Here is a 57,352-nt window from a genome sequence, read left to right as displayed (position 1 = left end):
CGCACCCTGGCCCCCCGATTCCCTGGACGACCGTCTCCCACGACGGAAGACTGTCCACGTCGGCGTTGAGCCCGGTCTGAGACACGACGGGCGCCACCATCTGCTGATCCCCCCCCGGTGGCGTAAGGCGGCTCCCAAACGGAGTCGGAGCATGCCAGGAGCCCCGCCGCCGATGCTCCCGCCACGAGAACCGCCAGCCAAGGCCGCAGCCCAAAGCATGGGGGAGCGTCCAGTCGGGCCGCGCAGCGGGAAGGTCGGAGGCAAAAGAACGAGGCGAAACCGGCGCGGAAACACCTGAACATCCATCCCTCCCGGGCAGAACGATTGTTTCTCCAGGGGCTCACGCCTAGGATTCAGTCTCCGCCATGTTGGGGGGGGGGGGGGCACGCGAGGGCAAGACCAGCAGTCGGGCGTATCGCAACGGAACCGGTCACGTTGATCGATAGATGGAGATGCGGTAGGGGACCGCAGTAGCTGAGGACGGGAGCTGACGACGCTGGTCTGCTTCGAGCCGACGTGCGGAGCTTACGGCTGACGGCAGTGGTCGGCGACACTGAGCGCTCCCGCCCCATACGGGCATCCGGCCGAGGATGCGCCACTTGAACCAGTCAACGGACCCTTCGAAACTCGCTCGCGAACGCTTCGGCACGCGCGCCGGTTTCGTGCTTGCGGCAGTGGGGTCCGCGGTGGGGCTGGGGAACATGTGGCGGTTCCCGTATCAGACGGCCGAAGGCGGAGGCGCAGCTTTCCTCGTCGCCTACGTGTGCATGGCCTTCCTCATCGGCGTGCCGATGATGCTGGCGGAGTTCGCCGTGGGGCGGCGGGCCCGGCAGTCGGCGATCGGGGCGCTGCGGTCCGTCGGCGGCGGGCGCTGGGCCGCGGTCGGGCTCCTCTTCCTGGTCGCCTCTACCGTGATCTTCGCCTATTTGTCCGTGATCACGGGCTGGGCCCTCCGCTACGCCCTCGACGGACTCACAACCGGATTCCATGCCGACGCCGCGTCGCGATACGCGGCCATCGCGTCGGGACCCTCGGCGGTCGTCTTCCATCTCGTCTCGATCGGGGCCACGGTGGGGATCGTCGCGTTCGGGGTCCGCAAGGGGATCGAGCGGGCGAGCATGCTGCTCATGCCGCTCCTCTTCATCCTCCTCATCGGTCTCGCCATCTGGGCCGCGACGCTCCCCGGGGCCGCGGAGGGATACCGGTTCTATCTCTCCCCGTCGCTGAATGAACTGCTGGATCCGGTCGTGCTGCAGGGTGCGGCCGCCCACGCCTTCTACTCGCTGAGCGTGGGGATGGGGATCATGGTTACGTATTCCTCCTACCTCTCCAGGACCGCGAACCTCGGCCGTGAAAGCGCCGTCATCGCGCTGTCGGACTTCACCGTCGCCTTCGTGGCGGGGCTCGTCGTGTTTCCGATCGTGTTCGGGCTCGGGCTGTCGGAGGACGTCGGCGAGAGCACGCTGGGCGTCCTCTTCATCTCGCTCCCGAGCGCGTTCGCGCAGATGGAGGCACTGGGCCGGGTCGTGGGCACGCTGTTCTTCATCGCCGTCATCGTGGCGGCGATCACCTCCGCCGTATCGCTGCTCGAGGTGGCGACGTCCATCCTCATCGACGAGCGAGGCTGGACGCGGCGCCGCGCGACGCTGACCTCGGGGCTCGTGGTGGCGGCGATCGGGATCGTGCCCGCGCTGTCGCTCGGGGCGCTCGGCATCATGGACCAGGTGGCCGCTGAACTCCTAACCGTACTCGGCGTCCTGGCCATGGCGGTGATCGCGGGCTGGGTGATGAAGAACCCGGACGAGGAACTCCGCGTCGGGGCTTCGCCCGCCTTCGAGCGCCTGATCCCCGTGGCGCGGTTCCTCATCCGCTACGTGTCCCCGCCGCTGCTGGCGTACGTGAGCTGGATCGCGCTCCGCCAGACGATCCGCGTCATAGCGGGCGGATAGGGCCAGAGCCACCCGTGTCCGATCTGAATCGCCTGAGAGACGAACTCGCCCGCATCGACCGCGAGTTGCTGGAGTTGGTGGCCCGTCGGCAGGAGATATCCGCGAGCATCGGGAAGCGGAAGCGTGCCGCGCAGACGCCGACGCGCGACTACAGCCAGGAGAAGGTCGTCATCGAGCGCGCCCGCGCCGCCGCGCGCGAACTGGGGTTCTCGCCCCGGCTGGCCGAGGACATGGTGCTTTCCCTCATCCGTTCCTCGCTCGCCGTGCAGGAGCGGGGCAGCGTCGCGGCGGCTGCCAGGGGAGGTGGCAAGCGTGCGCTCGTCATCGGGGGTTCGGGGAAGATGGGGGACTGGTTCGCCCGCTTCCTCTCTTCCCAGGGGTTCAAGGTCGAGACGGCCGATCCCGACGGAGGGGACCACGCCGACTGGGCGGAGGTCCGGCTCGACCAGGACCTCATCGTCGTGGCCACGCCCATGATCGCCGCGAACGCGATCCTGGAACGGCTGGCGGAGATCGGGCCGCAGGGCCTGGTGTTCGACATCGGTTCGCTAAAGAGCCCGCTTCGGTCCGGCCTCGCGGCGCTGGCCCGGGCCGGCGTCCGCGCCACCTCGGTCCATCCCATGTTCGGTCCGGACACCGAACTCCTCTCCGGCGAACATGTGATCGTGGTGGATGTGGGGTGCGCGGAGGCCGCGGAGGAGGCCGACGCCCTCTTCGCCTCGACGATGGCGACGCGGGTCCGGATGGATCTGGAGAGCCACGACCGCGTGATGGGGTTCGTCCTCGGGCTCTCCCACGCACTCAACATTGCGTTCTTCACGGCGCTGGCTCGCTCCGGCGAGACGACCCCCCGGCTCGCCGATGTCTCGAGCACGACGTTCGAGGCCCAACTCGACGTGGCGCGCGCACTGGCCGGCGAGAATCCTCACATGTACTTCGAGATCCAGTCCCTCAACGAATACGGGGATGTCGCGCTGGCGGAACTCGTCGAGGCGGTGGAGAAAATCCGGGACGCGGTCGCCGCCGGAGATGAAGACGCCTTCGTGGCCCTGATGTCCGCGGGCCGCGACTACCTCGAGTCACGCGGCGCGCCGGAGTAGCTTCGGCTGGCGTATCTTCGAGAAGAAAGCCTATCTTGCACAGGCTGGGTGCGGGGCGGGGGAGGTGTGTCCAAACGCCGCGCCAGGTCGCGGTGTTTGCCCAGACAGATCGGGCGACAGCCGGTGAGGTGTACATGAAGAAGTTCGCGATCGCGGCTCTGGGTACGGCGGCGCTGTATCTCGTCGTCACGGGGGAGGATGCGCCGCTGGGCGGTCCTTCCCCTGCGCTCGCGCTCGCTCCCGCCCCGGACACCGTGGCGAACTCCGTCATCCACACCGTGTGCGTCCGCTGTCACAACGACACTCGCAGGGCCGGGAGCCTCTCGTTCCTCGAGTTCGACGCCACCCAGGCCCCGGCCAACGCCGAGACGGCGGAGAAGATGATCCGGAAGCTCCGCGCCGGCATGATGCCGCCGCCCGGAATCCGGCGGCCCGCAGAGGCCACGATGACGGCGATGGTCGAGGAGCTCGAGACGCGGGTGGACGCGGCGGCCGGCGGGAACCCGAACCCGGGTACGCGCACCTTCCAGCGTCTCAACCGGGCGGAGTACCGGCGCGCGGTGCAGGATCTGCTGGACTTGGACGTCGACATCGGCGCGTTCCTGCCCACCGAGACGATCAGCGACAACTTCGACAACATCGCCGACGTGCAGATGATGTCCGCCACGCTGATGGAGGGCTACCTGCGAGCGGCGGGCGAGATCAGCCGCATGGCGATCGGGGACCCGGACGCGGGCCCGCGGCAGGTGACCTACAAGGTGCCCAAGACGGCCTCCCAGGCGGTGCGGGCAGAGGGCGCGCCGTTCGGCACCCGGGGCGGGATCTCCGTCATCCACATCTTCCCGGCGGACGGCGAGTACGTGTTCAAGATGGACATGCACCCCGGCCCGACGGGTTTCCTGTACGGGATGACCGCGCCTGACGAGAAGATCGAGGTCTCGATCAACGGTGCGCGCGTGGGGCTGCTCGACGTCGACCCGTTCATGTCGGAGTCCGACCCGCAGGGGATGGTGATCGAGACCGAGCCGATCCACGTGCGGGCGGGCCCGCAGAGGGTCACGGCAGCCTTCCTCCTCAACGCGGAGGGCCCGGACAACGACCTCATCAAGCCGATCGACTACAAGCTGGCCGATTCGAACATCGGCAGCGCGTACGGCGTCACCACGCTCCCGCATCTGCGCGATTTCATCGTCACGGGGCCGTTCGCGGTCACGGGCGTCTCGGAGACGCCGAGCCGCGCGAGGGTCTTTTCGTGCCGGCCCACGGCGCCCGAAGAAGAGCGGCCCTGTGCGAGGGAGATCATCACGGCGCTCGGCACCAAGGCCTATCGCCGCCCGATGGAGACGGACGACGTCGAAGACCTGATGGTGTTCTTCGATCTCGGGACCGAGGACGGCGGGTTCGAGGTCGGGATCCGCACCGCTCTCCAGGCGATCCTCACCAGCCCGCACTTCGTCTTCCGCCTCGAGGAAGTGCCGGCGGACGCCCGGCCGGGCGACGTGTACCGCCTCGGCGATATCGATCTCGCTACGCGGCTCTCCTACTTCCTCTGGGGAACGCACCCGGACGACGAACTCGTCGAGCTGGCGCATACGGGCCGTCTCTCGGATCCGGAGGTCCTGGAAGCGCAGGCGCGGCGACTGCTTGAAGACCCGCGCTCGGAAGCCCTGGCCACGCGTTTCGCCTCACAATGGTTCCGGCTGCAGGATCTTGAGAAGATCCACCCCGACGCCCTGCTCTATCCCTACTGGGACCACCGGCTCGTCGAGGCGATGCTGAGGGAGACCGAGCTCTTCTTCGAGCACGTCGTGCGCTCGGACGCACCCTTCTTCGAGCTGCTGAGCGCCGACTACACGTTCGTCAACGAACGGCTTGCGCGACACTACGGAATTCCCGGCGTGACGGGCGAGGAATTCCGCCGCGTTCATATCCCCGACGAGGCCCGTCGCGGCCTGCTGGGGCACGGAAGCATCCTCACGCTGACGTCACACGCCGATCGCACGTCGGCGGTGTTGCGCGGCAAGTGGGTCATGGAGGTGCTGCTGGGCAGCCCGCCGCCCCCGCCCCCGCCGGACGTGCCCGACCTGGAGGCGACGGACGAGGCGGAGGACGGACGTTTCCTTACCGTGCGGGAGCGCATGGAGATGCACCGGTCGAACCCGGCCTGCCGTTCGTGTCACCGGGTCATCGACCCGATCGGTCTCGCGCTGGAGAACTTCGACGTGACGGGGGCGTGGAGGATCAAGGAACAGGGCCGGCCGGTGGACACGACGGGCGAACTCTACGACGGGACCCCGATCCGGAGCGCCGCGGACCTGCGGGCGGCTTTGCTCGAGCGCGAGGATTCGCTGGTCCGGACGTTTGTGGAAAACCTCATGGCCTACGCGCTGGGGCGGCGGATCGAATACTACGACATGCCGACGGTGCGGGAGATCGCGCGGGTCGCGAAGGCCGATGATTTTCGGATGACGTCGTTCATCATGGAGGTCGTGAAGAGCGTGCCCTTCCAGATGAGCGCCGTGGAGATGGTGGCAGACGACGATATCGATGCGGGTGGCGAGCGTTGAGACGCGGACGCCGAACAGATCAGGAGGAGTGAGCATGGACGTCATCACAGGGAAGCACATGTCCCGCCGGACGGCGCTGAAGGGTCTTGGCGCTACGGTGGCGCTGCCGTTCCTGGATGCGATGCTGCCGGCTGGCCGGCTGTGGGCCGCCACCAACCCGTTGACCGATGTGAAGCGGTTCATCGGCATCGAGATGGTGCATGGCGCCGCCGGCTGTAACGAGTGGGGCGCGTCGCAGTTCATGTGGTCGCCGGAGAAGGTGGGGCGCGACTTCGATTTGACGCCCAGCAGCCTGAGCCCGCTCGAGCCGTGGCGAGATTACCTGACCATCATCTCCAACACCGACATCGAGGGTGCGGAGGCGAGGACGGCGAAGGAGATCGGCGGCGACCACTTCCGGTCCAGCGCCGCGTTCCTCACGCAGGCCCACCCGAAGCAGACCGAGGGGTCCGACGTGTTCGTCGGCACCTCCATGGACCAGTACTACGCCCAGCGCTTCGGGCAGGACACGCCGATCCCGTCCATGCAGCTCTGCATCGAGAACGTGGATCAGGCCGGCGGGTGCGCGTACGGCTATGCCTGCGTCTATACCGACACGATCAGCTGGGCGTCGCCGACGGAGCCGCTGCCCATGATCCGCGACCCGCGGGCCGCGTTCGATCAGTTGTTCGGGGCCGGTGGGACGGCGGAGGACCGGGCACGGCGTCGGCGCACCGACCGCAGCATCCTCGACTGGGTCATGAGCGAGGTCACGGGCCTCAAGCGCGACCTGGGCGCGACGGACCAGCGGCGCCTCGACCAGTACCTCGACAACATTCGCGAGATCGAGCGCCGGATTCAGCGCATCGAGGCGCACAACGCGAGCGGGGAGGTGCGTGAGATCCCCGAAGCGCCGCCCGGCGTACCGGACGACTTCGCGGAACATGTCCACCTCATGTTCGACTTGCAGGCTCTGGCCTTCCAGTCGGACCTGACGCGGGTGTTCTCGGTCAAGCTGGGCCGCGACGGATCAGGCCGGGTGTATCCGGGCAGCGGCGTGGACTCGGCGTTCCATCCGGCCTCGCACCACGGCGGCCGCGAGGAACGCGTGACCGAGTACGCTCAGATCAACCGCTACCACGTCAGCATGCTGCCGTACCTGCTCGAGAAGCTGGCCAGCATCGAGGAGCCCGATGGGAACCTGCTCGACAAGAGCCTGATCCTGTACGGGTCCCCCATGGGCGACTCGAACCTGCACAACCACAAGCGTTGCCCGCTGTTCGTGGTGGGCGGGGCCGGCGGCGAACTCGAGGGCAACATGCACATCAAGGCGCCGGACGGGACCCCGATGGCCAACGTGATGCTGAGCCTGATGCACAAGCTCGGCATGGACGACATGGAGAGCTTCGGCGACAGCACCGGCGACTTCTCGTTCTCGGCGGTCTCGGAAGATTGAGTCGGAGGGCTGATCGATGTTGAAGACAGTCGGGAAGGCAAGCTTCAGAGCGAGCGCCCTCGTAGCACTGTTCGCTACGGCGCTGTGGGCAGCCGCGCCGGATGCGCCGGTCGCCGAGGCGGCGGCACGAGGCGACCTGGAGTCGGTGCGGACGCTTCTCCGGGACGGGGCCGATGTCAACGCCGCTCAGGGCGACGGGATGACCGCGCTCCATTGGGCGGCGTTGCAGGGTGACGCCGAGATGGTGTCGGTCCTCATCTACGCCGGTGCCAATCTCGAGTCGACGACCCGGCTGGGCGCCTACACTCCCCTGCATCTTGCGAGCCGGGATGGCCGATCCGCCGCGGTTGCGGTGCTGATCGAGAGCGGCGCCAACACGAACGCCCTTACGACCACCGAGGCCACACCGCTCCATTTCGCGGCGGCCGGTGGGGATGTGTCGACGGTCACGAGCCTGCTGGCGGCCGGCGCCGAAGTCGACGCGCGCGAGAAGGGGCACGGACAGACGCCGCTCATCTTTGCGGCCGCCGCCGGACGGCTCGACGCGGTCCAGGCGCTGATCGCGCACGGGGCGGACATCACGATTCCGTCGAGCGTCGTCGACTTCGTGGAACGGTCGCGCCGGGACAGCGAGGCCCGGGGGCGGCGGCAGGACGTTCTGGCCGCAATTCGCAAGGCCGAGGCCGAGGCCCGCGGGGAGACGATCGACGTAGGAGCCGCGACCCGCACGGACACGCCGTCCGGCCAGGAGCCGACCCGGCGGGAAGCCGCTGACCGAGCAAACCGGGACGGAACGGCCACGGCGACACAGGGGGCGGGAGCCACCCCCGGCCAGGAGACCCCGCCGGAAGAGCCCGCCGAGACCGGGGCAGAGAAGCCCGAGGACACTCAGGGCGAGGATCCCCCCGAGGCGGCGGAGGAAGCCACAGAAGACGAAGAAGCCGCAGAAGACGAGGAGGCCGCGGAAGACGAGGAGGCTGCGGAAGACGAAGAGGCCGCGACGGAAGAAGATTCGGCTGAGGAACCCTCCGAGACGAAGCCGGCGCCACGGCCCCTCGGCTACAGCGATATCGTCGGCCGGCAGGGCGGCATGACCGCGCTTCATTACGCGGTTCGCGAAGGCCATTTCGAGACGGTCAAGGCCCTGCTCGCGGCCGGCGCCGACATCGACTTGACGACCGAGGGAGACCTGAGCACGCCGCTCGTCGTCGCCACCGTGAACGGCCACTACGACCTCGCGGCCTACCTGCTCGAACAAGGTGCTGACTCGAACCTCGGGAGTGAGGACGGCGTGGCGCCCCTGTACGCGACGATCGCCAACCGGTGGGCTCCCAAGGCGCTCTATCCGCAGCCGACCGCGTTTCGCCAGCAAGAACTCGACTACATGGAGCTGATGGAGATGCTCCTCGCTGCCGGCGCGGACCCGAACGCCCAGGTCAATACACACATCTGGTACTCCGCCTACAACTTCGATCTGCTGGGGGTGAACTTCAGCGGTGCGTCGCCCTTCTGGCGAGCCGCGAAGGCGCTTGACATCCCCGCGATGCGGATGCTCGTGGCGGCCGGGGCCGACCCGCACATGCCGTCGAAGAAGGCCCCTTCGCGCCGGCGTCGGTCTTCGAACGACGAAGAAGAGGAGGAAGATCCCAGCGGGCTTCCACCGGTAGAGGTCGGCGGTCCGGGGATTCCACCCCTGGTCGTGGCGGCAGGCTACGGCTACGGGCGCTCACGCACGGGCAACCAGCACCGCCATGCGCCGGACAGCTGGCTGGCCACGGCGAAATATCTTGTCGAGGAGATGGGCGCGGACGTGAACGGGCGGGATTCCGACGGGTTCGGCGCGCTCCACTATGCGGCGGCCCGCGGCGACAACGAGCTCATCGAGTACCTCGTCAGCAAGGGTGCCGACCCGCTGATCGTGGCCCGCTCGGGCCAGACGACGGTCGACATGGCGAACGGGCCGATCCAGCGCGTACAGCCGTTCTTCGAGACCATCGCCCTCCTCGCGGGCATGGGCGCGAAGAACAACAACAAATGCCTCAGCTGCTGAGCCGCCCGCTGCCGAATTACTCGTCGGTGGCCCGATAGGGGGTGTCGGCCCTCTCTCGCACCGCCTCCACGATCCACGAGTTGATGCTCATCTCCCGCGAGGCCGCGGCCTCGGCGATGGCCGCGTGAAGCTCGGAACCGAGACGCACATTCAGCTTGCCGGAATAGGGCTTCCTGGGCTCGACCCCGTCTTCCTCGCACCAGGCGAGGTATTCATCGATGGAGCGGTGAAACTCCCGGCGTAGCTGCGTCGTGTCCGTCGCCTCGAACGTCGCGATCGGATACGCGCCGCTGTTGATGACTCGCCCGTGGAGGATATTGCTCGAGTCATCGAACTCTACCGCTGCCAAGTATCCCTTGTACTCCATCATGGCTCCACCCCCACCGCTCGCAGGAAAGCCGCAATATCTCGAACCGTCTCCCGGCCCACGACGGGCCTCGGGCGGGGTCGGTGGATTACGATCCTGTCATCGTTCTTCCTGAGTCCGACCCGCGACTCCGAACGCTCGAGGACCTCTACCCCGCAAGCCTGCAGCATGGCCCTGATGTCGTCCCACCGGAGATCCGCTGGCGTCGGCTTCTGGTGGACACGCACCAGGATCTTGCGGTGTTTGGTTCGCATGGGCGCTCAGAATAGCCGGGCAGTGGTACCATGGCAAGTACCATCTCGGACGCGCCGCGGTTGGTGCAAGGGAGAACTACCCAGGCTGCCTAGCTCCCGCTCGACATCCGTTGCGAGACGGAGATCGGGTAGCCGTCGGGGTCCCGGAGGGTGAACTCGATCGCGCGCGCGTTCGGGTTCAGGTGGGGTTCGTTGAGGAGGTCGGCTCCCATCGCGCGGGCCCGGTCGAAGACAGCCTGCGCATCCTCCGTCCGGAAATAGAAAAGGACGCCGCGGCCCGGTGTCCCCTCCTCCGGATCCGTCATCCCCGGATGGGCCTCGAACTCGCGGTGGTGGAGCATGAGTTCGAGCCCGCCGTCCACGCCGAGGAGCATCTCGAACTGATCGCCGCCGTGGCCGCTCGCGAAGCCGAATAGCTCCGCGTACCAAGCCGAACTCGCCGCCACGTCACGCACGACGAGCATGGGTGAGAGGCCCGGGCCGGTCGCGGCCATAGGCTTCGGTTTACGGCCCGGCTTCCGGCGGCCGCCTACCGGTTGGAGTTGTTCGTCTGGGCCTCGGCGGCGCGCCTCGCCTCCGCGCGGGCGGCGACGAGCGCCTCGAACTCCGCGGGGTCGAGATAGGTCACGTCGACCCACAGGTGGGCCATCTCATCCACCGTCCGGTCGCCCCAGTCGACCCACTGCTCAGGGTCAGGGTTGTTCGGATTCTCCGGCGTGTTGTCGTGCCAGGCGGTGATGACGAGCGTGGTCCCCGCGGGGAGGAGGGGTGCGGCGTCTTCCTCATAGATGTAGTTGATGTGCCAGTTCCACTGGAAGTGGTCGACCTGGTTGATCAACTCCTTGCGGCCGTCCGGGTAGATCGCCTCGAGCGACATCGCCTTGCCGCGCATGTGCATGTGCGGCTGGAAGTTCTCCAGACGGGCGGGCCAGCGCAGGGTGTGGAAGTCCTGGGTCACCGCGACCTCGCCCGGCGGGATGTCGAGGCCGGTCGGACCGGTGGCGTTGTAGAACATGAGCCGCGTGCGGTTCCTGGGTTCCTCTCCCTTCGGATAGAACCACACGCCGAGTTCGACGTAGCTGTCCTCGACCCGCTTGCCCATGGCGTGCATGTGGACTTCCCACCGGATCCGTGAGCCCGGCAGCATGACCTTGCCGGCGCCCTCGGGGAAGATCTCGCCGTCCTTGCCGACCGCCCATTCCATGAACAGGCCCGGGCCGCCCATCGCGCCCCCGCGCGTGCTTGCCTCGACGATCCCGGCGCTCATCGGACTTTCCTCCTCGTCCTGCTGAAGGAACGCGAGGACGTGGTGCGTAATCGTCCGGGCGTCGTTGCCGGCGGGCTTGATCTCGATCGCCTTCACCCAGCGCGGCTCGGTGACACCGGTCGGCGTCACGGGCCGGAACCACTTGTCCATCGTCACGGCTTCGAGCGTGTAGGGCTCGGAAGCGATGACCAGGTCGGGCTCTCCGAATTCATCGATGAGCCGCCATTCGTTCGGGTCGGGGAACTCGGCGGGTGGCGGCAGGTCGGCCGGATCTCCCTCCACCCGGCCTCTGTCGATCCACGCGAGGATCGTTCCGATCTCTTCGCTCGACAGGCTGCGGTCGTTCCTGAACTCCTGGATCCCGACGGTCGGATCGAGGTGCCAGGGGGGCATGATGCGGTTCGAGACCTTGTCGCGAATCCCCGATGCCCAGCGGTATGCGTCCCGGTATGTGAGCAGCGGCATGGGGGCGATGGAGCCCTCCTGGTGGCACTCCTGGCACTTGGCCTGCAGGATGGGCATCACGTCGCGGTTGAACGTCACCTCGTCGTGTCCGTTCTCCTGCGCCGTCACGGGGGCTGCGGTGCTCAGAGCGCCGAACGCCGCGGCGAACGCGATGGCTGCTCGCGTACGGGAGGCGGGAGCGTGATTTCTCATCGTCGTACTCCTCTGGCTCGGCTCGTGTCTCTCCAGTCTGCGGCGCGCGTCCCGGCGCGTCACGGGCTGACCGTAACGCGCACGAACGCGTTGGTCCAGCAGCATTGTGCGTGACCTGCGGTGGCGACACCCGAACCGTCGTTCGCGCGGACCCGCAGTATGTATTCGCCCGGCTCACTGAACGTGACCGGAGTCGACGCCTCGCCCCCGCTCGCCGGCACGCGGGCCGTCGGCTCGCCGAATTCCACGGTGCCGGGGCCCTGGTGCTTGAACCAGGTGAGGTTGACCGGCGCGCCGCGCCGGCTCCCTCCGACGAGGGCGTTGCGTGCGACGCCGTCGTCACGGGCGTGGACCAAGACCGAAAGCGGTTCCCCGGCCCGGGCGGTGAGCGGCTGTCCCCATACTCCCGCGGGTCCGGCACCTTCCGCGCCATCCGCTGCGAAGCGGAGAATCGGTGGTGTGTTTCCGCCGCCGGCTTCGCCCTTGAGGGCGTCGATCTCCCAGTCCACGTGGAGATGTCCGGGGACACGGAACGTCTGGCCTCGCATCTGGAGCGTCCAGTAGACCTTCCCCTCGCCGAAGTCCGCCGGAACCTTCACCACGAAGACTCCGAAGTGGCGCCGGGGGGCGAAAAAGGTGGGCTGGCCACCCTGAAACTCCGCCGGCTCGATCATGTTGTCAGGTCCGAGAGGAAGCTCGACGGTCTCGTCGAAGTTGCGGTTCATGTACCCGAACGAGAGCGACCGCGTACCGTCCGCGTTCTCGTACCAGCCCTCGTAGGCGGGCGTGACCGTCTGACCCCGGCCGCTGCGATTTCCGAGCGGGACCTGCGCCGCAAGCGGCAGTGCTTCGGTGGCGAGCGTCGCGAGAGCGGCTGCCGCCAGCATGCGGGCAGGTCTCATCGGCCCGCTTCCGCCATCCTCGCCTCGATCGAGGCGAGAATCGCCTTCACGGTCTCTTCGACCCGGAAGCGGAGCAGCTTCTCGCCCGTGGCGATGGCCTCCTCCCTGGGGGCGATCGGGACGCCGTTGATGCTGGCCCTCCCCGCCGCCACGCGCTCGTCGTAGCGCACCATCGCCGGGTCCTCCACCATCATGATCGCGGTGATGACGAAGTCGTCGTGGATCCCCTCGGGGTCCATCTCGAAGATGCCCAGTTCCGTGTTCATCCACTCGTGGACCTCGCGGTAGCGGTAGAACTCGGGGATGAAGTGCGCCTGCGCGTCGTACCAGCGCTCGTTCAGGCGGGCGGCCACCGCCTCCATGCCCGACTGGTTCCCGCCGCTGTCGCCGAACAGGATGATGTGTTCGAACCCGTGCGCCCTGAGGCTCGACGCCACGTCGTCGAGCACGGCCTCGAACGTCTCTTGGCGGAGGCTGATCGTGCCGGGATACCGCATGTGGCCCGACGGTTCGTCGATGTCGCCCTCGGGCACGAGCTTGATGATCGGCGCGCAGAGCGCGTTCCCGAGTTCCCGAGCCACCCCCTCGCAGGCCCCCTGCAGCACGTAGTTGTGCTTGCCGGTGGCGAGGTACGGCCCGTTCTGCTCGATGCCGCCCGTCGTGATGATCGCGGTGGTCTTCCCGGCCGCCATCGCGTCCCGGACCTCCATCCACGTCATCTCCTCGATCCACACCGTGTCGAAGGCCTCGATGGGCCGCTCGGAGACGAGTTCTTCCTGCAGTTGGCGCTCCCGTTCCGCGGCCATACGGGCGCGCTCTTCGGGCGTCATGTTCCGCTGCTGGCCCGCCAGCGTCGAGGCCGAGACGGCGAACAGCGCGAGCAGGGGAAGGATCGATCGAGACTTTCTCATGGGACACCTCGTTTCCGCGAGCATGGCAAGACGACTCCAACCCCAACGCTAGCATATCCCGCGCCTCCCGGACCAGTCCGGCGGCCCACACCCGCTCGCGGTGGATATCGGTGTCGTCCACGTACACGGCAGGCGACTGCGTTGACGCGAGGGTGTGCTCGCCAGCAACTGAGGGCCGATGAACGCGTGAAGGTCTGGCGGGCGCCGCCCCCTATGGGAGAAGATTCGAGTCGGGTTCTCTCGTTCACGGAGGTACGGCGATGGGTCGGCAGTCTTCTCATCGGATTTCCTGGCTTGCTCTCCCGCTCCTCGTGGCCTGCGGGGCGCCCGGCGACACGTCGTCGGACGCGGCCGCCCAGGCCGAGGCGGCGGGACCCGCGACTTCCGATCCGTACGAACACGGGTTCACGGACGCGGACTACCCGCGGGTGATCGAAGTCGCGGAGGACGTCTACGCGTACGAGCAGATCCACCCGACGGGGGGTGAGATCATCACCACCGTCAGCCTCATCGTCCTCACGCCGGAAGGAGTCCTCGTCGCGGACGGGCAGGAGAATCCCGAGGAGACGCAGCGGCTCGTCGACACGATTGCCGGTCTGACCGATCAGGCGATCACGCACGTCGTCGTCGCCTCCGATCACGGGGACCACACGGGCGGGAACTCCGCCTTCCCTGACGGAGCCCGCTTCCTCGCGCACCCCACTTCCGCGGCGATCCTGGAGGCGAGCGCGACCAACCCGAACCGGCCCGAGGGGGCGCCTGCGGTCGTCCTCCCGACGGACATCGTGGGCGACGATACGGTGCTCGAACTCGGCGGGCGCGAGATCCATCTCCTTCACCTCGGTCGCGCCCACACGGGCGGGGATCTCGTCGTGTACGTGCCCGAGGGGAAGGTCTTGTTCATGAGCGAGACGTACCTGAAGCACATCTTCCCGGCCATGCGGTCCGCGTATCCCTCGGAGTGGGTGGCGATGCTGGACCGCTCGCTGGAGATGGACGTGGACGCGTACGTGCCGGGGCACGGGGTGATGGAGTCGCCGGCGACCCTCGAGGCGGGGCTCGTGTCGTTCCGGGACGCGGTGCAGCGGGTCGTGGAGGAGGCGACGCGGTTCCACGGCGAGGGGCTGGGTGCCGAAGAGGCGGCGGAGGCGGCGGCGTTCGGGGACATCGAGCGCTGGTCGCTGCGGGACAGCCAGAAGCCGCGCGCGATTCAGCGCGTGTACATGGAATTGAACGGAGAGCTGCCGGGATGAGCGCTTTCAGCGGACGAACAGGGCGGAAAGTCGGGCTCGCCGCGGTGGTGGCGAGCCTGGCGTTCGGCGTCGGCGCGGCTTACGCGCAGTCACACGTGACGGTGGACATCGGGGCCCGGGATCCGGCGATTTCGCCGGACGGGTCGACGGTCGCCGTCTCCATCCTCGGGAAGATCTGGCTCGTGCCGGTCGAGGGCGGGGCCGCACGGCAGCTCACGAACGGGGCGTCGTGGGACACGCGGCCGGCGTGGTCACCGGACGGCCGCTTCCTCGCGTACGCCGCCAGAACCCTCCAGGGCGCGGACCTCCTCGTCCGCAACATGGCGACGGGCGGGGTCCGCTTCCTGCACCGGGTGCCGTCGTCGATCGGACACATGGAGTTCGATCCCGAGGGGGGCCAGCTCTACTTCGTGGACGACCGCTCCCAGTACGACGCGCACGTGTGGCGCATCCCCCTGGCGGGAGGCGAGGCGGAGCAGCTCACCCACACGCAGAACTGGCACGAGTGGTCGTTCGCCCTCTCGCCGGACGGGAGCCGGCTCCTCGTCGAGACGGGGCGCTTTGACGGGACGGATCTGTACGAGATGGACCTCGAGGAGATGTCGGTCGAGCGGCTCACGGACACCCCCGAGCGTGAGATGGCGGTGGCGTGGAGCCCGGACGGATCGCGCCGGGCGCACGTCGCGACGCACAACGGCGTCGACCACATCCTTGTGACGGACATGACCGCCGAAGGGGCCGAGCCGCGCCGTCTGCACACGGGCCCGTTCGACCAGAAGCAGCTCGCCTTCCACCCGTCCGGCGACTGGTTGCTCGTGCTAGGCGGACGGCGGCTGCACCGGCTCGACCTCGGGACCGGCGAGATGAGCGGGATTCCGTTCGAGGCCCGGTTCGAGGTCGCCGAAGACCCTGCGGACGACCTGCTGATCACGAACGTCCGCCTGTTCGACGGCACGGGCGACGAGGCGGTCCCCGCGGCGGCCGTGCTCGTCCAGGACGGGAGGATCACCGACGTACGGATGGGAGAGGATGCCGGGGTCCCCGACATTGGGCCCGGCACGCCGGTCATCGACGGGGGCGGACGCATGCTCCTGCCGGGCCTCATGGACAACCACCGCCACTACTGGCAGCCCCTCGCCGGCTCGGATCTGCTCGCGGCCGGGATCACCGCGATCCGCGACCCCGGCTCCGCGATCCAGGACGCCATGGACTTCAAGGATGCGGTGCGGCTGGGCGTGCTCGCCGGCCCCGACGTGTACACCGCGGGCCCGCTCATCGATGGCTCCGCGGGCTATCACCCCATGGTGGACGTGAGCATCGACGATCCCGCCGCCGCTCCGGCGCTGGTGCGCGCAATGAAGGCGCAGGGCGTCGATCTGCTCAAGGCGTACTTCCTCCTCGACCCCGACGTGCTCGCCGCCGTAGTCGCCGAGGCACGCGTCCAGGGGCTGTCGGTCACGGGCCACATCGGCGTGCGCACGAGCTGGCGGCAAGCGATCGAAGCCGGGATCTCAGGCTTCAACCACATTCGGGTGTGGCGCGATTTCCTGCCTCCGGAGATCCAGGCCGACGGCCGGAACATGTCGCTCGATGGCGGCCGCAACCCGGTCGGCCGCATGCAGGGCGACTGGAGTCGGATCGATCCCGCGAGCCCCGAGGTGATGTCGCTGCTGGAACTCATGGCCGAGACAGGCACGGCGATGGACCCGACGCTCTATATCCAGCAGATCGATGACGGCGACCGCTCCCGCTTCTCGCTCGACCAGTTCCACACCGCCCGGCAGGCGTACGAGCGCATGGGCGAGTTCGTGCGCCGAGCGGTCGAGACGGGGGTGCCGCTCCTCGCGGGCACGGACAACGTCTCGCTGTTCGACGAACTGGAGGCGTACGCGGCCGTCGGGGTGCCGAACGCCGCCATCCTGCGGGCCGCGACGGTGAACGGAGCGCGCTGGCTCGGGAAGGAGGAGGACTTCGGTACGGTGCGGCCGGGGCGCCGCGCGCACCTCATCCTCGTGGATGGCGACCCCCTGGACGACATCGCCGACCTGCGGAAGATCGACCTCGTCGTGAAGGACGGCGTGATCGTCTTCGGCGGTCCACCGGCCGAGCCGCTGGTTCCGTGACCGCCGGGGTCGTAACGGGCGCCGTCGAGACCGTTGCCCTCGCGGCGCTGCAGGTGGAACCGGCGGCCGGGCTCCTCCCGGCGCTCTCCGACAACCCGTTCCTCGCGCTCGGCGCGCTCTTCGCGGCCGGGATGCTCACGAGCACGAACCCGTGCATCTGGCCGATGATCCCGATCACGTTCTCGGTCATATCGGGCACGGCTGGCGAGGATCAGCCACGAAAGCGCACCGTCGGCCTCACGCTGACCTACGCGCTGGGGTTGGCGCTCCTCTATTCGCTGCTGGGCGTGATCGCCGGGCTCAGCGGCACCGTGCTCGGCTCGATCGGGGCGAGCTTCTGGGCGCTGTTCGCGACCGGGAACCTGCTGCTGTTCTTCTCGCTGTTCATGCTCGACGTCTTCCCGGTTCCGGTGCCGAAGCGGCTCCTGGCGTGGGCGGGCAGCCGGGGCGGCGGCTCCTACCGGGCCGTGTTCGTGCTCGGGGCGACCTCGGGCATCGTGGCCGCGCCGTGCGGTGCGCCCGCCTTCGCCGTCGTCCTGACCTGGGTCGTCGCCGAACAGGCCGGGCTCATGGGGTTCGTCTACCTCTTCACCTTCTCGATCGGCATGACCGCGGTACTCATCGCGGTGGGGCTCTTCTCTGGCTCGGTCGCGGTTCTACCGAAGTCGGGAACGTGGATGATCTGGATGAAGCGGGCCGCGGCTGTCATCATGATTGGGATGGCGCAGTTCTACCTGATCCGGGCGGGATACTTCCTGTGAGCGCGAAAAATCTGAAGCATCCGGACATGACGCGGGGGATGAGGGGCACCGTCGTGACCCTTACGGGACTCGTGTGGCTCGCGGCCGCGGGTCCGCTGAGCGCGCAGGCCGGGGAGGGGCAGGTCAGCCTGCCGACGGGAACGCAGGCGCCGGACGCCGTGCTCCAGGACTTGGACGGGAACGACGTCCAACTCCTCGACTACGCCGACGGCAAGCCCACCCTCATCGAGTTCTGGGCGTCGTGGTGCGAGCAGTGCGAGGGGCTGCAGCCCGAGATCGACGAGGTGCAGGCCGACTTCGGGGAGCAGGTGAACGTCGTCGCCGTCGCCGTGGCCGTCGCGCAGTCGCTGCGCCGTGTGAGGCGGCACGCGGAGGCGCACGGGGCGGAGTACCCCTACTTGTGGGACGCGTCGGGCGACGCGGTGCGGGCCTATTCCGCGACGACGACCTCGATCGTCGTCATCCTCGACGCGGAGGGGAAGGTGGCCTATACCGGCGTCGGCCCCGACCAGGATCTCGTCGGCGCCGTGAGCGGCCTTCTGTCGGGGGAATGATGCGGCCGGAACCACGCTGGCGCCTCCTCATGGCCGGAGCCACGGGCCTGGCCCTCGTCTCGTGCGCCGCGAACCCGGCGGCCCGGGTCGGTCCCGGGTCCTCGGACCCACCAGAGGTCCCCCCCACATTCGACACGGCACCGGTCCTCGCGAACGAGGCAGAAGTCTCGATGGAACTGCGGCACCCTCTGGTTGTTCGTTGACGAGTCCGGCAAGGTCACAAAACATGAGGTGAGGGAATCGAGCGGCTTTGAAGCGCTCGACCGAGCTGCCAGCAATGTCGCCAGGATGTTGCGCTTGGCCCCGGCGAAGGCCCTGGGGATACCCACGGGGGTCTGGGTCCAGCAGGGGTTCACGTTCAGGGTGGATCCTCCGACCGCCGGCTGAATCCCGGCCTGCTCGTGCCATCGCCTGACACGAGCAGGAGCGGAGATGTGTCCTATGGGTCCGCGGGCTCGGGGGTCACCTCGTCGATGATGGAGGCCAGCTCCTCGTAGGCGGCGGGGTCGACCTGGTTGAAGGCCGGGATCACGCCGGCCACGCGGCCGTCCGGTCCCACGACGATCACGGCGCGGCTGTCCACCATGTTGTTGTCTCTCAACCCTCCGCCGAAGGCGGCATACGTCCCCCCGTCGTTGTCCCCGTCGCTGCCGAACAGGAAGGGGAAATCCTCGTCCTTCAGCCAGGAGGCGAGTTCATCCACCGGGTCGTTCGAGATGCCGACGAGGACCACGTTGCGGCCCTCGTTGAACAGACTTGCGTACTGATCACGGTACGCTCTCATCTGAACCGTTCAGCCACGCGTTCTGACCCGGAAGAAGAAGGCCAGGACGACCGTCTCCCCTCGGTAGTCGCTGAGCTGGATCGGATCCTCCAGGGCGCCGTACCGTGTCGCGCCCGGGAGCGCGAAGTCCGGCGCCATCTCGCCCACGGCGAGGAGTTGCGAATCCTGCGCGCTCACCGGGGTCGCGTCTCCGATGGCGAGCATTCCGGCCAGGCCCGGCGCGAGGGCGGCGGCCAGGACGAGTCTCCGCATGTCTCGGTCCTTTCACAGGGGTGGAAGCACATGCCGAAGGGTGGCGAGCCCCCCGCTGTCGCGCCAGAGGCTTCGACGCCCGAGGCCCCGGCAACCGAGCCCCGGGCCGGTGCCTCGAAGCTTGCCCGGTCCCGTCCGGTTCCGGCACCTTGAGATCCCGGAGGCTGCCCGAGATCCTTCCCTCCGCCTTCAAGGAGACGTTCCCATGTCCCGCCAGTCCCGAAGCTGCCCGTGGCGCCGCGGCGTCACCTCGGTGTTTCTCGCCCTCCTCCTCGCCCCCGCGTCCGGCTGCGCGCAGGGGAACGGCGATCCCGCGCGCGATCCCCGCTTCGAGCAGGCGGTCGACCTCTTCGAGGCGTGGCTCGACGCGAAGATGGCCTACGAGAAGATCCCCGGCGTGTCCGTCGCGCTCGTGCACGACCAGGATCTGGTGTGGGCCCGGGGCTTCGGCTACGCGCACCCCGAGACGCAGGTCGCGGCCACGCCCTCGACGATGTATTCGGTGTGCTCGATCTCGAAGCTCTTCACCTCGATCGGCGTGATGCAGCAGCGCGACGAGGGCAAACTGGATCTGGACGACCCGGTCTCCGTCCACCTCGCGTGGTACGACCTCGAGCAGGCGTATCCCGACGCCCCCGGCGTGAGCCTGGAGGGGATCCTCACCCATTCCTCCGGGCTCCCGCGCGAGTCGGCGCACCCCTACTGGACGGGTCCGGACCACCCCTTCCCGACCCGGGACGAGATCATCGAGGGACTCTCGGGACAGGAGACGCTGTATCCGGGCAGACGCTACTTCCAGTACTCGAATCTGGGCATGGCCCTGGCGGGGCAACTGGTCGAGCAGAGTTCGGGGATGGCCTACGACGACTATGTCCGGAGCCGGATCCTCGACCCGCTGGGCATGTCGGACACCTACACGGACATCCCGGCCGAACACAGAGGCGGCCGCTACGCGACGGGGCACGCGCGGCTTGCGCGGGACGGCGCGCGGGACGAGGCCCCCTTCTTCCAGGCGCTCGGCATGGCGCCCGCGGCGGGTTTCGCCTCCACCGTCGAGGATCTGGCGCGGCTCGCCTCGTGGCAGTTTCGCCTGCTCGAGAACGGCGGGACGGAGATCCTCGACGTGAACACGCTGCGCGAGATGCACCGCGTGCACTGGGTGGATCCGGACTTCGACACGATGTGGGGGCTCGGCTTCGCGGTCTCGCGGCGCGACGGGGAGCGCACGGTGGGCCACGGCGGGAGTTGCCCGGGCTTCCGTTCGACCTTCCAGCTCATCCCGGCGAAGAAGCTGGCGGGCGTCGTGATGATGAATGCGCTGGCGAGCCCCGGCGACGTGTGGTCGAAGATGCGGGCGATCGTGGGCAAGGCGCTGGAGGAGATCGAGGCGGATCCCGGCGGCGGATCTTCGCGTCCCGCGTCCCTCGCCGAGTACGAAGGGCGGTACGAGTCCACGTGGGGGGAGACGGTCATCCTGCGGTGGGACGACGATCTCGCGGCGCTCGGCGTCCCCACGAACGATCCGCTCGAAGCCATGTCCACGCTCCGGCACGAGAGCGGCGATATCTTCCGCCGCGTGCGGGATGACGGAGAACCGGGAGAGGCGTACATCTTCCACCGCGACGAAGGCGCCATTGCCCGGTTCAGCGTCCACGGCAACTACTCGAACAAGGTGCGATAACGGAGGATGACGACGATTCCAGGGAGCCTGATTCCGGAGGCGGCGGCACGCGAGGGGAACGACCCCATCTTCGCGCTGCATGGAGAAGCGGTGCGCCGGGCGGCGGCGGGCGAGTCGATCCTCAACTCGACGCTCGGGGCGCTGATGAACGATGACGGCACCCTCGCGGTCATGCCCTCGGTGGCCGAGGCAATGGGGCGCGTGCCGCACGCGCTCGCCGCGGGGTACGCGCCGATCTCCGGCGATCCCGCCTACCTGCAGGCGGTGATCTCCGACCTCTGCGAGGACTCCGGCCTGGCCGAGCAGGCGATAGCGGTCGCCACGCCGGGGAGCACCGGGGCGATCCATCACGCGATCCTCAACTTCCTCGAGCCCGGACAGTCGGCGCTCGCGCCGAGCTACTACTGGGGACCGTACCACACGATCTCGACGCACGCGGGGCGCAGGGTCGAGACGTTCAACATGTTCGACTCCGCAGTCCGTCTCGACGTCGAGGCGTTCAGGACTGCTCTCGAAGGCCAGATCGACCGGCAGGGGCGGGCGCTCGTCCTGTTCAATTTCCCCTGCAACAACCCCACCGGATACTCGCTCGATGAGGCGGAATGGGAGGCGGTGGCCGACATCGTGCGCGAGGCGGGACGACGGGGCACCGTCGTGTTCCTGCTCGATCACGCCTACGCGAAGTTCGGCGACGAGGCGTCCAACCGCTGGATCGAGTACGTCCCGCGGATGATGGAGTCGGCGACCGTGCTCGTGGGGTGGACGGTCTCGAAGTCGTTCGCTCTCTACGGCGCGCGCGTCGGCGCCCTCGTGGCTCTCCACCGCGACCCGGCCGAGCGCCGGAGAATGTCGAACGCGCTCGGATTCTCGTGCCGGGCCACCTGGTCGAACTGCAACCATCTGGGGCTGCTCGCCGCCATCGAACTTCTCACGGATCCGGAGTTGCGCGCGCGCGCAGACGCGGAGCGCGCCGCGATGACCCGGCTGCTCGATGGGCGAGTCGCGGCCTTCAACGAGCTGGCCGGTCGCGCGGCGCTGTCGTACCCGCGCTACGAGGGCGGTTTCTTCGTCTCCGTGTTCACACCGGACGCGGAGGTGACGGCGGCAACCATGCGCGACGCGGGGGTGTACGTGGTCCCGATGGAGGGCGCCGTCCGGATCGCGCTGTGCGCCACGTCCGCGGCGTCGCTGCCGCGGCTCGTGGAAGCCCTGGCGAACGGCCTCGCGGCGGCCCGCACCGCCGCGGCCTGAGGGAAGACCCATGGAACCTCATCGACGAACACAGACCATGGCGCTGGCTCCGGCCCTCGCCCTCTTCACGGCGGCGAGTTGCGCCAACCCGCCCCCGCTCTCGGACGGGGGGAAGCTGGCACGCGTGGAGCAGATGTCGGATGACGTGGAGCGGCAGTTCCCCGATGTGGAGACGGTGACGGTGGCGGAGGTCGGGCGTTTGCTCGAGGCCGGAAGCGTCGTGCTCGTCGACGCGCGGGAGGTTCGCGAGCGGGAGATCTCCTGGATTCCCGGCTCCATCACCTCCGACGAATTCGAGCAGGACCCGGCGCGCTACGCGGACCGGACGGTCGTGGCGTACTGCACCATCGGGCATCGCAGTTCGGTGTACGCGCAGCGGCTGACGAAAGAGGGCCAGCGCGTCCTCAACCTGCGCGGGAGTCTCCTCTCATGGACCCATGCCGGGGGACCGCTCGTGGGTCCGGATGGCCCGACGCATCGCCTGCACGTCTACGGGCGCGACTGGGACCTCGCCCCCTCCCGCTACGAGACGATCTGGTAGCGCGCCCGTCCGGACCCTCGTAGTTCGCCGATAGTCTGGCGGTGGGCTACGGTACCAGCCCACCCCCGGCCGTGCGGGTGATGAAGGCTTCCAGCGTCTCCCGCCACTGGGGAAGCAGGCTCTCCTCCACGTACATCATGTGTCCGGCGGCGAAGTCCGCGCGGCTGATGTTATTGCGCAGATCCGGTGGCAGCCCGAGTTGCTCCAGCGACCACACGATGGGGAAGTACGGCGTCGCGAAATCGTAGATCCCGTTGACCAGCAGCACCTCGAGGCGCGGATTGCGCTCGATCGCGTGGGCGAGGTCCGGTCCCACGTTGAGCGCGGAGCCGCCGAACGGTCCCCGGCGACCGCCTTCCCGTTCCCAGTTCCAGTTCCGGGTCATGCCGCTGGGCCAGTACTCCCGGTCGCCGTCATAGCCGAGTTCCTCCCGCACGTACGTATTGAAGAGGGAGGTGTAGGCGGAACTGATGGCCGAGGACTGGGCGTCGTGGTTGGGCGTCGTGTCGAGCAGATCCCCCGTCGGGCCGGTGAAACGGGTGTCGAGCCGGGCCAGCGTGAGCCCCTCATCCCGGAGCAACTCCTTCTCGAATTCCGGCGCGGAAACACGCAGGTCGGCTTTCTCGAGGTATTCGAGGCTGAGCCCCGTGTACTCGTGCATCTGCTGCAACACCCGGGCCCGCTGGGCGTGATCGACGGCAGTGCCGGCGAGCAGCGTCTGGGCGTAGTCGGTCAACGCCCACGCCTCGACCTCCTTCATGAACGCCGCGAGGTCGTCGGGGCGTCCGCCGGGGAGCCTGTCGTGGTACTCGGCCGCGACCGCGAAGGACGGCACGGTCGTGATGAACCCGACGTGGGATCCGGGCGGGAACTGAAGCGTGTTGAAGTCGATGACGGCGGATACGAGTACGATCCCGTTCAGATCGATATTCGCGTTCTGGAGGTGCCGCGCCAGGAGCACGGACCGGGTCGTGCCGTAGCTCTCGCCGAGGATGTATCGCGGAGAGTTCCAGCGGTGGTTCTCGCTCAGGAAGCGGCGGATGAACTGCGTCAGCGAGGATGCGTCCTCATCCATCCCCCAGAAATTGCTTCCGTCCGCGTCGCCGGCGGGGCGGCTGAAGCCGGTGCCGATCGGGTCCACCATCACGACGTCCGCGATGTCGAGCAGCGTGTAGCCGTTGTCGACGAGCGGGTAGGGGGGCGGCGCCTGCTGGCCGACGTTCGGCGTGACGACGCGCCGCGGCCCCATGATCCCCATGTGGAGCCAGAACGAGGCGGACCCCGGCCCCCCGTTGTACGCGAAGATGATGGGACGGGTGGCGGGGTCCCCGCCGTTCGTCCGGAAGTATCCCGTGTAGAAGAGTTCCCCCGTCGCGTTCTCCTCGTCATCCCGGAGGATGACGCTGCCCACGACCGCCTGGTAGGCGACGGTCTCCCCGTTCACGACGATGGAATGGTTCGACTCCCAGCGAGAGGGCTGGGGCTCGGAGCGGTCAGCGCCCCCGTCTGGGCTGTCCTGCGCGAGCGCCCCCGCGGGCAGAAGTACGAGCGCGGCGATCACGGTGAGCGACTTCATACTTTTTCCTCCAGGAAACGTCACGTTGGTCCGTCGGCTAGCGGCCGGCGGCGGCCATCCCGGCGGCGACCGCTTGAGGCTGGGTGGCGATGATGACACGGAACCCCTGTTCGATCCGCATGCCGACATCGTCCGCGTTCGCGGTCACCCCGCACGGTACATCGAACTCGAGACAGGCCGCGAGCACGATCTGGATCGCCTCCTCCACCTTCTCCATGTCTCCGTCGTAGACGCGGCGGAGGTCGCCGGGCCCGGGCGAGACGGCGCTCACGCCCGGGGTCGAGACGATCTCGCGCACGTTGTCGATCCCGATCTGGTCCTCGATCAGGAGCAGGCTGATCAGGTGGCCGTCAGGGTTGCCCGGCCACGCGGCGTCGCCGAGAGCGTCCACGGCGAGCGCTGCTTCCTCCGGCGTCTCGACATGGGGATAGACGATGCCGGCCACGCCCGCGGCCAACCCCTGGGCCGCGCGGTCCCGCGCCTCGTCGTGACCATCGCGGATCGGCGGGATCCTCAGCAGCATGGGGTGCGGCGACTGGTGGCCCGAGGCTTCGGACATGCCCGCGGCGTAACTCTCGAGCGCAGGTATGTCGAAGGGCCCGGACTCCAGCGAGTAGAACACGAAGTCGAGCGGGCGGGTCGCGGCCATGGCGGCCCCGGCCTCGGCCGTGTGGTCTCCTGAGAAGAGCCCGAAGATCGCGTCCCCGGCCGCGAGGCGTGCGACGATCTGCACGTTCGCGGGGTTCCCGGGATCGGCCATCATCTCTGGTTCGGACTCTCCCGGTTCTCCCCCGCAACCGTGGAAGAGGACGATGCTTCCCGTGACGCCTCCCAGCAGCCAGAGGGTCCGGAGCGAGGGGTTCGAGCGCGTGTTCCGGGCGGCCATGGAAACCTCGGGGTTGGAGGAAGACCCGCCGGGGCTCTCGCGACCCTCGCCGGGCTGCGATTAGTCTAGTTTCAGGAAAGGGGGTCCCGCCATGCGCACGCCGAGAGAGTTCACGAGTACCCGGAGGAGATTCGTCACGGACGCCGCGCTGGGCCTCGCCGGCCTCGGCCTGCTACCCGCCTCGGCCTGGTCGTGTGCGAGCCCGGGCGGTGCCCGCCCCCGGGCGACGGGTACGGGGCTCGTGTGGGATTCCCGCTACCTGGATCACGTCCTGATCCGGCCGGACGGGGGGCGCCCGCCCGAGATCCCCGAACGGCTGGTGCGCATCCGCGAAGAACTCGTGGCGCGGGGTCTGGACGAGGCCACGGTCGCGCTGGCTCCGGATGCCGAGGCGATGCCGCACATCGAGGCGCACCACACACCGGAGCATGTGGCGGCGATCCGGGAACTCGACGTCACGGGGCCCGTCGCGGCACTGGCCGTATCGGGGGCGCTCGCCGGCGTGGACGCGGTCGCCACCGGCCAGGTCCTGAACGCGTTCTGCGCGGTCCGACCCCCGGGCCATCACGCGAACAACACCGGCGCCGAGGAGGGCTTCTGCTACTACAGCAACGCCGCCGTCGCCGCGAAGTACGCGCAGCAGGCGTACGAGTTCGAGCGGGTGCTCGTCATCGACTGGGACTACCACCACGGGAACGCGACGCAGAACGCCTTCTACGACGACCCGTCCGTCCTCTTCTTCTCCGCGCACGACTGGGCCGCCTATCCACGCACCGGTGACCCCTCCCTCACCGGGGAGGGCGAGGGGAGCGGGCTCAACATCAACGTGCACCTGGACTGCGGCGCCACGGACGACGATATGCTGCGCCGCTGGGACGACACGCTCTCTCCGGCCGTCGCCGCCGTCGACCCCGATTTCGTAATCGTCTCGGCAGGCTTCGACAGTCGGCAGGACGACCTCCTGGGCTGCTTCGCCCTCACGGACGCCGCCTTCCGGCGCATGACGCGCATGGCCATGGACTACGCGGACGCCTGCTGCGAGGGCCGCCTCGTGTCGCTGCTGGAGGGCGGTTACGACCTGGGCGGCACGGCGCTCGCGACCGCCGCGCACATCGAGACGCTGCTGGAAGGATAGGCGGCCGGGGGGATCAGTCTCGGTCTCAGGCCGCGACGCGCTCCCCGTCGTTCGGGGCGGGATCATACTGTCCCCAGAGAACCCCGAGGGCCCAGTCCAGATCCAGGCGATCCCCCTCCCACTGGCCGGTCGCGGTCCAGGGGTTGATCCCTGTCTGCCTGTGCCAGCGGCCGAGGCCGGCGTCGGCTCTCGGCGGCGTTTTCACATCCGCCCGCGTCGGGGGCACCGCCGGTACGAGTCGTCCCTCCGGGTCCCGGAAGTGGGCCGCGCCCGCCGACCCCATCTCCACGCGCCAGCCGCCCTCGTGCACCGTGCGGTGGTGGAACCGGCACAACAGGATGAGGTTGTCGAGCGCCGTCTCGCCCCCCTCGGCCCACGGGATCGCGTGGTGGGCCTGCGTGTAGCGTGACCCGCAGCCGGGAAAGCGGCAGCCCCCGTCGCGCACGTCCAGCGCCTTGCGCAGCCGCCAGTTCACCGTCCTCCTCCGGCGGCCCACGTCGAGCACGGAGCCGTCCAGTCCGCGCTCGACCCGCACCGCCTCCGCGTCGCAGGACAGGCGCCGGGACGTTCCCGCGGGAACGCATGAGCCGTCCTCGGTGGCGACAACATCCGCGTTCCCGGCCACGGTGTGGACGACCAGCTGGACCCTCGCCTCCGTCCGTTCCTCGAGCCACGCATCGAGGGCGTCGTGGTTCCGCTCCACCGGGGTCCGCGGCAGCCTGAGGGGGGCCGCTCCCACGCGGGCTCCGTCTCGGCCTCCGTCTCGGTGGCGGCCTCGGCCTCCCGTTCGGCCTCCAGCTCCTGGCGGTAGAGTTCGTCGCCGGCGGCGTCCAGCGCCTGCATGAGGAGGGCGCCCACCTCCGGCAGGATCCGGCCCCGGATCCGGTACATGCCGTCGTGGTCCACCTGGATGGACAGGTGGCGGCGGTGCGCCATCTCCGGCTCGCCGTCCAGGGCGGCCAGCGCCGCCTCGGCGCTCCGCTGCGCGCGCACGAGACGCTCCACCTGGCTCGCCGTGTGGCGCAGGGCGAAGTCGACCAGCCGGGCCTCGTTCCGGGCGGTGGCCACGCGCGTGAGGGCCCGGACCTTGGACCAGGAGAGGCGTCCACCTTTCATCTCGGCCGCGGTCAGAGGCAGTTCGGCGAGGCGGCGCGCCACGCGCCCGCTCCCGGGCGGGGCCGGTGCTGATCCCGGTGCGCCAGGAGAGCCAGTGGGCGCAGGATTTCCAGCCGCCCCAGCCTTCCTCTCGGTCGAAGACGTAGAGGAGGGTAAGGAGCCGGTACTGGCCCGCGTCGAGGTGGGCGCAGAGTTCGGCGATCTCGTCACCGAGCGGATCGCCGGGCGGCTGGCGGCGGGTGTCGTGGAGCATGGTCTTCCGTCCGAAATCTCAGGGTTGAGGGCACAGGAGCCTGAAGTCTTCGGTCCAGTTTCGGGGCGCGTATCAACCGGATCTCAATGCGGGGATCTCGCCCCGCACCGCTCCGGCCGCAGCCCTCCCGCGGTTTTGGACAGCCGCCATGCGTTCCCGCGGGAACGTCTCCGTCCAAGACGGTGACCGGGTCAGACGTTGAAGCGGACGTAAAAGATGTCGCCGTCGGCGACGACGTAGTCCTTGCCCTCGACCTGTAGCAGGCCGGCCTCCTTCACCGCCTGCTCGGAGCCGTGAGCGGCGAACGTCTCGTAGGGGATGACCTCGGCGCGGATGAACCCACGCTCGAGATCGGAGTGGATCCGGCCGGCGGCGCGCCGGGCCCGGGTTCCGCTCCGGATCGTCCAGGCTCGCACCTCGGCCGAGCTGACCGTGAAGAACGAGATCAGGTCGAGCAGGCCGTACGCCGTCCGGATAAAACGGGCGAGGGCCGGCTCGCGCAGGCCGAGCGCCTCGACGAACGCGGCCCGGTCCTCCGGCTCCAGGTCGGCGAGTTCCGCCTCCACCGGGGCGGAGAGCGCCAGCCCGGCGGCGCCCATCGCGTCGACCCCGGCGGCGAGGTCGGGCGGAAGCGTCTCCCCGGCCCGGTCCTCGCTCCGGTTGAGCAGCACGAGCAGTGGTCGGTCGGTCAGGAGTCCGTATCCGCGGAACGGCCCGCGGTCCAGTTCGGCGCGGGGGACGTTCCGGAGGGGCTGCTCGCGCTCGAGCGTGTCCCTCGCCCGCTCGAAGGCCGCGATCTCGACCGGGTCCGCGCCCTCCTTCCGCGCCCGGTCCAGCCGTCGCTCGACGATGTCGAGGTCCGCGAGGAGACACTCCGTCCCGAACGCCTCGAGCGCACCGGCAGGGTCGGGCGGCACCGCCAGCGCCGGGTTCTCGAAGTCCCGCAGCACCAGGCACAGCGCCTCCTGCTCGCGGATCTGCTGCAGCGTGCGCGGGGAGAGTCCCTTCTTCGCGGCACCGTACTCGCCCGGGATGTCGCAGAAGCGCATCTCCGCGTACGTCGTCCTGCGGGGGGAATAGTGGGCGCTCAGGGCGTCGACGCGCGGATCCGGCACCCGTACCGTCCCCAGCCGCACCTCCCCGCCGAACCCGACCGGGACGCCGAGCCCCGTCATCGCGTTGAACACCGTCGTCTTCCCGGAACCCGCGAAGCCCACGAGCCCAATCTTCACCGCGCCCCCTCCCCGTCGCTTATGTTCGGAGCGTGAATATCGAGATCCCCGTCTCCGTCGGCGAACTCATCGACCGTATCACGATCCTGCGGCTCAAACGGGCCCGGATCCGCGATCGCCGGAAGCTCGCGAATGTGAACTCCGAGTTGGAAAACGTCGAGGCCATCCGCGAACGGACGATCGGGCCGCTCGCCGCCGCCCCCTCCCGCGTGAAGGAGCGCATCGCCGCCCTGGGAGACGTGAACCGGCAGATCTGGGACATCGAGGACGAACTTCGTGCCCTCGAACGGGCGGCCGAGTTCGGTCCCCGCTTCACCGAAGCCGCACGACAGGTATACCGCCTGAACGACGAGCGCCACCGCCTGAAGCGCGTCCTCAGCGAGTACTACGGCTCAGGGATCCTCGAGGAGAAGTCCCACGCCGCGGCCGATCCGGGCCCCTGACTCAGGCACAACTCAGGAGCAGAACGGGGCCAGACGGTCGGCCGCCGCGGCGAGTCCCTCGACAGGTGAGGATTCCCGTCCCGTCACCTTAGAGATCCGGATGCCGACGATGCCATTGGGGAAGAGGACGACGCGGTGTCCGCCCCAGCCCGACATGCGCGTGAGGTCGACGACGCAGCCGCCCTCGCCGACGTAGTTCTGGTGCCAGAGCGCCAGGTAGTAGCTGGGCTGGCCGGTCTCGGCCGGCCGGCCGAAGGTGATCCCGCGCGCGTCCGTCCGGTACAGGACCTCGGCGGTCAGTTGCGGGTGCAGGAGTTGTTCGCCTTCGTGTGCGCCGCCCCGCTGCAGGAGACGCGCGATCCTGGCGAGGTCGTCCACCGTCGGGTAGTAGCCCTGTGACATCTGCGGCAGGGTGAGCGAGCCATCCGCCTCGATGAGCCGATTGGTCGGCGCGTGCGGCACGCCGATGGGCCGGTAGACCTCTTCCTCCAGCATCCGCCACAGGTCCGCCTCCGGTCCGGCCCGATGCTTGAGGTACGCGTCCATGGCCGCGCCGATGAGGAACGCGTCCTGGTCGCGGTAGCGGACGACCTCTCCCGGTCCCCAGGGATGGTTCGAGGCGCGGAACACCTGCCGGATGCGTTCGTCCCTCGAGATCGCCGTGTACCAGTCGTCGTAGCCGATGAGGTAGCCGTCGCCCGTGTTGTTGGGCTCGGTCCGGGTCGAGCCCTCGCCGACGCCGGTGGCCATGTTGAGGACATCCCGGAAGCGGACGTCGTCCCAGCCGTCGTGATCGGCCGTGACGTTCAGGTGATCGGCCACGCGCTCGTCGAGGACCTCCCGTCCGTAGCGCTGCGCCAGCCGGAGCGCGGCCACCGTGTTCCCGGTGGACTTGGTGACGGACCAGATCCCGAAGCGCTGCTCCCGGCAGAAGGGAAGCTCGCCGAACGGCGTGGGACAATCGGCCGCGTAGAGCGTGTCACCGACGAGGAAGGCTGCGGTGACCATGTTCTCCAGGTTCATGCCCGCGTGCATGCTCTCGAACACGGAGTCGCCGACGAGCGGGCGCAGGTCGGAGATCGGCCGCACGGGCGGCCGCATCGCCTTCTCCACCGAGAATCCCGCGACCACGCCGGAGGGGGCCGGCCCCGGTGCGTACGCCGCCGCCAGTTGCCCCCACATGAGACGCCGCTGGACGAGGAAGTAGGGCCTCCCCTGGGTCACGGTCTGGAAGCGGACGCCCGACACCTCGCGGTCGTTGAAGGCGAAGGTCGCGACGCCGTTGTACGTCTCGTTCTCCACCGAACTCGCGAGCTGGAGAGGGAACGCCCCGCGTGACCAGTCTTCGCCCGGCTCCGACCACACCGTGCCGGGGCCGACGAGGACGTCCCAGTAGCCGCCCGCCTCGGTGCGCGTGCCGGCGACGATCAGGTCGCGGTCCCACGGGACGAGATCCGAACCATCCGAGACGAACCCGAGGGAGACATCCGGGAAGCGCTTTGTGTCACGGCCCATGACGCGGCGTGCGTCGAGTTCGGCGGGGTCCGTCCGCATCTCCGCGCCCACCAGAGTGATGGTGCCGGAGAAGGTGTGCCCGGCGACCCGCGCCCGGGGCGACGGGAGGAATCGGTCGTTCGTGAGCATGAGGGGCGGCGCCCACGCCCCGAGGGTCAGTTCGTCCAGCGGGACGGGAGCCGAAGACTCCGGGACTCCCGCGTCCCCGCACCCGAACGCGAGCAGAGCTGTGCAGATCGTGAGACGCTGAAACCGCCGGTTGCGAGCCATTCGTGCTCCCCCGAGAGCTGTCGCCACGTCTTGGAGGCGTCTGTGCCTCTGCGTAGCTTGCAGCCAGAGCGTTCGTCCTGTCACGGGGAGGGTACACCGATGGACCACCGAGCCGGAATTGTCCCGCGGACGCCGCTTACCGCTCTCGCCGCGATTGTCGCCGCGATTGTCGCCGCGGCCGTCACCGCATCGTGCGACGGAACCACCGGGCCATCGAGTTTCGAGCCGGGCCCGCTGGGCGTGGTCACGGTGAGGCGAGGCGAGGCCGTGAAGATCCGGTCTCTGCTTGCGATGACCGGGGCGCCCTCGCTGGGAGTGGCGGCCCGGCGCGGCGTGGAACTCGCGGTCCGGGACGTGGCGACCGTCCGCGGCCGCAACGTCGAACTGGGTGACGCCGTGGACTCGATGTGCTCGCCGGAGGGCGGCCGGGCGGGCGCCCGGGAGATCGTCGCCGACCCGCAAATCGTGGGCGTCATCGGCACGTCCTGTTCGGCCGCGGCGGTGGCCGCCTCGCCGGTGATCAGCCAGGCCGGGTACGTGATGGTCGCACCGAGCACCACGTCGCCGCTGCTGACCTCGGATCTGGCGGGCAACCCGAACCCCGACCATCACCCCGGCTATTTCCGCGTCGCCAACAACGACCTCTATCAGGCGCGGGCCGTCTCCAACTTCGCGTACAACCAGCTGGGTCTCAGCCGCATCGTGACGCTGCACGACGGCGATCCCTACACGACGGCGCTGGTGAAGGCCTTCGGGGATGCGTTCCGCGCCCTGGGCGGCGAGGTCCCGGTCGCCACCGGGATCCGGAAGGGCCAGACGGATATGACGTCCGTGCTCGCGGAGTTCGCGGCGGCCGGGCCCGGTGGGATCTTCTTCCCGCTGTTCCGTCCCGAAGGTTCGCCCTTCGCGGCGCAGGCGCGGGCCTTCGACGGCCTCGAGGGGGTGACGCTCATCTCCGGCGCGGCACTGCTCGTCTCCGAGTTCCTGGCGGAGCCGCAGTCCGAGGGGATCTACTTCGCCGGGCCGGAATCGGACTACAGCGGCAACGTCAACGAGGTAACGGGAAAGAGCGCGGAAGCCGTCATCGCCGCCTATGAAGCGGCGTACGGCGAGCATCCCTCGACGCCGTACTGGGCGCTCGCCTACGATGCGACGACGCTGTTGCTCGACGCCGTGCGGGCCATCGCCGTCGAGGAAGGCGGACGACTGTACCTGGACCGCTCCGCGTTGCGGGCCCGAATCGGCGCCGTCGGCCTCCGGGGTCTCGTCGGCGAAGTCTCCTGCGATGCCTTCGGTGATTGCGGCACCGGGCGGCAGAACGTCTATCACCACACGGACTCGAGCGTCACGGATGTCGAGCAACTGCCCGTCGTCTATCGCTTCGTCCCCTGAGCCGGCGGCGGACCTCGACGACCTCTTCGCGGAGGAGGTGATCGCCCGCCCGTACGCCGGCTTCGCGCGGCTGCGGGAACGGGATCCGGTCCACTGGAACGAGAAGTTCGGGCTGTGGGTGGTCACGGGATACGACGCCGTCGTCTGGATTCTCCGGCATCACGAGCTCTTTTCTTCGGCCGTCATCCGGGGGGTCGAATCAGCCCCGTACCCGCCGGTCCTCCCCGAAGACACGCACCTCTTCGACGACGTCAGGACGTTCCGCGCGGACCAGTTGGTGGAGCAGGACCGACCCGAGCATCTGGAGCAGCGGAAGACCGTCCACTCCTTCTTCACGCCCACGGCGATGGAGGGCTGGCGGTCGTTCGTGCGTCGGGCGGTGGACGAACTTCTGGACGAGGTGTGGCCCCGCGGGCGGATGAACGTCGTCACGGATCTCGCGGCGCCGCTCCCGGTGCGGGTGATCGCGCGCCTGATGGGCGTCCCGCGCGAGGACATGGACACGCTGCGAGGGCTGGCGGACAGCATCCTCCACCTGAACCGCGGCGAGCCCGACCGGCTGCGGCCGCTGACCGAGGGGATCCGCGGGATCATGGAGTACGCCCGACCCTTCGTGCGCGAGCGGATCGAGGACCCCGGCGAGGATCTGATCTCGGCGCTGGCCCGGGGCGAGACGGACGGCGCGTTCACGCGCCACCAGGTGCTGGTGAATACCGGCCTGATGCTGTTCGCGGGACACGAGACGACGATGAACCTGATCTGCAACGGGCTCCGCGCCTTCATCGCGCACCCCGAGCAGTGGCACCGGCTGCGAGCGGACCCGGACGGCTTCGCGCGGACGGCGACCGAAGAGTGCCTGCGCTACGACCCGCCGGTGAAGTCGACCCAGCGCATCGTGGCGCAGAGGGCCGAACTCTGCGGAAAGACGCTTTCACCGGGCGAGCGCATCCGCTGGATCATCGCGGCGGCGAACCGGGACCCCGCGGTGTTCGAGGACCCGGACCGGTTCGATATTGCACGCCAGCCGAATCCCCACCTCTCCTTCGGGTCGGGGATCCACTACTGCCTCGGGGTCGCGCTCGCGCGCATGGAGGGACAGGAGGTCTTCCGCGGCCTGGCCCGCCGCTTCGACCGGTTCGAACTGGAGACGGAGGAACTGCGCTACCAGCCGAGCATCCAGTTCCGGTCCCTCGAATCGCTGCCCGTCACCTGGACGGTCCCGTCGTGAGCGTTACAGCGTGAAGATCGAGATCGATCACGGACTGTGCGTCGGCAACGCGATGTGCGTGGCGACGGCGCCGCGCGTGTTCGCGCACAACGAGGGCCGGCAGTCGACGGTGGTCGACCCCGCGGGCGACACGGAGTCCGCGGTGCTGGCGGCGGCGGCGAACTGCCCGGTGAGCGCGATCCGCGTGGTCGATGCCGAGACGGGACGGTCCCTGTTCCCGGCCGAGGACGGGTGATCGCATGACGAGTGATCCGCCGACGCGGACCATGAGCGTGCCGGGCGGGGGCTCCGGAGGGCGGAAGGTGACGACGTTCGATCTCGGCGCGATGAAGTCGCGGGGCGAAAAGATCGTCGCCATTACCGCCTACGACGCGCTGTTCGCCTCGCTCGTCGACGCGGCGGGGGTGGACCTCATCCTGGTGGGCGACTCCCTGGCCAGCGTCCTGTGCGGAGAAGAGTCGACCCTCGCCGCCACAGTGGAACAGATGACGTACCACGGCCGGATCGTGGTGCGTGGGACGTCGCGCGCGTTCGTCGTCGTGGACATGCCCTTCCTCAGCTACCAGGTCTCGGTCGAGGAGGCGGTGCGGAACGCGGGAAACATCCTCAAGCAGACGGGGGCGGGGGCCGTGAAGCTGGAGGGTGGGTTCGACGTGCTCGACGCGGTGAGGGCGATCGTTCGGGCGGGGGTTCCCGTGATGGGCCACCTCGGTTTCACGCCGCAGTCGGTGCACGCGCTCGGCGGGCACCGGATTCAGGGGAGGGACGAAGAGGCGGTGTCGCGGCTGGTGGAGGAAGCGGCCGCTCTGGAGGAAGCCGGCGTCTTCTCGATCGTCCTCGAACTGATGCCGACGGTGGCGGCGCGGCGGGTGACGGAGGCGATCTCCGTGCCGACCGTCGGGATCGGGGCCGGTCCGGAGTGCGACGGACAGGTGCTCGTCCTGCACGACATGCTGGGCCTGAACGAGGGGTTCAGCCCGCGCTTCCTGAAGAGGTACGCCGAACTCGGCGCCGCGGTACGCGACGCGGTGGGCCGGTACGCCGGGGAAGTGCGCGAGGGGCTCTATCCCGACGCGAGCCACGGGTACGAGGCGGGCGGGTCAGATGGAGACGGAGGCTGAGCGTCGTGCCGTCACACGAGGGCCGGCGCGTCATCGTCACCGGGGCCGGGGCCGGGATCGGGCGAGTGATCGCGCGCGCCTTCCTGGACGAAGGAGCGCGCGTGCATGCCTGCGACCGCGATCCGGCGGCGCTCGAGTACCTGCTGGGATCGACGGAAGACGATCTCGACGGGACGGTGGCGGATATCTCGTCGGAAGCGGACGTGGTCCGGCTCTTCGAGGAGGCGCTGGACCGGCTGGGCGGGCTCGATGTCCTCGTCAACAACGCGGGGACCGCCGGGCCGACGGGGCCCGTCGAGACGCTCGACCTCGACGGCTGGCGGCGGACGCTGGCGGTCAACCTCGACGGCATGTTCCTCTGCGCCCGGGCCGCCGTCCCCGCCCTGCGGCGCGCGGGCGGCGGATCGATCGTGAACCTCTCCTCGTCCGCGGGGCTGCACGGCTACCCGCTGCGGAGCCCGTACGCCACCGCCAAGTGGGGCGTGACCGGCTTCACCCGCACCCTAGCCATGGAGCTGGGTCCGGCCGGAATCCGCGTGAACGCCATCTGCCCGGGCAGCGTGCGCGGCGACCGCATCGACCGCGTGATCGCCGCCCAGGCCGCCGCCCAGAGCGTGTCCGAGGACGCGATCCGGCAGAGCTGGCTCCGGCAGATTTCGCTCCGAACCTTCGTCGACGCCGAGGACGTGGCCGCGCTCGTCCTCTTCCTCACCTCGGGCGCAGGTGCGAAGATCTCCGGGCAGGCGCTCCCCGTGGACGGACACACGGAGGGCCTGAGTTCCGGGGGAGACGGCAGCGGCGACTAGCCACGAGAGAGGTAACATGCGAGCGGCCTGGTACACGAAGCAGGGATCGGCGCGCGACGTGCTGGAAGTCGGCGAACGCGAGTTGCCTTCCCCCGGGTCCGGCGAGGTGCGAGTGCGGATGTTCGCCTCGGGGATAAACCCAGTCGATGTGAAACGCCGCTTCGGCGGCCGCGGCGGTATGGACTCGGCACTCGTCGTGCCCCACTTCGATGGCGCCGGGGTCATCGACAAGGTGGGGGACGGCGTCGATCCCGGCAGCCTCGGCAAGCGTGTCTGGATCTACGAAGCCCAGTGGGGGAGCGACTTCGGCACCGCCGCCGAGTTCGTGACGGTCCCCACGTCCCGGGCGGTCCCGCTCCCCGCGGGCGTGTCCTTCCCCGAGGGTGCGTGTCTCGGCATCCCCGCGCTGACCGCGCATCGCTGCGTGTACCGCGACGGCCCCGTCGACGGTCAGACCGTGCTCGTGACCGGCGGTGCCGGTGCCGTCGGCGCCTACGCGATCCAGTGCGCCCGGCTGGGGGGTGCGCGGGTCCTGGCCACCGTGAGTGGGGACGAAAAGGGGAGGATTGCGCGGGCGGCCGGCGCGGATGCCGTCATCAACTATCGAGAGGAAGATGTCGCGGCCCGCGTCATGGAACTGACCGATGGAGAGGGCCTCGACAGAATCGTCGAGGTGGAGATGGGCGGGAACCTCGACGCCTCGATCGCGATGCTGAAAGCGAACGGGGTGATCTCCGCTTACGCTTCCGAGGGCGATCCGCAGCCCGCCGTTCCGTTCTACACCCTCCTCTACAAGAACCTGACCCTGCGCTTCGAACTCGTCTTCCTGATGCCCGAGGAGGCGAAGAAGCAGGCCGTGGAAGATCTCACGAAGTGGCTGGCGAGCGGAGAGCTGCGCCACACGATCGCGGATCGCTTCACCCTCGAAGACATCGCGGCCGCTCACGAGGCCGTGGAATCCGGTCCGCTCGGCAAGGTTCTGCTCGATTTCAGTCGCTGACCAGCACATCTGACGTTCCCGCGGGAACGTCCGACGAGAGTCGTTTGCGGCGATCCGGTGACCCCTATACCTTGTACTGCAATGTACATTGCGTCTCATGGTATGAGACCGGATACACGGGGTTCGCATGAAGAAAACGGTCTACAAGGAGTTGGTGGCCGCGTCGTCGCGCCCGATGGTGCTCTCCATCCTGGCCGGCGGCGAGAGCTACGGCTACGAGATCCTCAAGCACGTCAAGGTGCTCTCCGGCGGCGAACTCGAGTGGTCCGATGGAATGCTCTACCCGGTCCTCCACCGGCTGGAGCGTGACGGGCTCATCGTCGGCCGCTGGCAGCTGACCGACCAGGGGCGGCGGCGTAAGTACTACCGGCTGACGGCTCGCGGGAAGCGCCGGCTGGCGTCGGACCGTGAGAGCTGGCGGGCCGTGTACGGAGCCCTTGAGTTGTCCTGGGGAGGCAGTCGTGTTTGAACTGGAATTCGAACTGGAAAGGGAAGTCGGGAGTTGGCGCAGGCAGGTGGAACGAAGATCGTCCCTCTCGGCCCGCGAGCTGGATGAGCTCGAAGATCACCTCCGCGCACGCGTCGAACTGGAACTCGAGCTGAACCCCGCGCTGACGCCTGCCAGGGCGCTCACGGTCGCTGCGGACGAGCTCGGCGAGCTCAGGGCGATTTCGCGAGATTTCGCCAGGGCTGGACGGCCCCGGTGGCGGCGCCTCCTGCTGGCGGGCTGGGCTCTGTACGCGGCGTCGTTTCTCCTACCGGCTCTGGCGGTGACCCTGGGGTTCAGCCCGTCCAACCCTGGTGCCGACCTGACGGCCTATGGCTACGAGTCCTTTGTGCAGCCCTTCCAGCAGGGTGAGCTCTGGCCGCCGCTCGTTGTGTTGCTATTCAATCTGCCAATGCTGATGACCCTGCCGACGCTGCGGCGCTCGCGTCGGTGGCGTGCACCAACGTTGCTCGTCGGAGCCGTGGGCGCTCTCACTCTCGGTTTCGGCGTCATCGGTCTCGGCTGGCCTCCGAGGATCACAGCCGCTGGCGTCGGCGGCGTCGGGTATCTGGGTGTCGGCTACTGGGCGTGGTCGGTTTCATTCGTCTGCGTTACCGCCGCCCTCCGGCTTCGCAAACGCGAATGGGCATCCGCCAAGCCGGATCTGTTGAACTCCTGACTTCACTGAGCGTTGCCGCGGTCCTGTCCGGCGCGGCGTGCCTCGCCTGCGGTGACGGGGCGTCGGTCGGCGTCGAGCCCGGCGCCCCCGTCGAGTTCGCGGCGTCGACCATCGAAGTGCTGGGCAGCTCCGATGTCCTCGCCGTGGTGCGGGACTTGGGGGTGTTGAGTGACGGCTCCGTCTGGGTTCTGAATTCGAGCGCGCCGTACTTCGTCGGATTCGGCCCGGATGGCGAGTCCCTCGGCGCTCACGGACGGGCCGGAAGAGGACCCGACGAATTCGCGATGCCTTCGGCCTTCGTCGCGGGAGGCTGGGAGGGAGAGGCCTGGGTCCTCGACCTCGTGCGCCACGCGATGATCCGAATCTCACGACCGGACGCGGACTGGACGGAGATCCCCCTGCGGTCGGAGGCCCTCCCGCCCGGCAGTGTTCGGACCGGCATGAGCATGCTGACGACCTCGGTCCGAACGGCCCGGCTCGGCCGCGAGATCATCGTGCCCCGCTCGAGCGGGTCGATGGCGGACGGTGTACTGCGGTTCCGTCTCTCGCTCCTGCGAGCCGATCTGGTCGCGTTCGATCCGGAGGCCGGAGCGGTTCGAGACCTCGTCGCGCTCGGCGACGCGCTCGACGATCCATCCGGAGATTTCATCCGGAGCGACGGCGGTTTTCCCCTGTGGTACCGGCTGTGGGCTTCGTGCGGCGACAATCTCGTGCGCGTGTACGATCGGGCGAGAAATCAGCTGCGTGGCTTCGACGGATCGGGTGCCGAGGCGCCCCCGATCGACCTGCCGCCCGTTCCCTTCACCGAGGTCAACCCTCGACAGTTTGCCGCAGCGGTGTTTGCGCTGAGGCAGGCCGAGGTGACGGGAGATGTCGCAACCAGGCTCGCCGCGGAGGACAGTCTTCGGCTCCTGGATCAGATGGCGCGGAGGGTCCGGGGGGAGCCGCACGAACTCGCGAGCTACCTGCCCCGGTATGTGGATTTTCGCTGCAGCGAAGACGCGACGATGTGGTTGCAGCCCCTTGATCTCGACGCCGGTGGACTGAGCGGCGGTCGGCTGTGGCTGCGAATCGCGACTGACGGAACCGCTCGGGAAGTTCGACTGCCGGATCGGTTCGATGCGTACCGGTTCTCGGATTCTCGAGTCTGGGGCGTTTACAGAGACGAGTTCGATCGCCCGTCCGTCGCGTCCATCTCACTCCCAATGAGCCCGTAAGCGTTAGCGGGCAGCGTAGTGGAGCCCGCGAGATGTCCCTGGGAGGCTGTTGTGTTTGAACTTGAGCCCGAAGTCAGAAGGTGGCGAAGCCGCTTGGAAGGCAGGTCTTCGCTCTCACCGCGCGAAGTCGATGAACTCGAGGATCACCTGCGCGCGCGCTTCGAGTTGGAACTCGAGCTGACTCCCGAGCAGGCGCCGGCGCGAGCCTTCAGCACTGCGTGCGACGCACTGGGCGAGTCGACCGCGCTCTCGAAGGAGTTCGCGAAGGCCGGACGGCCCAGATGGCGGCCTCTTCTGTTGGCCGGCTGGGCGCTGTTCGCGGCATCGTTTTTCTTGCCGCTCTCTCGGACTGTCGGGCTTGGGGTACCCAAGGCTGACCTCGCAATGTTGTCCGACGTCGGATACGAGTTCCTGTGGATGATGATGACGGGAGGGGGCCTGGCCATGGCGATGGTGGGCGTCCCCGCGGTGCTACTCGCCAATCTTCCGATGGCCATGACCCTTCCGGCGCTGTTCGGCTCTCGGCGACCCGGGCGACGGTGGCTTCGAAGAGTCCTCGGTGTCATGGGCGTCTCGGGCCTTGGGCTGGGGACCAGTAATCTCTTCAGACCGACCATCCTGTACGGCATCGGCGGCGACCCAATCGCGTTCCACTACGAGGGCCTCGGTTGCTGGCTGTGGGCCGCGTCGTTCGCTTTGGCGGCCACCGCCCTCTGGCTGCGAGACCGCAACTGGGCAACCGGCAAACCGGAGGAATCGGTGGGCTACCCGATGGCCTAGTCTTGTACGCGGCTGGCCGGGCGATCCGCGTCGATGGTACATTTTCACGCGGTGTACCCTTGCGTCCCGAGGGGGCGCGACACGGCTGCCTGGACGAGGCCTCGGCCATGCGAACATCGGTTCTGCTGCTGGTCACAGCGGGCTTTCTCCCGAGCCCCGTAGTTGGCCAGAGCGCTGACGGCGCGGCGGGAGCCGAGCATCCTCCCTCCGTCTGGCCGGGCCCGGTCACACCGCTCTCGCCGCCGACCACGGCGCCCGCCGTCGACACGCTCTCCGTGGAGGTCGCGCAGGGCGTCGTCGCCGGGACCTGTCTGCGCTGCCACAACCCGCGGCGGGTCAGCGGAGGCATGTCGCTGGAGACGTTCGACGTCGATGGCGCGGCCGACAACCCGGTCATCGCGGAGCGAATGGTGCGGAAGCTGAGGGCCGGGATGATGCCACCCGTTGGAGTGCGCCGGCCGACGCCGGACAGCCTGCAGACGCTCGCGGCCGTCCTCGAATCCCGTCTCGACGCGGCGTGGGAGGCGAACCCGAACCCCGGCCGCCGGACCTTCCAGCGGCTGAACCGCGCGGAGTACTCGCGCTCCATCTACGACCTCCTCGACCTCGACATCGATGCCGGCGACTACCTGCCGCTCGACACGAAGAGCGCGAACTTCGACAACATCGCCGATGTGCAGTTGCTCTCACCCACGCTGATGGACGGGTATCTGCGCGCGGCGAGCGAGGTCAGCCGGCTCGCGATCGGCGACCCCGAGATCACGCCCAGCGAGGCCACCTTCCGGGTGTCGCGCTGGACCTCGCAGGCGGAGCACGTCGAGGGCACTCCGTACGGGAGCCGCGGCGGGGTCGCGGTCGACCACAATTTCCCGGCCGACGGGGAGTACGCCTTCCGCGTCTCCTTCCATCACGAGACGACGGGCGCCCTGTTCGGGAACGGGAAGGGCGCCCTGCACACGACCGACGAGCCCGAGCGGATCGAGATCTCGATCGACGGGGAACGTGTCGCGCTCCTCGACATCGACCGCTGGATGCACGTGTCCGATCCGGACGGCGTGAACCTCCGGACCGAGCCCGTCTTCATCGAGGCGGGGCCGCACCGCGTGGCGGCCGCCTTCATCCGCACCTTCGAGGGGCCGTCGCAGGACCTCATGTCGCCGCACGACTGGTCGATCGCGAGCACCAGCATCACGGACGCGTACGGGTTCACGACGCTCCCGCACCTGCGGGACCTCGCGGTCACGGGTCCCTTCGAGCCGGCGGGGATGTCGAGCACGCCGAGCCGCCAGCGCGTCTTTTCGTGCCGTCCCGCCGCGCCGGAGGAGGAGTCATCGTGCGCGGAGGCGATCCTGTCGCGGCTTGGAACCCGCGCCTACCGCCGGCCGCTGACGGAGGACAACCTCGCCGCGATCATGGCGCTGTACCGCGCCGGGGCCGAAGCGGGCGGCTTCGAGGAGGGGGTCCGCCTGGCGCTGGAGGGCGTCCTCGCCAGCCCGCACTTCGTGTTCCGGTTCGAGGAGCGCCCGGCGGCGGACGCGGACGGGGTGTACGCCCTGAGCGACTACGATCTGGCTTCGCGGCTATCCTTCTTCCTCTGGGCGACGGGCCCCGACGACGAACTGCTGGAGGTCGCCGGAGCGGGCCGGCTCTCCGATCCGGGGATGCTCGAGGCGCAGGTGCGCCGCATGCTCGCCGACCCACGCGCCGAGGCGCTCGCGACGCGTTTCGCGGGACAGTGGTTCCGCCTCCAGGATCTCGAGGGGATGCACCCCGACGTCCGCCTCTACCCGGATTTCGACCAGCAGCTCAAGGAGGCGATGCACCGAGAGACCGAGTTGCTCTTCCACACGCTGGTGCAGGAGGACCGCAGCCTGTTCGAGTTGCTGACGGCCGACTACACCTTCGTGAACGAGCGGCTGGCGCGGCACTACGGGATCCCGGGCGTGACGGGAACCGAGTTCCGCAGGATCGATATCACCGAGCCCGAGCGCCGCGGCGTCCTCGGGCACGGGAGCGTGCTCACGCTGACCTCCCACGCGAGCCGGACCTCTCCGGTGCTGCGCGGGAAGTGGGTGATGGAAGTGTTGCTGGGGACGCCCCCGCCCCCGCCCCCGCCGGATGTCTCGGATCTGGAGGCGACGCCTGAGGCGGAGGAAGGCCGTCTGCTCACGGTGCGCGAGCGGATGGAGATGCACCGGGCGAGCCCGGCCTGCCGTTCGTGCCACCGCGTAATCGATCCGATCGGCCTGGCCCTCGAGCACTTCGACGGCACCGGGGCGCGGCGCATCAAGGACAACGGGATGCCGATCGACGCGGAGGGCGAGCTGTACGACGGGACGCCCATCCGGACGGCGGCGGATCTGCGCGCGGCGCTCCTCGCGCGGCCCGTCCCGCTCGTGCGCGCCTTCACCGAGAACCTGCTCGCGTACGCGCTGGGCCGGCGCGTCGAGCACTACGACATGCCCACGGTGCGGTCGATCGCGAGACAGGCACAGGAACAGGACCACCGCATGTCGGCCTTCATCATGGGCGTCATCAACAGCCCGGCCTTCCGCATGAAGGGGGCCGAGGCCGTGGTGGACGACATGCAGGCCCAAAGCGGGAACTAGCGGCAACCAGCAGGAACCAGCGAGCCGAGGAGGCCCGATGGAGTTCATCGCAGGGAAACACCTTTCTCGCCGGACGTTCCTCCGGGGCGCCGGGGCGACGGTCGCGTTGCCGCTCCTCGACGCCATGGTCCCGGCTGGGCGCCTGTGGGCGCGGGAGGTCGCGGACCCGACGCGGCTCGTCTGCATCGAGATGGTGCACGGGGCGGCGGGGAGCAGCGAGTGGGGGGCGGCGCAGAACTACTGGTCGCCAGTGGGAACGGGGCGGAACTTCGATCTCTCCCCCACCGCGATGAGTCCGCTCGAGGCTTACCGCGACTATCTCACGATCATCAGCGACACCGATGTCGAGGCGGCCGAAGCCACCAAACCGAAGGAGATCGGGGGCGACCACTTCCGCTCGAGCGCCACCTTCCTCACGCAGTCGCACCCGAAGCAGACGGAGAGTTCCGACGTGCTGGTGGGGACGTCGCTCGACCAGCTGTACGCGAACCGTTTCGGGCAGGACACGCCGATCCCGTCCATGCAGCTCTGCATCGAGAACGTGGACCAGGCCGGGGGCTGCGCGTACGGGTACGCATGCGTCTACACGGACACGATCAGCTGGTCCTCGCCGACGCAGCCGCTCCCCATGATCCGCGATCCGCGCGTCGCGTTCGACCAGCTGTTCGGGGCCGGCGGGACGCCGGAGGCGCGGGCCGCGCGGCAGCGTTCGAGCGCCAGCATCCTCGACTTCATCACGGGCGAGGTCGCGAGCCTCAAGGGGCGGCTCGATCCCTCCGACCGGCAGCGCATGGACCGTTATCTGGAGAACGTGCGGGAGATCGAACGCCGCATCCAGCGCGTGGTGGCCCGCAACGAGTCGGGTCAGCAGCGTGAACTGCCCGAAGCGCCGGCGGGGGTGCCCGATTCGTTCGATGAACACGTGAAGTTGATGTTCGACCTGCAGGCGCTCGCCTTCCAGGCGGACATGACGCGGGTGTTCTCGTTCAAGATGGGGCGGGACGCGTCCGGGCGGGTCTATCCGGAGAGCGGGATCGACAAGGGCTTCCACCCGGCGTCGCACCACGGCGATAACGAAGGGAACATCACGGACTTCGCGCAGATCAACCGCTACCACGTGGGGCTGGTCCCGTACTTCCTCGACCGGCTGAAGGAATCGATGGAGGGGGACACGCACCTGCTCGACAAGACGATGATCGTCTACGGTTCGCCGATGGGGGACCCGAACGTGCACAACCACAAGCGCTGTCCGCTGTTCGTGCTGGGCGGCGCGCAGGGGCGGATGGACGGCAACCTCCACCTGCGCGCGGCGCCGGGGACGCCGATGGCGAACGTGATGCTGAGCCTGATGCACAGGCTGGGCCTGGACGACATGACGAGCTTCGGGAACAGCACGGGGCCGTTCTCCTTCACCGCGACAGCCGACTGATGCGGCGTGCGCGACTCTCCGTGACCGCGGCGGCGACCCTGCTCGCGCTCGGGGCCGCCGGCCCGGCGGGCTCGCCGGTCGGCTCTTCGATGGGGCCGGACGCGCCGGTGGCGGACGCGGCCATGCGCGGCGACTTGGCGGCGGTGCGGTCGCTGCTCGCGGCGGGCGAGGATGTGAACGGCGTCCGGGGCGATGGCATGACCGCGCTCCACTGGGCCGCGATGAAGGGCCGGCTGGATCTGGCGGAGGTGTTGATCGCCGCAGGCGCGGACCTCGAAGCGGGCACGCGGCTGGGCGCGCACACGCCGCTCCACGTCGCGAGCCGCGCGGCGCGGGCGTCGCTGGTCAACGCGCTGCTAGGGGCGGGAGCCGACGCCCTCGCCGAGACGACGACCGGCGCGACGGCGCTGCACTTCGCGGCCGCGGCCGGGTCGCCGGAGGCGATCGCCGCCTTGGTCCGTCACGGTGCCGAGCCGGACGCGCGCGAGCCGGAGTGGGGACAGACGCCGCTCATGTTCGCCGCGGCGGCGGGCCGGGCCGGCTCGGTGCGGGCCCTCCTCGACGCGGGGGCGGACGCCTCGCTCTCCGCGTATGTGCTCGATGTCGTGGCGCGGGACGCGTGGGACCAACTGGACCGCCGCGAGCGCAATGCACGCATCGCGGCGCTCCGGGTCGGCCGCACGCCGCCGGTCCCGGCCGAGCGTCAAGCGGCGCCCATGCCGACCGCCGGGGCCGGCCCCGGCCTGCAGCCCGTGCGGCTGGAGGACCCGGAGGAGCCGACCTGCTCCGGCTGCCTGGGCAACTACGCGGACCTCGTCAGTACGCACGGCGGGCTGACCGCGTTGCTGCTCGCGGCGCGCGAGGGCCACGAGGACGTCGCGTTCGCCCTGCTCGAGCGCGGCGCGGCCATCGATCAGCGGAGCGCCGCGGACGGCACGACCCCGCTGCTCATGGCGATGATCAACGGGCACTTCGACCTGGCGATGGAACTCTTCGCGCGCGGCGCGGACCCCAACCTCGCGAGCGATGCCGACGCCACCCCGCTGTACGCGGCGCTCAACATGCACTGGGCGCCGAAGGCCCGGCATCCGCAGCCCACGGACGTGCACCAGCAGGAGTGGTCGTACCTCGACGTCCTGCGAACGCTGCTCGAAGCGGGTGTGGATCCCAACCCGCGGCTGAAGAAGTCGCTCTGGTTCACGACCTACAACCGGGACCTGCTCGGCGTCGACCGCACAGGCGCCACGCCCTTCTGGCGGGCCGCGCACGCGCTCGACATCGACGGCATGAAGCTGCTCCTCGAGTACGGGGCCGATCCCACGCTCCCGACGACGAAGGTGGAAGAGCGCCGGTACGGCCGGGGCGACCCGGTCGACCATTCCGGCATCGAGCCGATCCCCGTGGGAGGGCCGGCCGTCTACCCGATCCACGCTGCGGCCGGCGTTGGTTATGGGCAGGGTTTCGCCGGCAACTCGCACCGCCACGTGCCGGACGGGTGGCTCCCCGCGATGAAGTTCCTCGTCGAGGAACTCGGCGCCGACGTGAACGCCCGGGACCAAAATGGCTATGCGCCCGCCCACCACGCCGCCTCCCGCGGCGACAACGAGATGATCCTCTATCTCGTGGAGAAGGGCGCGGATGTGACCTTCGTCGCCCGTAACGGCCAGACCACGGTGGACCTGGCGAACGGGCCGGTGCAGCGCGTGCAGCCGTTCCCGGAGACGATCGCCCTGCTCGAGAGCCTCGGGGCGAAGAACAACCACCGCTGCGTCTCCTGCTGAACGCGAGCCGTCGACTGTCCGTGACGAGAACCCATCAACAAGACCGGCGACGTCAGGCCGGCCTGACCTGACCATGCCGGATTCCGTTACTGTTTGGGAACTGCTCGCGAGCGGTTCGGGGGAGAGTCCCGCCATCGCCGCCCCCGGCCGCGAGTCGCTGGACTTCGCCGGCCTCCGCCGGCACGTCGAGAGCACCGTCGGCGCGCTAAACGGCTTCGGCATCGGACGGAACGATCGCGTGGCGATCGTCCTCCCGAACGGACCCGAGATGGCCTCCGCCTTCGTGTCCGTGGCGTGCGGGGCCACGGCCGCCCCGCTGAACCCGGCCTACCGGCAGCCCGAATACGAGTTCTACCTCTCCGACCTGAGCGCCAAGGCGCTCATCCTCGAGGCGGGAAGCGACTCTCCCGCGCGGGTCGCGGCCGCCGACCTCGGGATACCGGTTCTCGAGCTGCATACGGACGCCAAGGCCCCGGCCGGGACGTTCGAACTCATGCGGGGGGGATCCGACGAGAACGAGTCGGGGGGCGAGGGCTCCACGGGGGACGGTTTTCAGGGCGGCCTGGCGGAAGACGGCGACATCGCCCTCATCCTCCACACCTCGGGAACGACGTCCCGCCCGAAGATCGTGCCGCTCTCGCACCGCAACGTCTGCGCCTCCGCGGGCAACATCCAGCGCACCCTGGAGCTGAGCGCCGCCGACCGCTGCCTGAACGTCATGCCCCTGTTCCACATCCACGGGCTGATGGCCGCGGTCCTGGCGCCGCTCGGCGTCGGCGGCTCGATCTTCTGCAGCCCCGGCTTCAACGTTCTACGCTTCTACTCGTGGCTCCACGAAGCGCGGGCCACGTTCTACACGGCCGTTCCCACCATGCACCAGGCCATCCTGGCGCGCGCCCCGCGGAACCGCGAGGCGATCGAACGGGCGAAGCTGCGCTTCATCCGCTCGGCCTCCGCCTCCCTGCCCCCGCAGGTGATGGCGGAACTCGAGGAGACGTTCGGCGCTCCCGTGGTGGAGGCGTACGCGATGACCGAGGCGGCGCACCAGATGACCTGCAACCCGCTCCCGCCCGCGGCGCGCAAGCCGGGGACGGTGGGGATCGCCGCGGGTCCCGAGGTCTCGGTCATGGACGAGGCCGGGGCGCACCTGCCGGCGGGCGAGGTGGGCGAGATCGTCATCCGCGGCGCGAATGTCAGCGACGGGTACGAGAACAACCCCAGGGCGAACGCCGAGGCCTTCACCAACGGGTGGTTCCGGACGGGAGACCAGGGCAGGATGGACGCCGAGGGCTACGTCACGATCACGGGCCGCCTGAAGGAGATCATCAACCGCGGGGGGGAGAAGATCTCGCCGCGCGAGGTCGACGAAGCGATCCTCGACCACCCCGCCGTGCGCCAGGTGGTGGCGTTCGCGATGCCCCATCCCAAGCTGGGCGAGGAGGTGGTGGCGGCCGCGGTGCTCCGCGAGGGAATGGAGGCCACGCCGCGCGAGATCCAGGCCTTCGCGGCGGAGCGTCTCGCCGACTTCAAGGTTCCGCGGAAGATCCTCCTCATGGACGACATCCCCAAGGGACCGACCGGCAAGCTCCAGCGCATCGGCATGGCCGAGAAGCTCGGCCTGGCCTGAGCGGGGGCGGGCGCTGATGCGGATCTGCATCTACGGGGCCGGCGCGATCGGGGGATATCTCGGCGCGCAACTCTCCCTGGCGGGGCAGGACGTCACGCTCATAGCGAGGGGACCCCACCTCGAGGCGATGCGGCGGCACGGCGTGCGGCTCCTGATCGACGGGGAGGAGCGCGTCGCCCACCCCTTCTGCACGGACGACCCGGCGGAAGTGGGGCCGCAGGACTACGTGATCATCACCCTCAAGGCGCACTCCGTCCCCTACATCGTGGAGCCCATGCAGCCGCTGCTGGGGCGAGACACGGCCGTCGTCACGGCGACGAACGGTTTCCCGTGGTGGTACTTCTACCGCCTCGATGGGCCCTGGAGGGACCGGCGCCTCGACAGTCTCGACCCCGGCGGCGTGCAGTGGGACGGGATCGGCCCGGAGCGCGTGATCGGCTGCGTCGTCTACGCGGCCACCGAGGTGTCGGAACCCGGTGTGATCCGGCACCTGAAGTACAACCGCTTCACCCTCGGCGAGCCCAGTGGAGACAGGACGGAGCGGGTCAGGCGCCTGAGCCGGGCCCTCATCGAGGCCGGATTCCGGGTTCCGGTCCGCAGGATCCGGGATGAGATGTGGGTGAAGCTGTGGGGGAACCTCGCCTTCAACCCGCTGAGCGCGCTCACGCTGGAGACGCTGGACAACATCGCCGGAGACCCCGCCACGCGCGCCGTCGCGAAGACGATGATGCTCGAGGGGCAGGCGGTCGCCGAAGCCCTGGGCGCCCGCTTCTCGATCGACATCGAGCGGCGGATCAACGGGATCGAGGCGGTGGGCGCGCACCGGACATCCATGCTGCAGGACCTCGACAAGGGCCGCCCGATGGAGATCGACGCCCTCGTCACCGCCGTCCAGGAGATGGGGCGCATGGTCGATGTCCCCACGCCCACGATCGACGTGGTCCTGGCTTTGGTCCGCCAGCGCGCGCGCGTGGCCGGCGCCTATCCCTCCGCCTGAACTTGACGCAGGAACCCAGGGAGAACCCCATGAAGAACCCTTCGGACGGCTGGCCGAGCGCGCGCCGCCGGCGCCGCAATCACGACCGGGCCGGCGACCCAGGACTACGGGGAGGATTACTGGGCTGACCGAAGCTACGAAACCAGGGACCTCGAGGGTCACTCCTGGTGGTTCGTGCAGCGTCTCAGGGGGTAGCTCGCCCCCCCAAGCTCCCGCATGGAAGCGCCGACTAGCGATGCTCCGGTTACGGCCTTTGGAACGGACGCCGGGGCTGTCTCGGTTCGCGGATCGTCGGCACCGGGGCCCGGAACGTGATCGGTTGCGCAACCCAGATGCCCGTGGGCAGCCCGAGGCGCCTCGCCGGCTCGAAGCGCATATTCATGGCGACCGTCCCGGCGGCCTCGTCGAGCGCATCATAGCCGCTCGACTCCCTGATCTCGTACTTGAGGACCTCGCCCGACTCGGTGACATATAGCCAGAGGAGGGTTTTTCCTCCGCTGCCCCGCTCCACTAGCTCGGGTGGATACGCTTCGTCAAGCCACCGCTCGATTTCGTTGGTCTCCAGGGCGACGGGGAAGGTGTCCCAGCGCTCGCAGCGCGGGCGGCCCGGGTCGGCGACCCTTCCTTCGGCGGCTTCGGGCCGAAACTCCACCCACTCCGAAACCCAGACCTCCGCGGGCACACCCTGGTTCAGTGCAGGCTCGAACTCCATGAAGTCGGCGACCTGCATTGCGGCGCAGTCCAGATCGTCGTTACCGCTGGATGTCTTGACCGCACCCGATCCGCCACGGCCGGCCGAGTCGACGTACACCCAGACTTCGACTCTGCCTCCCACACCCTGTTCGACGAGCTCCGGCGGATAGGCTCGCACCACCTCCTGCTGAACTTCGGGCTCGTTGGCGAGGACGGGCGGCACTTCCGCGAGCGTGGGACCCGATGGCACTGCGCGGAAAGATCGCAGGGGCACAGAGGCCGTACACGAAGCGACAGTCAGCGCGACAGCACCCGTGACCGCCAGCCTGCTCGTCATACCCATGGGTATCGGCTGCCTGTACCCGGATCAGGCGCCGAAGAGGGGGACCTCGAACACGCGCGCGAAGATGAGGATCACGCACAGGCCCGTGAAGACGAGCAGGCTCAGTCCGCCGAACCAGCGCGCGAACCAGGACGGGTAGAAGACCTCGTCCTCCTTCGGGATCACCTTGAGGCAGTAGTAGAGGTTGAAGAAGTAGATCACGGGCGCCACGAAGAAGGCGAGCGCCGAGGCGACGAGCACGAGATACACGGGGCGGGGGTCGAACGTGATGTAGAGGACGGAGGCGATGAGCGAGTAGAACATCGTCATTCGATAGATGTTGTACTCGGAGTTCCACGTCCTTCTCCGCTCCGGATCGGCTCGCTCCGCGCGCGAGATCCCGTGCAGGCGGGCCGTGCCGCGGAAAAGATTCCGGCAGCAGGCGCCTACGATGCGCGGCCACCCGTCGAAGTAGTTGAAGGCGGTGGAAAAGGTAGCCGCGAGCGCCCCGAGGATGAAGATCACCATCATCCACGGTCCCACGCTGAGCGTGAAAATCCCGGCGATCTCCCCCATGACCGCGTGTCCCGCGATCGGATTCGGGTAGAGCCACACCGCGGCGAGGAGTACGAAGATCGCGGCGAGGAAGAACGAGACGAAGTGCCCCGTGCGGAAGTCCCACAGACCGATCCGGAACCAGCGGCGGCAGTATTCGCGCGCGTGGGGGGAAAGTCTGGAGATATCGACCGCGAGATCGGATCGCGGCGAGGTGAACGGATCGAAACGGGGCACGACACCGGCCTCTTCGAGGCGCGGCCGGATCTTGCTCATGCCCGCCCGCTTCGCCTTCCCCCATTCGGACGCCTGCAGGGAGACGTCGATGCCGGTCGGGAGAAGGCCGAGGAAGCCCGCGATCACCAGCCACGAGCCGCCGGGGATCTCGACGAGGAAGAAGTGGCCCATCGCGGCAAGCGGAGCCGGCTGGACGAAGTAGACCGCGAGCGATGAAACGACGAGGACGCCGGCGAGGGTCTTCGTCGTGTTCTCGATCGCCCTGTAGCTACCCCGGAGGATGATGGCCACGGAGAGCAAGCCGAGCAGAGCGGCGTATGCCTCGAGCGGGAGGGGAAGGCCGAGGGTCTCGCTGACCAGGTAATAGAGCACCGCGGCGGCCGCGATGAGACGTCCCGCCTGGCCGATCGCGCACTGGACGAGCGTCGTGACCATCACGTACCACAGCGGCCACTTCCAGCGGGCCGTGGCGTAGGCCTCGAGCAGGCTCTTGCCGGTGGCGTTGGTGAACCGGAAGGCCATCTCGAAGCCGTAGTACTTGAACACGTAGGCGACGGGCAGGCACCACAGCAGGGCGTAGGCGAAGCGGCCCCCGGCGGTGGGCGCGGTGACGAGGTGGCTCGTTCCGATCCCCGTCATCATGAGTATCATCCCGGGACCGAAGTGCGCGAGCAGGTCGCGCGGACGCATGGAAGGCAGAGTGAAGTCGTCCGGACTCACCCCATCCACGGCCTTCGATTCGCGATCGGACACGCCAGGAACTCCGTTCAGAGACCACAGCTTCTCGCCGGTGCCTTTCAGGCCGGACCCGGAAGGTACAGAGGGCATCGCTCCCTGTGGAGGGGTCGACCATCCGGACGTGGCCAAGACCCCGGGCGTTCCCGCGGGAACGCCGCGGTGGAAAGACGCCGAGGACGGGCATATCGTTCCTCAACCCGGTAACCAACCCGGTAACCATGTGCTGCCCAAGCGAGTGGAGGTCCCAATGGCTGCGAGTCTTCCCCCGGTGCGCGGCGTCTGCGTCGTTCTGACCCTGGCTCTGGCCGCGGGTTGCACCGCAGGACCCTCCGAGGAGAACAACCCCTTTGTCGGGGCGTGGGCGCTCGCTTCGTGGGAGAGCCGGTCGGCCGACGGCGAGGTGACGCTCCCCTACGACGGGAATCCTGCGGGCCAGATCACGTATACGGCGGACGGCCGCATGTCGGCCCAGCTCATGCAGGTCGGGCGCGAGTTGCCGGACGCGGCGGAAGCCACCGGCGCGGAGATGCGGGATGCGATCCTGGGCGGTTTCTTCTCCTACTACGGGGACTACAGCGTCGACATGGAGGCGGGGGTCGTCACGCACCATGTGGAGGGAGCGCTGCTCCCGAGCTGGGTCGGCTCGGACCGGCCCCGGTCGTTCACTTTCGATGGGTCGGACCGGTTGATCCTCAGCACCGAGCCGGACCCGGCGCGGGGCGGGGGCGCAATCGGAACGCTCGTCTGGGAACGCGTCCCGGGCCGCTGACCTGCCGCACGCTCGCCTGCAACGACCGTCGCCCAACCGAGACTTCGAGGACACGTCATGAAGAAGTGGAACATCGCCGCGCTCGTCGTGCTGGCCGCCTGCGGGACCGCGGGACCGGAGGACCCGGCCGACCTCGTGCTGATCAACGGGGACGTGTACACGCTCGACGCCGAGCGGCCGGCCGCCGAGGCGATCGCGATCCGCGGGGAGCGCATCGCGGTCGTGGGCGCGAACGCGGAGGCCGAGGCGCTGGTGGGGCGCGACACGCGCGTCATCGATCTGGACGGGGCCTTCGTCTCGCCGGGGTTCAACGATGGCCATGTGCATGTCGAGAGCACGGGGGCCTTGATCGTGGGCGTCAACCTGCTGGAAGTCCACGAGCCGGAGGGTTTCCGCGACGAGATCGCGCGGGCCGCGCAGCGACTCGCCCCCGGGAGCTGGATCACGCGCGGCGACTGGGGTGCCTATGAGCAGTGGGAGGCGGGATCGACCGGCCGCGAAGGGGAGGGCGGCGATGCGGAGGCCGGCGATTCGAGTGCCAACGGGCCGTTCACGCCGCACCGCGACCTCATCGACGACGTGACCCCGGACCACCCCGTCCTCGTCAACCGCTTCGACCGTTCGATGTACCTCGCCAACAGCCTCGCCCTCGAGATGGCCGGCATCACGGACGCCACGCCAGCGCCCCCGGGCGGCACGATCGCGAGGGGCGAGGACGGCCGGGTCACGGGCATCCTCACCGGCTCCGCCGTCGACCTCGTCCGGGCCGCCATCACGCCCAAGTCGTTCGAGCAGCGTCTCACCGAGGTCCGCGCCGTGCTGCAGGAGGCCCGTGAGGGCGGCGTGACCACGATCCAGGACATCACTTCCTCGCAGCAGCTCCGCGCATACCAGGAGTTGCGGGCGCGCGGCGAGCTGACCGCCCGCATCAACATCCGTCCCTCGCTCGACAACGTGACCCATACCGGCGGGCTCGGGATCACGCGCGGCTTCGGCGACGACTGGCTCCGCTTCATCGGCTACAAGGCGTGGGTCGACGGGATCATGGGCGGTTCGAGCGCCATGTTCTACGAGGAATACGACCACGCGCCCGGCAACTTCGGGATCGTGCGTCAGATCATGCTTCCCGAGGGCGTCGACGGTCTCGCGCTGTCGCTGGCCCGGGACCAGAACTACACCGAGTTCCCGCAGGGCAACCTCCAGCGGCTCATGGAGGAGGCGGTCCCGACCGGCCTCCCGCCGCACATCCACGCGATCGGCGACAAGGCGGTGAAGATCCTCCTGGACCTGTTTGAGGCCGTGTTGAGCGAGCACGACATGATCGAGGCGGACCACCGCTGGCGGATGATCCATGCGCAGGTCGTGGAAGAGGCGGACTTCCACCGTTTCGGCGAACTCAACCTCGTGGCGGAGGTGAACCCGTACCACATATCGGACGACATGCGCTGGATGGAGGAGAGGATCGGCTCCGAGCGGTCTCTGGGCGCATACGCGTTCCGCGCCTTGAAGGACGCGGGGGCGGTGCTCGTGTTCGGGAGCGACAGCCCGGGCACGAACGCGGCCCGCTACTTCCTGCATCCGAAGTACGGGCTGTACGCGGCGGTGAGCCGGCAGACGCTCGGCGGCGAGCCGGCGGAGGGCTGGTTCCCGGAGCAGCGGCTGACGATCGAGGAGGCGATCGAGGCCTACACGCGGAACCCGGCGTGGGCGTCGTTCGAGGAGGAGATCAAGGGCACGCTGACGCCCGGCAAGCTGGCGGACATTGCGGTGTTCGACGTGGACCTGATCGAGGCCGGGCGGAACGACCCCGCGCGGCTGCTCGACGCCGAGGCGCTGTACACGATCGTCGGGGGGCGCGTCGTCCACGAGCGTGGCGCCCCGTAGCTGCTTTACGGATCCGCGAGCCCGCAATAGGTTGAAACGTAGAGGGATAGGTGGAGGCGCGGGGAATCGAACCCCGCCGGTTGGGTGTCAAGTCCGGAACCGGGTACACCAGTACCGTCCCCGCCGACCCTCCGTTCGAGGGGAAGGTGGAGGCGCGGGGAATCGAACCCCGCCGGTTGAGTGTCAAGCCCGCACCGGGTACACCAGTACCGCCCCCGCCGGACCCTCCCTCCAGCGATCCCTTCAGGCAGTGTCGGAGGGTCCCGCAGGAGTGTCCGTTGCGGACGCATCCCGCTATCAAGCGGCCGAGCCGAGCCAGCGCGGTGTTCTCGGCGAGGATTTCTACGCGGAGGTGTCGAGCGAGGAGAGTCAGCGTGATAGTCGACGGAAGGTTGAGCGAACAGGTACGAGATCTGTTCGGGACATCCTCACTTGAGGAGGCTGTCGATCACGCGCTGCGCGAGGTCCTCTGCCGCGACGCGCGAAGCCGTGAGGTGGAAGCCCTCGCGAGGATGGAAGGACTCGACCTGTCGGACGAGCAGGTCATGGCGCGCTGCTGGCGCCAGTGAGCTCGTCCCCGGCGTCGAGAAACCGCCAGCTTTCCTCGGTCTGTGGAAGTTCGCAGGCCGTCTTCCGGCCGAACCAGCGGTAGCGGTTCCGGGCCACGAACCGGTAGGCGAGATCGCGCAGCGGGGCGGGGACGACGAGGAATGCCGCGACCAGCGGCCACCCCCGGTCGAGACCCGCCGCGATACGGAGGGCGGCGGCGCTCCTGCGATAGACCCTTCCGTTCGCAACCAGGACCAGCGACTGGGGCGGCTCGTCGGGGTCCGGCCCTTCCGAACCAGGTCCGGCGAGAATCCGTCGACCGGCCTCGGACTGCAGGGAAGCGAAGCGGAACCGGCCACGCCGGTCCCGGGGGATGATGAAATGGACGGCGCCCGCACACAGGTTGCAGACGCCGTCGAAGAGGACGATCGGACCCTCGTAGCTCAGGTCGGCGGGCCGAGCCGCGTCGTTCACGGCACGAGGCGCGGTCTCGCCATGTTCTTGAGCAGGAAGAGGCCGTCGCCCGTCCCGGTCACGGCGATCGTCCCGCTCGCGAAGTACGGGTAGTTGCTCCACGACGCGCCGCCCTCGTAGGGCGAGGTGTCGAAGAAACCGATCTCGACCGGGTTCTCTGGGTCCGAGATGTCGAGCACGCGGAAACCCGCCGAGTAGTTCGACTGGTACATGAGGTCGCCGACGATGTAGAGGTTGTGGTCGGTGGCCGTCGTCTCGGCGATGTATTCGGTGACGAGGATCGGGTCGTCGAGATCCGTCACGTCCCACACCAGCGTCCGCGTCCCGGCCACGAGACCCTGGGGTTCGTCTCCCTCGTCGTTCATGTAGAAGTAGCGGTGGTCGTCGGTCAGCCAGCCCTGGTGCGCATAGGCCACGTTCGGATAGCGGATCGTGGCGAGGCCGGTCGGCGCGTCCTTGTCGCTGACGTCAACGATGTTGAACTGCAGTTCGTTCGAGCCGAGGCAGATCTCCTTGCCCGCGTGCTCGCTGTCGGGGCCGCGGTAGGTGACGCACTGCGCGTCGTGTACGTAGCCCGTGCCCCGCCGTCCCGTCCCCTCCTGTGCGAAGCAGCCCGCGAAGACGGGTAGGGCCGGCTCCCCGAGATCGATCATGTGGAGACCGCCGCCGCAGGTCTCGCCGCCCCCGCTGTTCCCGACGGCATAGGCGAAACCGGTTTCCTCGTTGATGACGATGTTGTGGGCCGAGTGGATCCCGTCGTAGAGGAAGGTCTCCTCGAACGACACGGGCTCATCGCCTACGTCCCGGAGTTGCCGGAGATCGAAGACCTGCACGCCGTGCTCGAGGGCGGCGTCCGCCACGATGTAGGCGTGGTCGCGGTACACCTTGATGTCGCGCCAGATCATGTGTCGGGAACCATCGGTGGCCGGCAGGTCGCCGAGGAAGCGGGGGTTGTAGGGGTCGCTGACGTCGACGAACGAGGTGCCGTCGGTGCGGCCGACGATCGCGATCTCGCGGCCCGTCTCGGGGTCGGTCCAGCCCCAGATGTCGTTGACGCGCGTGGCGCGGGTGCCGCCGAGGTCCTTGATCGGCATGAAGGCCGTGATGTTCACGTCCCGGCACTCGAATACATCCGCGTGCCCATCCGTGCACTCGATCTCCTCGCCGGCGATGGCGGGGAAGCCGCGATAGTCGTTGACAAGGGTGCCGCCCGCCTCCCAGGTGCCGCTGCCGGACCGCTCGTAGACGACAGCGGCACCGGCGCGCGAATCCATCCCCGTCGCTCCAATGACGAGTTGGTCACCGGATCGAATGGCCGCGCCGGCGAAGCCGGAACGCTCCCCGAGCGGCGAGCGCATCAGCACGGACGCCTCGCTCCAGCGGCCATCCCCGTCGCGCCGGTAGGCGTACAACGTGCCCGCGCCGAACGAACTGCCCGACGCCCCGATGAGCATCGCGTCGCCATCAAAGCCGATCGAAGATCCGAACTGCGCGTTGGGTTCGGGCAGCAGCGGCCCGAGCCGCGCTTCGAGCGCCCAGCCCTCCGGCCCGCGCGCGAAGGCGAACACCGCTCCGCCGCTCTCCCTGAGCATCGGGGCGCCCACGAGCGCGAAGCCGTCGCGGACCGCGAGTGCGGCGCCGAAGCCGCTGCGTTCCGGCAGTGAAGGCGCCTCAAGCGAGCCGGGGGCTGCCCAGCCGCCCGAGCCGTCGCGCGCGAACCCGAACACGGCGGGAGGCGCGCCCTCATCCTCACGCGCACTCACGAGGAGCGTACCGCCGTCGAGCGCCAGCGCCGCGCCGAAGCCGGAGGCGGCCACACCGTCCGGCGGCCGCACGGCCCCGCCGGCGGTCACTCCCCCGTCCGGGCCGACGGCGTAGGAGAACACGGCCCCGCGGCCGCTGTCCGCCCCCGGTGCGGCCACGATGGCCACGTCGTCGCCGAGGGCGATCGCGCTCCCGAACGCACTCGCGTCCCCCGGCGCTTCAAGCCGGGCGGCCTGCTCCCAGCCGCCCGACCCGTCCGCCCGGAACACGTAGACCGCCCCGGCGCCGTCCCCTTCGAGCGGCGCGCCCGCCCACAACCACTCCCCGCGGGCAGCGATCGCGCGCCCGAAGCCGTCCGGCACCCGTATCTCGTCCGACACCGTGACTTGGCCCGTCTCGGCCCAGCCGTCGGCCGTTCGGCCGAAGACCCACACGATCCCCGACATCGTCCCGTTGCCGGCTTCGCCGACCAGCACCTGGTCGCCGCTGACCGCCAGCGCGCCGCCGAACTGCTGCGCGGCGACGCCCGCCGGCAGCGCGAGGACCAGCGCCGCCACCACTGAGAGCACTCTTCGATCCATGAGGCACCTCTTCCGGAATTTCCTCTGTTCAAGCTCGATGCAAGCTGCGCCGGCACCCGACCGACACGCCAGCGTCCGCCGCTTCCCCGGGCACCGCGTCGCACGCCCCCGCGCGGGATACGGTTTCGCCGGGTGCGTTTTCGGGCGTACGTTCAAGGTCTGCACTGAATCCCGCTATCGGCAGGAGGTAGTCATGTATCGCGCCGCCCGCTTCGCTTCCGCGAGCCTGCTTCTTCTCCTCTTCGTCGGGGTCGCGCCGCTCTCGGCCCAGAACGGGGACGGGCTCAAGACCCTCTCCCTCGACATGTACATGGACTGGGAACGGGTCTCGAACCCCCAGATCTCCCCGGACGGCCAGCACGTCGTCTACACGCGCGGCTGGATCGACCAGATCAACGACCGCTGGGAGTCCACGCTCTACATCATGAACGCCGACGGCACCCGAAAGCGCGAGCTGATCGATGGCTCCGGCGCGATCTGGTCCCCGGACGGGACGCGCATCGCCTTCACGGCGGCCGGCGAGCCGGAGGGCTCGCAGATCTTTGTGC

Annotated in this window: 51 protein-coding genes and 2 pseudogenes (2 of these 53 only partly in view); 34 read left to right on the top strand and 19 right to left on the bottom strand. The window is 69.0% G+C overall.

Features of this window, described 5'->3' with window-relative positions; translation table 11 throughout:
* Positions 1-100: the 5' end (the start) of a hypothetical protein gene (locus ACOQPP_RS13215; protein WP_420636722.1), read on the bottom strand. The gene continues 1,601 nt to the left of window position 1, outside the view; the window shows 100 of its 1,701 coding nt (coding positions 1-100); the start codon lies at positions 98-100; its stop codon lies off the left edge, out of view.
* A gap of 499 nt (positions 101-599) precedes the next feature.
* Here ACOQPP_RS13215 and ACOQPP_RS13210 point away from each other — a divergent pair, with 499 nt between their 5' ends.
* From ACOQPP_RS13210 to ACOQPP_RS13190, 5 genes are all read left to right on the top strand, one after another.
* A complete protein-coding gene (locus ACOQPP_RS13210) occupies positions 600-1,949 on the top strand; it encodes a sodium-dependent transporter (protein ID WP_419166039.1) in 1,350 nt (449 codons plus the stop codon).
* 14 nt (positions 1,950-1,963) lie between these two features.
* On the top strand, positions 1,964-3,049 hold the full coding sequence (locus tag ACOQPP_RS13205; RefSeq protein ID WP_419166040.1) for a prephenate dehydrogenase/arogenate dehydrogenase family protein: 1,086 nt from the start codon (positions 1,964-1,966) through the stop codon (positions 3,047-3,049).
* 134 nt (positions 3,050-3,183) lie between these two features.
* On the top strand, positions 3,184-5,616 hold the full coding sequence (locus tag ACOQPP_RS13200) for a DUF1592 domain-containing protein (RefSeq protein WP_419166041.1): 2,433 nt from the start codon (positions 3,184-3,186) through the stop codon (positions 5,614-5,616).
* A gap of 34 nt (positions 5,617-5,650) precedes the next feature.
* Entirely contained in the window at positions 5,651-7,051 is a 1,401-nt protein-coding gene (locus ACOQPP_RS13195; protein ID WP_420636721.1) for a DUF1552 domain-containing protein, read from the top strand.
* A gap of 16 nt (positions 7,052-7,067) precedes the next feature.
* Positions 7,068-9,101 carry an ankyrin repeat domain-containing protein gene (locus ACOQPP_RS13190; RefSeq protein WP_420636720.1) on the top strand — a complete coding sequence of 678 codons (2,034 nt, stop codon included), beginning with the start codon at positions 7,068-7,070 and terminating at the stop codon, positions 9,099-9,101.
* A gap of 16 nt (positions 9,102-9,117) precedes the next feature.
* Here the strand turns inward: ACOQPP_RS13190 and ACOQPP_RS13185 are convergent, their stop codons facing one another.
* The 5 genes from ACOQPP_RS13185 to ACOQPP_RS13165 form a co-directional block, all read right to left on the bottom strand.
* Complete coding sequence (locus ACOQPP_RS13185) at positions 9,118-9,468, bottom strand: type II toxin-antitoxin system HicB family antitoxin (protein WP_419166044.1); 351 nt, start codon at positions 9,466-9,468, stop codon at positions 9,118-9,120.
* Positions 9,469-9,811: 343 nt separating this feature from the next.
* Positions 9,812-10,216, bottom strand: a complete 405-nt coding sequence (locus tag ACOQPP_RS13180; RefSeq protein WP_419166045.1) for a VOC family protein — start codon at positions 10,214-10,216, stop codon at positions 9,812-9,814.
* A gap of 35 nt (positions 10,217-10,251) precedes the next feature.
* Positions 10,252-11,646, bottom strand: a complete 1,395-nt coding sequence (locus tag ACOQPP_RS13175; RefSeq protein ID WP_419166046.1) for a hypothetical protein — start codon at positions 11,644-11,646, stop codon at positions 10,252-10,254.
* Between the two features lie 59 nt (positions 11,647-11,705).
* Entirely contained in the window at positions 11,706-12,548 is an 843-nt protein-coding gene (locus tag ACOQPP_RS13170) for a hypothetical protein (RefSeq protein ID WP_419166047.1), read from the bottom strand.
* Entirely contained in the window at positions 12,545-13,459 is a 915-nt protein-coding gene (locus ACOQPP_RS13165) for a creatininase family protein (RefSeq protein ID WP_419166048.1), read from the bottom strand. The genes ACOQPP_RS13170 and ACOQPP_RS13165 overlap by 4 nt, the downstream gene beginning before the upstream one ends.
* A gap of 260 nt (positions 13,460-13,719) precedes the next feature.
* Between ACOQPP_RS13165 and ACOQPP_RS13160 the strand changes: the two genes are divergently transcribed.
* From ACOQPP_RS13160 to ACOQPP_RS13140, 5 genes are all read left to right on the top strand, one after another.
* Positions 13,720-14,712 carry an MBL fold metallo-hydrolase gene (locus ACOQPP_RS13160; RefSeq protein WP_419166049.1) on the top strand — a complete coding sequence of 331 codons (993 nt, stop codon included), beginning with the start codon at positions 13,720-13,722 and terminating at the stop codon, positions 14,710-14,712.
* Positions 14,709-16,835: an amidohydrolase family protein gene (locus ACOQPP_RS13155; RefSeq protein WP_420636719.1), complete on the top strand. Its 2,127-nt coding sequence runs from the start codon at positions 14,709-14,711 to the stop codon at positions 16,833-16,835. The genes ACOQPP_RS13160 and ACOQPP_RS13155 overlap by 4 nt, the downstream gene beginning before the upstream one ends.
* A complete protein-coding gene (locus tag ACOQPP_RS13150) occupies positions 16,832-17,596 on the top strand; it encodes a cytochrome c biogenesis protein CcdA (protein WP_420636718.1) in 765 nt (254 codons plus the stop codon). Before ACOQPP_RS13155 ends, ACOQPP_RS13150 begins: the two co-directional genes overlap by 4 nt.
* Positions 17,593-18,150: a TlpA family protein disulfide reductase gene (locus ACOQPP_RS13145; RefSeq protein ID WP_419166052.1), complete on the top strand. Its 558-nt coding sequence runs from the start codon at positions 17,593-17,595 to the stop codon at positions 18,148-18,150. Before ACOQPP_RS13150 ends, ACOQPP_RS13145 begins: the two co-directional genes overlap by 4 nt.
* A 192-nt stretch (positions 18,151-18,342) precedes the next feature.
* Positions 18,343-18,537, top strand: coding sequence for a TonB family protein (locus ACOQPP_RS13140; RefSeq protein WP_419166053.1), 195 nt, complete (start codon positions 18,343-18,345; stop codon positions 18,535-18,537).
* Positions 18,538-18,589: 52 nt separating this feature from the next.
* On the opposite strand, the gene ACOQPP_RS13135 is transcribed toward ACOQPP_RS13140, so the two are convergent.
* Positions 18,590-18,934: a peroxiredoxin family protein gene (locus tag ACOQPP_RS13135; RefSeq protein WP_419166054.1), complete on the bottom strand. Its 345-nt coding sequence runs from the start codon at positions 18,932-18,934 to the stop codon at positions 18,590-18,592.
* Between the two features lie 9 nt (positions 18,935-18,943).
* Positions 18,944-19,186 carry a hypothetical protein gene (locus ACOQPP_RS13130; RefSeq protein ID WP_419166055.1) on the bottom strand — a complete coding sequence of 81 codons (243 nt, stop codon included), beginning with the start codon at positions 19,184-19,186 and terminating at the stop codon, positions 18,944-18,946.
* 205 nt (positions 19,187-19,391) lie between these two features.
* Here ACOQPP_RS13130 and ACOQPP_RS13125 point away from each other — a divergent pair, with 205 nt between their 5' ends.
* Genes ACOQPP_RS13125 through ACOQPP_RS13115 form a run of 3 tightly spaced genes read left to right on the top strand, consistent with a single transcriptional unit; the run spans position 19,392 to position 22,659 of the window.
* On the top strand, positions 19,392-20,867 hold the full coding sequence (locus tag ACOQPP_RS13125) for a serine hydrolase (protein ID WP_419166056.1): 1,476 nt from the start codon (positions 19,392-19,394) through the stop codon (positions 20,865-20,867).
* Positions 20,868-20,873: 6 nt separating this feature from the next.
* Positions 20,874-22,118 (top strand): pyridoxal phosphate-dependent aminotransferase, encoded by a 1,245-nt coding sequence (locus tag ACOQPP_RS13120; protein ID WP_419166057.1) that lies wholly within the window; start codon positions 20,874-20,876, stop codon positions 22,116-22,118.
* A gap of 10 nt (positions 22,119-22,128) precedes the next feature.
* Positions 22,129-22,659, top strand: coding sequence for a rhodanese-like domain-containing protein (locus ACOQPP_RS13115; protein ID WP_419166058.1), 531 nt, complete (start codon positions 22,129-22,131; stop codon positions 22,657-22,659).
* Between the two features lie 46 nt (positions 22,660-22,705).
* On the opposite strand, the gene ACOQPP_RS13110 is transcribed toward ACOQPP_RS13115, so the two are convergent.
* Positions 22,706-24,235: a S10 family peptidase gene (locus ACOQPP_RS13110; protein ID WP_419166059.1), complete on the bottom strand. Its 1,530-nt coding sequence runs from the start codon at positions 24,233-24,235 to the stop codon at positions 22,706-22,708.
* Positions 24,236-24,272: 37 nt separating this feature from the next.
* The gene (locus ACOQPP_RS13105; protein ID WP_419166060.1) at positions 24,273-25,121 is read right to left on the bottom strand and encodes an aldolase/citrate lyase family protein; all 849 of its coding nucleotides are present in this window, start codon (positions 25,119-25,121) and stop codon (positions 24,273-24,275) included.
* 91 nt (positions 25,122-25,212) lie between these two features.
* On the opposite strand from ACOQPP_RS13105, the gene ACOQPP_RS13100 reads away from it, so the two are divergent.
* Entirely contained in the window at positions 25,213-26,256 is a 1,044-nt protein-coding gene (locus ACOQPP_RS13100) for a histone deacetylase (protein WP_419166061.1), read from the top strand.
* A 25-nt stretch (positions 26,257-26,281) separates the two neighbouring features.
* On the opposite strand, the gene ACOQPP_RS13095 is transcribed toward ACOQPP_RS13100, so the two are convergent.
* The 4 genes and pseudogenes from ACOQPP_RS13095 to ACOQPP_RS13080 form a co-directional block, all read right to left on the bottom strand.
* Positions 26,282-26,731, bottom strand: a complete 450-nt coding sequence (locus tag ACOQPP_RS13095; RefSeq protein ID WP_419166170.1) for an HNH endonuclease signature motif containing protein — start codon at positions 26,729-26,731, stop codon at positions 26,282-26,284.
* Between the two features lie 21 nt (positions 26,732-26,752).
* Positions 26,753-26,959: pseudogene (locus tag ACOQPP_RS13090) on the bottom strand (hypothetical protein); the annotation flags it as partial.
* 119 nt (positions 26,960-27,078) lie between these two features.
* Positions 27,079-27,414, bottom strand: a pseudogene (locus ACOQPP_RS13085) (DUF222 domain-containing protein); the annotation flags it as partial.
* 402 nt (positions 27,415-27,816) lie between these two features.
* Positions 27,817-28,857: a DUF933 domain-containing protein gene (locus ACOQPP_RS13080; RefSeq protein ID WP_419166062.1), complete on the bottom strand. Its 1,041-nt coding sequence runs from the start codon at positions 28,855-28,857 to the stop codon at positions 27,817-27,819.
* Between the two features lie 32 nt (positions 28,858-28,889).
* Between ACOQPP_RS13080 and ACOQPP_RS13075 the strand changes: the two genes are divergently transcribed.
* Entirely contained in the window at positions 28,890-29,300 is a 411-nt protein-coding gene (locus ACOQPP_RS13075) for a DUF6165 family protein (RefSeq protein ID WP_419166063.1), read from the top strand.
* A gap of 12 nt (positions 29,301-29,312) precedes the next feature.
* On the opposite strand, the gene ACOQPP_RS13070 is transcribed toward ACOQPP_RS13075, so the two are convergent.
* Positions 29,313-31,085, bottom strand: coding sequence for a serine hydrolase (locus ACOQPP_RS13070; RefSeq protein WP_419166064.1), 1,773 nt, complete (start codon positions 31,083-31,085; stop codon positions 29,313-29,315).
* 99 nt (positions 31,086-31,184) lie between these two features.
* On the opposite strand from ACOQPP_RS13070, the gene ACOQPP_RS13065 reads away from it, so the two are divergent.
* From ACOQPP_RS13065 to ACOQPP_RS12995, 15 genes are all read left to right on the top strand, one after another.
* A complete protein-coding gene (locus ACOQPP_RS13065) occupies positions 31,185-32,477 on the top strand; it encodes a branched-chain amino acid ABC transporter substrate-binding protein (RefSeq protein WP_420636717.1) in 1,293 nt (430 codons plus the stop codon).
* The gene (locus ACOQPP_RS13060; RefSeq protein WP_420636716.1) at positions 32,437-33,705 is read left to right on the top strand and encodes a cytochrome P450; all 1,269 of its coding nucleotides are present in this window, start codon (positions 32,437-32,439) and stop codon (positions 33,703-33,705) included. The genes ACOQPP_RS13065 and ACOQPP_RS13060 overlap by 41 nt, the downstream gene beginning before the upstream one ends.
* 10 nt (positions 33,706-33,715) lie before the next feature.
* Positions 33,716-33,940: a ferredoxin gene (locus ACOQPP_RS13055; RefSeq protein ID WP_419166067.1), complete on the top strand. Its 225-nt coding sequence runs from the start codon at positions 33,716-33,718 to the stop codon at positions 33,938-33,940.
* A 4-nt stretch (positions 33,941-33,944) separates the two neighbouring features.
* Entirely contained in the window at positions 33,945-34,826 is an 882-nt protein-coding gene (panB, locus tag ACOQPP_RS13050) for a 3-methyl-2-oxobutanoate hydroxymethyltransferase (RefSeq protein WP_419166068.1), read from the top strand.
* 5 nt (positions 34,827-34,831) lie between these two features.
* On the top strand, positions 34,832-35,632 hold the full coding sequence (locus ACOQPP_RS13045) for an SDR family oxidoreductase (protein WP_420636715.1): 801 nt from the start codon (positions 34,832-34,834) through the stop codon (positions 35,630-35,632).
* A gap of 16 nt (positions 35,633-35,648) precedes the next feature.
* Entirely contained in the window at positions 35,649-36,632 is a 984-nt protein-coding gene (locus tag ACOQPP_RS13040; RefSeq protein ID WP_419166070.1) for an NADPH:quinone reductase, read from the top strand.
* Between the two features lie 127 nt (positions 36,633-36,759).
* Entirely contained in the window at positions 36,760-37,101 is a 342-nt protein-coding gene (locus ACOQPP_RS13035; protein ID WP_419166071.1) for a PadR family transcriptional regulator, read from the top strand.
* Positions 37,094-37,798 carry a hypothetical protein gene (locus ACOQPP_RS13030; RefSeq protein ID WP_419166072.1) on the top strand — a complete coding sequence of 235 codons (705 nt, stop codon included), beginning with the start codon at positions 37,094-37,096 and terminating at the stop codon, positions 37,796-37,798. The genes ACOQPP_RS13035 and ACOQPP_RS13030 overlap by 8 nt, the downstream gene beginning before the upstream one ends.
* Entirely contained in the window at positions 37,762-39,015 is a 1,254-nt protein-coding gene (locus ACOQPP_RS13025) for a hypothetical protein (RefSeq protein WP_419166073.1), read from the top strand. The genes ACOQPP_RS13030 and ACOQPP_RS13025 overlap by 37 nt, the downstream gene beginning before the upstream one ends.
* Before the next feature lie 93 nt (positions 39,016-39,108).
* Complete coding sequence (locus ACOQPP_RS13020; RefSeq protein WP_419166074.1) at positions 39,109-39,795, top strand: hypothetical protein; 687 nt, start codon at positions 39,109-39,111, stop codon at positions 39,793-39,795.
* A 107-nt stretch (positions 39,796-39,902) separates the two neighbouring features.
* On the top strand, positions 39,903-42,404 hold the full coding sequence (locus ACOQPP_RS13015) for a DUF1592 domain-containing protein (RefSeq protein ID WP_420636714.1): 2,502 nt from the start codon (positions 39,903-39,905) through the stop codon (positions 42,402-42,404).
* Positions 42,405-42,441: 37 nt separating this feature from the next.
* Complete coding sequence (locus ACOQPP_RS13010) at positions 42,442-43,833, top strand: DUF1552 domain-containing protein (protein WP_419166076.1); 1,392 nt, start codon at positions 42,442-42,444, stop codon at positions 43,831-43,833.
* Positions 43,833-45,614, top strand: coding sequence for an ankyrin repeat domain-containing protein (locus ACOQPP_RS13005; RefSeq protein WP_419166077.1), 1,782 nt, complete (start codon positions 43,833-43,835; stop codon positions 45,612-45,614). Before ACOQPP_RS13010 ends, ACOQPP_RS13005 begins: the two co-directional genes overlap by 1 nt.
* Positions 45,615-45,687: 73 nt before the next feature.
* Positions 45,688-47,241, top strand: a complete 1,554-nt coding sequence (locus tag ACOQPP_RS13000) for an acyl--CoA ligase (protein ID WP_419166078.1) — start codon at positions 45,688-45,690, stop codon at positions 47,239-47,241.
* A gap of 16 nt (positions 47,242-47,257) precedes the next feature.
* Positions 47,258-48,238 carry a 2-dehydropantoate 2-reductase gene (locus tag ACOQPP_RS12995; protein WP_419166079.1) on the top strand — a complete coding sequence of 327 codons (981 nt, stop codon included), beginning with the start codon at positions 47,258-47,260 and terminating at the stop codon, positions 48,236-48,238.
* A gap of 244 nt (positions 48,239-48,482) precedes the next feature.
* On the opposite strand, the gene ACOQPP_RS12990 is transcribed toward ACOQPP_RS12995, so the two are convergent.
* Both ACOQPP_RS12990 and ACOQPP_RS12985 read right to left on the bottom strand, forming a co-directional pair.
* The gene (locus ACOQPP_RS12990; protein WP_419166080.1) at positions 48,483-49,181 is read right to left on the bottom strand and encodes an energy transducer TonB; all 699 of its coding nucleotides are present in this window, start codon (positions 49,179-49,181) and stop codon (positions 48,483-48,485) included.
* Positions 49,182-49,298: 117 nt separating this feature from the next.
* On the bottom strand, positions 49,299-50,798 hold the full coding sequence (locus ACOQPP_RS12985) for an Nramp family divalent metal transporter (RefSeq protein WP_419166081.1): 1,500 nt from the start codon (positions 50,796-50,798) through the stop codon (positions 49,299-49,301).
* A gap of 232 nt (positions 50,799-51,030) precedes the next feature.
* Here ACOQPP_RS12985 and ACOQPP_RS12980 point away from each other — a divergent pair, with 232 nt between their 5' ends.
* The 3 genes from ACOQPP_RS12980 (at position 51,031) to ACOQPP_RS12970 (ending at position 54,005) form a co-directional block, all read left to right on the top strand.
* Positions 51,031-51,552: a lipocalin-like domain-containing protein gene (locus tag ACOQPP_RS12980; RefSeq protein ID WP_419166082.1), complete on the top strand. Its 522-nt coding sequence runs from the start codon at positions 51,031-51,033 to the stop codon at positions 51,550-51,552.
* A gap of 57 nt (positions 51,553-51,609) precedes the next feature.
* Positions 51,610-53,436: an amidohydrolase gene (locus tag ACOQPP_RS12975; RefSeq protein WP_419166083.1), complete on the top strand. Its 1,827-nt coding sequence runs from the start codon at positions 51,610-51,612 to the stop codon at positions 53,434-53,436.
* A gap of 374 nt (positions 53,437-53,810) precedes the next feature.
* A complete protein-coding gene (locus ACOQPP_RS12970; protein WP_419166084.1) occupies positions 53,811-54,005 on the top strand; it encodes a hypothetical protein in 195 nt (64 codons plus the stop codon).
* Here the strand turns inward: ACOQPP_RS12970 and ACOQPP_RS12965 are convergent.
* Both ACOQPP_RS12965 and ACOQPP_RS12960 read right to left on the bottom strand, forming a co-directional pair.
* Positions 53,980-54,459: a thiol-disulfide oxidoreductase DCC family protein gene (locus ACOQPP_RS12965; RefSeq protein ID WP_419166085.1), complete on the bottom strand. Its 480-nt coding sequence runs from the start codon at positions 54,457-54,459 to the stop codon at positions 53,980-53,982. The two genes, ACOQPP_RS12970 and ACOQPP_RS12965, sit on opposite strands and share 26 nt — an antisense overlap.
* A complete protein-coding gene (locus tag ACOQPP_RS12960; protein ID WP_420636713.1) occupies positions 54,456-56,804 on the bottom strand; it encodes a choice-of-anchor B family protein in 2,349 nt (782 codons plus the stop codon). Before ACOQPP_RS12960 ends, ACOQPP_RS12965 begins: the two co-directional genes overlap by 4 nt.
* Before the next feature lie 193 nt (positions 56,805-56,997).
* Between ACOQPP_RS12960 and ACOQPP_RS12955 the strand changes: the two genes are divergently transcribed.
* Positions 56,998-57,352, top strand: partial view of a S9 family peptidase gene (locus ACOQPP_RS12955; RefSeq protein WP_419166087.1) — the start only. It continues 1,715 nt past the right edge of the window; only the first 355 of its 2,070 coding nucleotides appear in the window; it begins with the start codon at positions 56,998-57,000; its stop codon lies off the right edge, out of view.

The organism is Candidatus Palauibacter sp. (genome assembly GCF_965222475.1).
GTDB lineage: Bacteria > Gemmatimonadota > Gemmatimonadetes > Palauibacterales > Palauibacteraceae > Palauibacter.
This window is presented reverse-complemented; position numbering and strand designations above follow the sequence as displayed.

Excerpts from the sequence above, each read along its gene's own strand:
- ACOQPP_RS13200 (WP_419166041.1), top strand. The coding sequence starts at position 3,184 with ATGAAGAAGTTCGCGATCGCGGCTCTGGGTACGGCGGCGCTGTATCTC.
- ACOQPP_RS13195 (WP_420636721.1), top strand. The coding sequence starts at position 5,651 with ATGGACGTCATCACAGGGAAGCACATGTCCCGCCGGACGGCGCTGAAG.
- ACOQPP_RS13190 (WP_420636720.1), top strand. The coding sequence starts at position 7,068 with ATGTTGAAGACAGTCGGGAAGGCAAGCTTCAGAGCGAGCGCCCTCGTA.
- ACOQPP_RS13185 (WP_419166044.1), bottom strand. The coding sequence starts at position 9,468 with ATGGAGTACAAGGGATACTTGGCAGCGGTAGAGTTCGATGACTCGAGC.
- ACOQPP_RS13180 (WP_419166045.1), bottom strand. The coding sequence starts at position 10,216 with ATGGCCGCGACCGGCCCGGGCCTCTCACCCATGCTCGTCGTGCGTGAC.
- ACOQPP_RS13175 (WP_419166046.1), bottom strand. The coding sequence starts at position 11,646 with ATGAGAAATCACGCTCCCGCCTCCCGTACGCGAGCAGCCATCGCGTTC.
- ACOQPP_RS13170 (WP_419166047.1), bottom strand. The coding sequence starts at position 12,548 with ATGAGACCTGCCCGCATGCTGGCGGCAGCCGCTCTCGCGACGCTCGCC.
- ACOQPP_RS13165 (WP_419166048.1), bottom strand. The coding sequence starts at position 13,459 with ATGAGAAAGTCTCGATCGATCCTTCCCCTGCTCGCGCTGTTCGCCGTC.
- ACOQPP_RS13160 (WP_419166049.1), top strand. The coding sequence starts at position 13,720 with ATGGGTCGGCAGTCTTCTCATCGGATTTCCTGGCTTGCTCTCCCGCTC.
- ACOQPP_RS13155 (WP_420636719.1), top strand. The coding sequence starts at position 14,709 with ATGAGCGCTTTCAGCGGACGAACAGGGCGGAAAGTCGGGCTCGCCGCG.
- ACOQPP_RS13135 (WP_419166054.1), bottom strand. The coding sequence starts at position 18,934 with ATGAGAGCGTACCGTGATCAGTACGCAAGTCTGTTCAACGAGGGCCGC.
- ACOQPP_RS13130 (WP_419166055.1), bottom strand. The coding sequence starts at position 19,186 with ATGCGGAGACTCGTCCTGGCCGCCGCCCTCGCGCCGGGCCTGGCCGGA.
- ACOQPP_RS13125 (WP_419166056.1), top strand. The coding sequence starts at position 19,392 with ATGTCCCGCCAGTCCCGAAGCTGCCCGTGGCGCCGCGGCGTCACCTCG.
- ACOQPP_RS13120 (WP_419166057.1), top strand. The coding sequence starts at position 20,874 with ATGACGACGATTCCAGGGAGCCTGATTCCGGAGGCGGCGGCACGCGAG.
- ACOQPP_RS13115 (WP_419166058.1), top strand. The coding sequence starts at position 22,129 with ATGGAACCTCATCGACGAACACAGACCATGGCGCTGGCTCCGGCCCTC.
- ACOQPP_RS13110 (WP_419166059.1), bottom strand. The coding sequence starts at position 24,235 with ATGAAGTCGCTCACCGTGATCGCCGCGCTCGTACTTCTGCCCGCGGGG.
- ACOQPP_RS13105 (WP_419166060.1), bottom strand. The coding sequence starts at position 25,121 with ATGGCCGCCCGGAACACGCGCTCGAACCCCTCGCTCCGGACCCTCTGG.
- ACOQPP_RS13100 (WP_419166061.1), top strand. The coding sequence starts at position 25,213 with ATGCGCACGCCGAGAGAGTTCACGAGTACCCGGAGGAGATTCGTCACG.
- ACOQPP_RS13070 (WP_419166064.1), bottom strand. The coding sequence starts at position 31,085 with ATGGCTCGCAACCGGCGGTTTCAGCGTCTCACGATCTGCACAGCTCTG.
- ACOQPP_RS13065 (WP_420636717.1), top strand. The coding sequence starts at position 31,185 with ATGGACCACCGAGCCGGAATTGTCCCGCGGACGCCGCTTACCGCTCTC.
- ACOQPP_RS13060 (WP_420636716.1), top strand. The coding sequence starts at position 32,437 with ATGTCGAGCAACTGCCCGTCGTCTATCGCTTCGTCCCCTGAGCCGGCG.
- panB (WP_419166068.1), top strand. The coding sequence starts at position 33,945 with ATGACGAGTGATCCGCCGACGCGGACCATGAGCGTGCCGGGCGGGGGC.
- ACOQPP_RS13040 (WP_419166070.1), top strand. The coding sequence starts at position 35,649 with ATGCGAGCGGCCTGGTACACGAAGCAGGGATCGGCGCGCGACGTGCTG.
- ACOQPP_RS13035 (WP_419166071.1), top strand. The coding sequence starts at position 36,760 with ATGAAGAAAACGGTCTACAAGGAGTTGGTGGCCGCGTCGTCGCGCCCG.
- ACOQPP_RS13025 (WP_419166073.1), top strand. The coding sequence starts at position 37,762 with ATGGGCATCCGCCAAGCCGGATCTGTTGAACTCCTGACTTCACTGAGC.
- ACOQPP_RS13015 (WP_420636714.1), top strand. The coding sequence starts at position 39,903 with ATGCGAACATCGGTTCTGCTGCTGGTCACAGCGGGCTTTCTCCCGAGC.
- ACOQPP_RS13010 (WP_419166076.1), top strand. The coding sequence starts at position 42,442 with ATGGAGTTCATCGCAGGGAAACACCTTTCTCGCCGGACGTTCCTCCGG.
- ACOQPP_RS13005 (WP_419166077.1), top strand. The coding sequence starts at position 43,833 with ATGCGGCGTGCGCGACTCTCCGTGACCGCGGCGGCGACCCTGCTCGCG.
- ACOQPP_RS13000 (WP_419166078.1), top strand. The coding sequence starts at position 45,688 with ATGCCGGATTCCGTTACTGTTTGGGAACTGCTCGCGAGCGGTTCGGGG.
- ACOQPP_RS12995 (WP_419166079.1), top strand. The coding sequence starts at position 47,258 with ATGCGGATCTGCATCTACGGGGCCGGCGCGATCGGGGGATATCTCGGC.
- ACOQPP_RS12980 (WP_419166082.1), top strand. The coding sequence starts at position 51,031 with ATGGCTGCGAGTCTTCCCCCGGTGCGCGGCGTCTGCGTCGTTCTGACC.
- ACOQPP_RS12975 (WP_419166083.1), top strand. The coding sequence starts at position 51,610 with ATGAAGAAGTGGAACATCGCCGCGCTCGTCGTGCTGGCCGCCTGCGGG.
- ACOQPP_RS12960 (WP_420636713.1), bottom strand. The coding sequence starts at position 56,804 with ATGGATCGAAGAGTGCTCTCAGTGGTGGCGGCGCTGGTCCTCGCGCTG.